The sequence below is a fragment of the Bacillus coreaensis genome, from assembly GCF_050586445.1.
GTDB lineage: Bacteria > Bacillota > Bacilli > Bacillales > Cytobacillaceae > Robertmurraya_A > Robertmurraya_A coreaensis.
In genome coordinates this window covers 115,343-173,013 of record NZ_JBOCCY010000005.1, presented here as the reverse complement: position 1 = coordinate 173,013, position 57,671 = coordinate 115,343, and the positions used below count along the sequence as shown (strand labels likewise).

At 38.3% G+C, this 57,671-nt stretch carries 58 protein-coding genes, 1 other RNA gene and 2 other annotated features (2 of these 61 running past the window's edge); of the genes, 6 read left to right on the top strand and 53 right to left on the bottom strand.

The features are described 5' to 3' along the window. From ACQ5H4_RS10095 to ACQ5H4_RS10085, 3 genes are all read right to left on the bottom strand, one after another. Positions 1 to 1,650, bottom strand: the 5' portion of a protein-coding gene (locus ACQ5H4_RS10095) for a DNA internalization-related competence protein ComEC/Rec2 (RefSeq protein WP_430774805.1). Its footprint begins 669 nt before the window's first position; 1,650 of the gene's 2,319 nt are visible here — the first part of the coding sequence; the start codon lies at positions 1,648 to 1,650; the stop codon falls past the left edge of the window. A 37-nt stretch (positions 1,651 to 1,687) separates the two neighbouring features. Further along, on the bottom strand, positions 1,688 to 2,185 hold the full coding sequence (locus ACQ5H4_RS10090) for a deaminase (protein ID WP_430774804.1): 498 nt from the start codon (positions 2,183 to 2,185) through the stop codon (positions 1,688 to 1,690). Positions 2,186 to 2,251: 66 nt separating this feature from the next. Continuing rightward, a complete protein-coding gene (locus tag ACQ5H4_RS10085) occupies positions 2,252 to 2,878 on the bottom strand; it encodes a helix-hairpin-helix domain-containing protein (RefSeq protein WP_430774803.1) in 627 nt (208 codons plus the stop codon). Between the two features lie 85 nt (positions 2,879 to 2,963). Between ACQ5H4_RS10085 and comER the strand changes: the two genes are divergently transcribed. Further along, positions 2,964 to 3,803: a late competence protein ComER gene (comER, locus tag ACQ5H4_RS10080; protein WP_430774802.1), complete on the top strand. Its 840-nt coding sequence runs from the start codon at positions 2,964 to 2,966 to the stop codon at positions 3,801 to 3,803. A gap of 53 nt (positions 3,804 to 3,856) precedes the next feature. Here comER and ACQ5H4_RS10075 read toward each other — a convergent pair whose 3' ends face one another. From ACQ5H4_RS10075 to ACQ5H4_RS10040, 8 genes are all read right to left on the bottom strand, one after another. Then, positions 3,857 to 4,603: a class I SAM-dependent DNA methyltransferase gene (locus ACQ5H4_RS10075; protein ID WP_430774801.1), complete on the bottom strand. Its 747-nt coding sequence runs from the start codon at positions 4,601 to 4,603 to the stop codon at positions 3,857 to 3,859. Beyond that, a complete protein-coding gene (gene rsfS / locus ACQ5H4_RS10070) occupies positions 4,600 to 4,956 on the bottom strand; it encodes a ribosome silencing factor (RefSeq protein WP_430774800.1) in 357 nt (118 codons plus the stop codon). Before rsfS ends, ACQ5H4_RS10075 begins: the two co-directional genes overlap by 4 nt. 4 nt (positions 4,957 to 4,960) lie before the next feature. Further along, complete coding sequence (gene yqeK / locus ACQ5H4_RS10065; RefSeq protein WP_430774799.1) at positions 4,961 to 5,527, bottom strand: bis(5'-nucleosyl)-tetraphosphatase (symmetrical) YqeK; 567 nt, start codon at positions 5,525 to 5,527, stop codon at positions 4,961 to 4,963. Next, entirely contained in the window at positions 5,496 to 6,083 is a 588-nt protein-coding gene (locus ACQ5H4_RS10060) for a nicotinate-nucleotide adenylyltransferase (protein WP_430774797.1), read from the bottom strand. The genes yqeK and ACQ5H4_RS10060 overlap by 32 nt, the downstream gene beginning before the upstream one ends. Before the next feature lie 15 nt (positions 6,084 to 6,098). Continuing rightward, a complete protein-coding gene (gene yhbY / locus ACQ5H4_RS10055; protein ID WP_430774796.1) occupies positions 6,099 to 6,389 on the bottom strand; it encodes a ribosome assembly RNA-binding protein YhbY in 291 nt (96 codons plus the stop codon). A 2-nt stretch (positions 6,390 to 6,391) separates the two neighbouring features. After that, positions 6,392 to 7,222 carry a shikimate dehydrogenase gene (gene aroE / locus ACQ5H4_RS10050; RefSeq protein WP_430774795.1) on the bottom strand — a complete coding sequence of 277 codons (831 nt, stop codon included), beginning with the start codon at positions 7,220 to 7,222 and terminating at the stop codon, positions 6,392 to 6,394. A gap of 74 nt (positions 7,223 to 7,296) precedes the next feature. Then, complete coding sequence (gene yqeH / locus ACQ5H4_RS10045) at positions 7,297 to 8,415, bottom strand: ribosome biogenesis GTPase YqeH (protein ID WP_430774794.1); 1,119 nt, start codon at positions 8,413 to 8,415, stop codon at positions 7,297 to 7,299. Then, a complete protein-coding gene (locus ACQ5H4_RS10040) occupies positions 8,403 to 8,918 on the bottom strand; it encodes a YqeG family HAD IIIA-type phosphatase (protein ID WP_340904699.1) in 516 nt (171 codons plus the stop codon). The genes yqeH and ACQ5H4_RS10040 overlap by 13 nt, the downstream gene beginning before the upstream one ends. Positions 8,919 to 9,197: 279 nt before the next feature. Between ACQ5H4_RS10040 and ACQ5H4_RS10035 the strand changes: the two genes are divergently transcribed. Continuing rightward, the gene (locus tag ACQ5H4_RS10035) at positions 9,198 to 9,332 is read left to right on the top strand and encodes a sporulation histidine kinase inhibitor Sda (protein WP_119709206.1); all 135 of its coding nucleotides are present in this window, start codon (positions 9,198 to 9,200) and stop codon (positions 9,330 to 9,332) included. Between the two features lie 44 nt (positions 9,333 to 9,376). Here ACQ5H4_RS10035 and ACQ5H4_RS10030 read toward each other — a convergent pair whose 3' ends face one another. Beyond that, positions 9,377 to 10,162 (bottom strand): phosphatidylserine decarboxylase, encoded by a 786-nt coding sequence (locus ACQ5H4_RS10030; RefSeq protein WP_430774793.1) that lies wholly within the window; start codon positions 10,160 to 10,162, stop codon positions 9,377 to 9,379. Between the two features lie 116 nt (positions 10,163 to 10,278). Here ACQ5H4_RS10030 and pssA point away from each other — a divergent pair, with 116 nt between their 5' ends. Beyond that, positions 10,279 to 10,818 carry a CDP-diacylglycerol--serine O-phosphatidyltransferase gene (pssA, locus tag ACQ5H4_RS10025; RefSeq protein WP_430774792.1) on the top strand — a complete coding sequence of 180 codons (540 nt, stop codon included), beginning with the start codon at positions 10,279 to 10,281 and terminating at the stop codon, positions 10,816 to 10,818. Positions 10,819 to 10,855: 37 nt separating this feature from the next. On the opposite strand, the gene ACQ5H4_RS10020 is transcribed toward pssA, so the two are convergent. From ACQ5H4_RS10020 to ACQ5H4_RS09885, 28 genes are all read right to left on the bottom strand, one after another. After that, a complete protein-coding gene (locus tag ACQ5H4_RS10020; protein ID WP_430774791.1) occupies positions 10,856 to 12,649 on the bottom strand; it encodes a M3 family oligoendopeptidase in 1,794 nt (597 codons plus the stop codon). 108 nt (positions 12,650 to 12,757) lie between these two features. Further along, complete coding sequence (locus tag ACQ5H4_RS10015; protein WP_340904705.1) at positions 12,758 to 12,901, bottom strand: hypothetical protein; 144 nt, start codon at positions 12,899 to 12,901, stop codon at positions 12,758 to 12,760. 123 nt (positions 12,902 to 13,024) lie between these two features. Then, positions 13,025 to 13,750 carry an RNA polymerase sporulation sigma factor SigK gene (sigK, locus tag ACQ5H4_RS10010; protein WP_066049924.1) on the bottom strand — a complete coding sequence of 242 codons (726 nt, stop codon included), beginning with the start codon at positions 13,748 to 13,750 and terminating at the stop codon, positions 13,025 to 13,027. 564 nt (positions 13,751 to 14,314) lie between these two features. Further along, on the bottom strand, positions 14,315 to 14,455 hold the full coding sequence (locus ACQ5H4_RS10005; protein ID WP_391560241.1) for a YrzI family small protein: 141 nt from the start codon (positions 14,453 to 14,455) through the stop codon (positions 14,315 to 14,317). A 333-nt stretch (positions 14,456 to 14,788) separates the two neighbouring features. Beyond that, entirely contained in the window at positions 14,789 to 15,040 is a 252-nt protein-coding gene (locus ACQ5H4_RS10000) for a YrhC family protein (protein ID WP_430774790.1), read from the bottom strand. A 92-nt stretch (positions 15,041 to 15,132) separates the two neighbouring features. Then, positions 15,133 to 15,831, bottom strand: a complete 699-nt coding sequence (gene mtnN, locus ACQ5H4_RS09995; RefSeq protein ID WP_430774789.1) for a 5'-methylthioadenosine/S-adenosylhomocysteine nucleosidase — start codon at positions 15,829 to 15,831, stop codon at positions 15,133 to 15,135. Between the two features lie 24 nt (positions 15,832 to 15,855). Beyond that, the gene (locus ACQ5H4_RS09990) at positions 15,856 to 16,515 is read right to left on the bottom strand and encodes a DUF1510 family protein (RefSeq protein WP_430774788.1); all 660 of its coding nucleotides are present in this window, start codon (positions 16,513 to 16,515) and stop codon (positions 15,856 to 15,858) included. A gap of 107 nt (positions 16,516 to 16,622) precedes the next feature. Next, complete coding sequence (locus ACQ5H4_RS09985) at positions 16,623 to 18,401, bottom strand: peptidoglycan D,D-transpeptidase FtsI family protein (RefSeq protein WP_430774787.1); 1,779 nt, start codon at positions 18,399 to 18,401, stop codon at positions 16,623 to 16,625. A gap of 54 nt (positions 18,402 to 18,455) precedes the next feature. After that, positions 18,456 to 18,932 carry a transcription elongation factor GreA gene (gene greA, locus ACQ5H4_RS09980; RefSeq protein WP_160547680.1) on the bottom strand — a complete coding sequence of 159 codons (477 nt, stop codon included), beginning with the start codon at positions 18,930 to 18,932 and terminating at the stop codon, positions 18,456 to 18,458. 169 nt (positions 18,933 to 19,101) lie between these two features. Then, on the bottom strand, positions 19,102 to 19,737 hold the full coding sequence (udk, locus tag ACQ5H4_RS09975) for a uridine kinase (protein ID WP_430774786.1): 636 nt from the start codon (positions 19,735 to 19,737) through the stop codon (positions 19,102 to 19,104). Positions 19,738 to 19,743: 6 nt separating this feature from the next. Continuing rightward, the gene (locus ACQ5H4_RS09970) at positions 19,744 to 21,015 is read right to left on the bottom strand and encodes a peptidase U32 family protein (RefSeq protein ID WP_430774785.1); all 1,272 of its coding nucleotides are present in this window, start codon (positions 21,013 to 21,015) and stop codon (positions 19,744 to 19,746) included. Positions 21,016 to 21,044: 29 nt separating this feature from the next. Beyond that, positions 21,045 to 21,974, bottom strand: a complete 930-nt coding sequence (locus tag ACQ5H4_RS09965; protein WP_430774784.1) for a peptidase U32 family protein — start codon at positions 21,972 to 21,974, stop codon at positions 21,045 to 21,047. Between the two features lie 7 nt (positions 21,975 to 21,981). Further along, a complete protein-coding gene (locus tag ACQ5H4_RS09960; RefSeq protein ID WP_430774783.1) occupies positions 21,982 to 22,620 on the bottom strand; it encodes an O-methyltransferase in 639 nt (212 codons plus the stop codon). Positions 22,621 to 22,785: 165 nt separating this feature from the next. After that, a complete protein-coding gene (mltG, locus tag ACQ5H4_RS09955) occupies positions 22,786 to 23,865 on the bottom strand; it encodes an endolytic transglycosylase MltG (RefSeq protein WP_430774947.1) in 1,080 nt (359 codons plus the stop codon). 214 nt (positions 23,866 to 24,079) lie between these two features. Further along, the gene (locus tag ACQ5H4_RS09950; protein ID WP_119709219.1) at positions 24,080 to 24,367 is read right to left on the bottom strand and encodes a DUF1292 domain-containing protein; all 288 of its coding nucleotides are present in this window, start codon (positions 24,365 to 24,367) and stop codon (positions 24,080 to 24,082) included. Positions 24,368 to 24,383: 16 nt separating this feature from the next. Continuing rightward, entirely contained in the window at positions 24,384 to 24,800 is a 417-nt protein-coding gene (gene ruvX / locus ACQ5H4_RS09945; RefSeq protein WP_430774782.1) for a Holliday junction resolvase RuvX, read from the bottom strand. Between the two features lie 3 nt (positions 24,801 to 24,803). Next, complete coding sequence (locus ACQ5H4_RS09940; RefSeq protein WP_430774781.1) at positions 24,804 to 25,073, bottom strand: IreB family regulatory phosphoprotein; 270 nt, start codon at positions 25,071 to 25,073, stop codon at positions 24,804 to 24,806. A gap of 137 nt (positions 25,074 to 25,210) precedes the next feature. Beyond that, positions 25,211 to 27,844: an alanine--tRNA ligase gene (alaS, locus tag ACQ5H4_RS09935; protein WP_430774780.1), complete on the bottom strand. Its 2,634-nt coding sequence runs from the start codon at positions 27,842 to 27,844 to the stop codon at positions 25,211 to 25,213. A gap of 49 nt (positions 27,845 to 27,893) precedes the next feature. Then, positions 27,894 to 28,105 (bottom strand) — a binding site (T-box leader). A 59-nt stretch (positions 28,106 to 28,164) separates the two neighbouring features. After that, positions 28,165 to 29,244, bottom strand: coding sequence for an AI-2E family transporter (locus tag ACQ5H4_RS09930; RefSeq protein ID WP_430774779.1), 1,080 nt, complete (start codon positions 29,242 to 29,244; stop codon positions 28,165 to 28,167). Positions 29,245 to 29,331: 87 nt separating this feature from the next. Further along, on the bottom strand, positions 29,332 to 29,463 hold the full coding sequence (locus tag ACQ5H4_RS09925; RefSeq protein ID WP_430774778.1) for a YrzQ family protein: 132 nt from the start codon (positions 29,461 to 29,463) through the stop codon (positions 29,332 to 29,334). A 21-nt stretch (positions 29,464 to 29,484) separates the two neighbouring features. Then, positions 29,485 to 29,676: a hypothetical protein gene (locus ACQ5H4_RS09920; RefSeq protein ID WP_066049968.1), complete on the bottom strand. Its 192-nt coding sequence runs from the start codon at positions 29,674 to 29,676 to the stop codon at positions 29,485 to 29,487. A gap of 41 nt (positions 29,677 to 29,717) precedes the next feature. After that, on the bottom strand, positions 29,718 to 30,197 hold the full coding sequence (locus ACQ5H4_RS09915; RefSeq protein ID WP_430774777.1) for a PRC-barrel domain-containing protein: 480 nt from the start codon (positions 30,195 to 30,197) through the stop codon (positions 29,718 to 29,720). 552 nt (positions 30,198 to 30,749) lie between these two features. Continuing rightward, complete coding sequence (gene recD2 / locus ACQ5H4_RS09910; protein WP_430774776.1) at positions 30,750 to 33,161, bottom strand: SF1B family DNA helicase RecD2; 2,412 nt, start codon at positions 33,159 to 33,161, stop codon at positions 30,750 to 30,752. Positions 33,162 to 33,201: 40 nt separating this feature from the next. Then, positions 33,202 to 33,852 (bottom strand): tetratricopeptide repeat protein, encoded by a 651-nt coding sequence (locus tag ACQ5H4_RS09905; protein WP_430774775.1) that lies wholly within the window; start codon positions 33,850 to 33,852, stop codon positions 33,202 to 33,204. A gap of 110 nt (positions 33,853 to 33,962) precedes the next feature. Further along, positions 33,963 to 35,078, bottom strand: a complete 1,116-nt coding sequence (mnmA, locus tag ACQ5H4_RS09900) for a tRNA 2-thiouridine(34) synthase MnmA (protein ID WP_430774774.1) — start codon at positions 35,076 to 35,078, stop codon at positions 33,963 to 33,965. A 23-nt stretch (positions 35,079 to 35,101) separates the two neighbouring features. Continuing rightward, positions 35,102 to 36,244 (bottom strand): cysteine desulfurase family protein, encoded by a 1,143-nt coding sequence (locus ACQ5H4_RS09895; protein ID WP_430774946.1) that lies wholly within the window; start codon positions 36,242 to 36,244, stop codon positions 35,102 to 35,104. A gap of 51 nt (positions 36,245 to 36,295) precedes the next feature. Continuing rightward, on the bottom strand, positions 36,296 to 36,715 hold the full coding sequence (gene cymR, locus ACQ5H4_RS09890; RefSeq protein WP_119709230.1) for a cysteine metabolism transcriptional regulator CymR: 420 nt from the start codon (positions 36,713 to 36,715) through the stop codon (positions 36,296 to 36,298). Continuing rightward, a complete protein-coding gene (locus ACQ5H4_RS09885; RefSeq protein ID WP_430774773.1) occupies positions 36,712 to 37,404 on the bottom strand; it encodes a YczE/YyaS/YitT family protein in 693 nt (230 codons plus the stop codon). The genes cymR and ACQ5H4_RS09885 overlap by 4 nt, the downstream gene beginning before the upstream one ends. Positions 37,405 to 37,555: 151 nt before the next feature. On the opposite strand from ACQ5H4_RS09885, the gene ACQ5H4_RS09880 reads away from it, so the two are divergent. Further along, on the top strand, positions 37,556 to 38,824 hold the full coding sequence (locus tag ACQ5H4_RS09880; protein ID WP_430774772.1) for a replication-associated recombination protein A: 1,269 nt from the start codon (positions 37,556 to 37,558) through the stop codon (positions 38,822 to 38,824). Positions 38,825 to 38,858: 34 nt separating this feature from the next. Here the strand turns inward: ACQ5H4_RS09880 and ACQ5H4_RS09875 are convergent, their stop codons facing one another. The 5 genes from ACQ5H4_RS09875 to ACQ5H4_RS09855 all read right to left on the bottom strand — a co-directional run bounded on the left by ACQ5H4_RS09875 (position 38,859) and on the right by ACQ5H4_RS09855 (position 43,654). Continuing rightward, positions 38,859 to 39,626: a tRNA threonylcarbamoyladenosine dehydratase gene (locus ACQ5H4_RS09875; protein ID WP_430774771.1), complete on the bottom strand. Its 768-nt coding sequence runs from the start codon at positions 39,624 to 39,626 to the stop codon at positions 38,859 to 38,861. Positions 39,627 to 39,796: 170 nt separating this feature from the next. Next, a non-coding RNA gene (ssrS, locus tag ACQ5H4_RS09870) (6S RNA) lies at positions 39,797 to 39,978 on the bottom strand. A 49-nt stretch (positions 39,979 to 40,027) separates the two neighbouring features. Further along, positions 40,028 to 41,806: an aspartate--tRNA ligase gene (aspS, locus tag ACQ5H4_RS09865; RefSeq protein WP_430774770.1), complete on the bottom strand. Its 1,779-nt coding sequence runs from the start codon at positions 41,804 to 41,806 to the stop codon at positions 40,028 to 40,030. Between the two features lie 4 nt (positions 41,807 to 41,810). Then, positions 41,811 to 43,091, bottom strand: a complete 1,281-nt coding sequence (gene hisS / locus ACQ5H4_RS09860; RefSeq protein WP_430774769.1) for a histidine--tRNA ligase — start codon at positions 43,089 to 43,091, stop codon at positions 41,811 to 41,813. An 80-nt stretch (positions 43,092 to 43,171) separates the two neighbouring features. Then, positions 43,172 to 43,414, bottom strand: a binding site (T-box leader). 63 nt (positions 43,415 to 43,477) lie between these two features. Next, the gene (locus ACQ5H4_RS09855) at positions 43,478 to 43,654 is read right to left on the bottom strand and encodes a hypothetical protein (RefSeq protein ID WP_162927792.1); all 177 of its coding nucleotides are present in this window, start codon (positions 43,652 to 43,654) and stop codon (positions 43,478 to 43,480) included. A gap of 209 nt (positions 43,655 to 43,863) precedes the next feature. On the opposite strand from ACQ5H4_RS09855, the gene ACQ5H4_RS09850 reads away from it, so the two are divergent. Continuing rightward, complete coding sequence (locus ACQ5H4_RS09850) at positions 43,864 to 45,612, top strand: N-acetylmuramoyl-L-alanine amidase family protein (RefSeq protein WP_430774768.1); 1,749 nt, start codon at positions 43,864 to 43,866, stop codon at positions 45,610 to 45,612. A gap of 150 nt (positions 45,613 to 45,762) precedes the next feature. On the opposite strand, the gene dtd is transcribed toward ACQ5H4_RS09850, so the two are convergent. From dtd to ACQ5H4_RS09815, 7 genes are all read right to left on the bottom strand, one after another. Then, entirely contained in the window at positions 45,763 to 46,203 is a 441-nt protein-coding gene (gene dtd / locus ACQ5H4_RS09845; RefSeq protein ID WP_430774767.1) for a D-aminoacyl-tRNA deacylase, read from the bottom strand. 21 nt (positions 46,204 to 46,224) lie between these two features. Continuing rightward, a complete protein-coding gene (locus tag ACQ5H4_RS09840) occupies positions 46,225 to 48,420 on the bottom strand; it encodes a RelA/SpoT family protein (protein ID WP_430774766.1) in 2,196 nt (731 codons plus the stop codon). A 219-nt stretch (positions 48,421 to 48,639) separates the two neighbouring features. After that, the gene (locus ACQ5H4_RS09835) at positions 48,640 to 49,152 is read right to left on the bottom strand and encodes an adenine phosphoribosyltransferase (protein ID WP_430774765.1); all 513 of its coding nucleotides are present in this window, start codon (positions 49,150 to 49,152) and stop codon (positions 48,640 to 48,642) included. Next, complete coding sequence (gene recJ / locus ACQ5H4_RS09830; RefSeq protein WP_430774764.1) at positions 49,152 to 51,506, bottom strand: single-stranded-DNA-specific exonuclease RecJ; 2,355 nt, start codon at positions 51,504 to 51,506, stop codon at positions 49,152 to 49,154. Before recJ ends, ACQ5H4_RS09835 begins: the two co-directional genes overlap by 1 nt. A 108-nt stretch (positions 51,507 to 51,614) precedes the next feature. Beyond that, positions 51,615 to 52,529 carry a cation diffusion facilitator family transporter gene (locus ACQ5H4_RS09825; RefSeq protein ID WP_430774763.1) on the bottom strand — a complete coding sequence of 305 codons (915 nt, stop codon included), beginning with the start codon at positions 52,527 to 52,529 and terminating at the stop codon, positions 51,615 to 51,617. A 100-nt stretch (positions 52,530 to 52,629) separates the two neighbouring features. Next, positions 52,630 to 54,894 (bottom strand): protein translocase subunit SecDF, encoded by a 2,265-nt coding sequence (gene secDF / locus ACQ5H4_RS09820; protein ID WP_430774762.1) that lies wholly within the window; start codon positions 54,892 to 54,894, stop codon positions 52,630 to 52,632. Positions 54,895 to 55,018: 124 nt separating this feature from the next. Then, positions 55,019 to 55,315 (bottom strand): post-transcriptional regulator, encoded by a 297-nt coding sequence (locus ACQ5H4_RS09815; RefSeq protein ID WP_430774761.1) that lies wholly within the window; start codon positions 55,313 to 55,315, stop codon positions 55,019 to 55,021. A gap of 130 nt (positions 55,316 to 55,445) precedes the next feature. Between ACQ5H4_RS09815 and spoVB the strand changes: the two genes are divergently transcribed. Next, positions 55,446 to 57,008, top strand: a complete 1,563-nt coding sequence (spoVB, locus tag ACQ5H4_RS09810; protein WP_430774760.1) for a stage V sporulation protein B — start codon at positions 55,446 to 55,448, stop codon at positions 57,006 to 57,008. Between the two features lie 19 nt (positions 57,009 to 57,027). Here spoVB and ACQ5H4_RS09805 read toward each other — a convergent pair whose 3' ends face one another. Further along, positions 57,028 to 57,671 carry the 3' portion of a DUF421 domain-containing protein gene (locus ACQ5H4_RS09805; protein ID WP_430774759.1) on the bottom strand. It continues 7 nt past the right edge of the window, so 644 of the gene's 651 nt are visible here — the last part of the coding sequence; the start codon falls outside the window, past its right edge; its stop codon occupies positions 57,028 to 57,030.

Here is a 57,671-nt window from a genome sequence, read left to right as displayed (position 1 = left end):
ATTTCCAACTTCAAAAGGATTTTTCGGCTTTTCCCATTCCTCCTCATTAAAAGAAATAGTCCCTCCTGTATCTATCACATACGTTTTTTTATGAAAACCATTTTGTATTACGATACTATCTCCTTGCCCAACATCAACAAAAGTGATTTGTCCCGAGAAAGAATAATGAGATAAGCAGTAGGAGAAAGCGAGGGCAAAAACACAAGGAAGGATTGAAACTAGTTGGCTTTTCCTTGTTTTCCCTGTCTCCCATTTGTAGAGTAAATAGACAATTGAGCCTATTAGGAGAAGTACCATCCATATGGAAGGACGACCAATGGTGACTGTCTGATACGGAAAAGAAGCTATACCGACAGTTAATTGGTTCATTAAGGTAATCGCAAAATCCACTGGCTTTACCATAATAGTGACAGCTTCTCCAAAGATGAATAACAGAAAAAACAGAGCGATAAAACTAGGGTTTATGATTATTGTGAAAATGGGAATATAAATGAGGTTTGCCAACAATGACAACAGAGAAAATTCATAAAAATGATAAAGAACGATAGGGAGAGAAGCTAACTGAGAAATAAATGATGCTTTTATTAAGAGGAATTTAGATGGTTTTAATAATCCTTTGGTGGAAAGAAGCAATGTGAAGGTCACACTAAAGGAGAGCTGAAACCCTACATCAAAGAGGAGATAAGGTGAAAGAAATGCATAAACCATGAATACGATACTGCAAATATCTAGACTGGCCATTTTTGATTGTGATACGAGGCGAAGGAACAAAAATAGAAACATCATCGTCGCTGCTCGAAACACGGGAGGAGAGGCTCCCGACAGATAAGTAAAGATTGGTAGGTAGAGAAGAAGGACAGCAAGCATCCGTTCTCTTGTCACTCCTAAACGCACACCAATATAATGAATGATGCTTACGTAAAGAGCAACATTTGCTCCAGAAATAGCTAATAAATGGATGATTCCAAGTTTTTGATACGCTTTCTCTAAGGATGGATCAAGTATCTGTCTTTCTCCAAACAGCAATGCACTGGCTAAGGAAGCGACGGAATTAGGAAAATACGTTTCCAATAATGCAATTGACCGTTGCCTTTGCTTTTTGATAAGAAGAATAGGTCCATTAAGCTCTTTACAATCCCCCCATTGATCAACAACTAACTGCCAATGAATGTGTTGATGAGTTAAATAAGAGTGGTAATCAAAAGCATTAGGATTGGTTTGTCCATTTACTGTTTTTAAGCTACCTTTTAACTGACAAGAATATCCAAGGAGTCTTTCCTTATTTAAACTAGACTTTTCCTCCTCGGATTTCATTCGGTATTTAATTAATAACTTCTCTCCTGTTGTATCCTTTGCAAAACCACTTAGGAGACTGCCATTAAGCGTTACTTCATCTTCGAACAAAACTGTAAACTGTGTCTCACTCCCATGAAAACCAGATTCATTTCTGTTTATATCAATTCTTGCCTTCGTATAGAAAACAAGAACAATCAACAAGATGATAAAAACTTTCCTTTTCGAGAACCGCTTGTAATACAAAAACAAGACCAAAACTAAAAAGAGTGAGACCTTGGCAACAACATGGGTCTGAAAAGCAATAACCAGAGCAAGTAATGAAGCAATTGCAAAATAGATCCCTTTCCCTTGCAAGTTATCACCCCTTGGATCGTGTTTAGATCAAACTATATTATTCTTGAAAATTCCAACTTAAACGTCCTGAGTTATCATTTTTATTGTTAAGCTCATTTTCAATATCCATTTCTAGCTTTATTGCTTCCACATTGCTTATACGAAGAAGATGATAACAATATTCATGATTTTTATAATCATGCGTATAATAAATTTTTGTGATACCCGCTTGTAGAATCTTTTTCATACAATGTATACATGGAAAATGAGTCACATAAATTTGACTTCCCTTTGTGGAAACTCCTTCAAGTGCACACTGAAGGATCGTATTTTCTTCGGCATGCAAACATCGAAGACAATGATTATCAACGACGTAACAGCCTGCATCAAGGCAGTGATCATCTCCACTAATCCCACCATTATAACCAGTTGAAATGATTCGATTATTCTTTACCAATACCGAACCTACATTCAGTCGATTACATGTGCTTCTCATACTTATCAGATGCGCATTTAGCATAAAGTATTGATCCCAAGTTAAGCGATGGTTGCTCATATTCCCCACTCCGATTTCTCATTTTCTACTAGTCTAAGGGAAATTGTCGATTTTAGTCAATGCTTGTTATTTTACAATAATCTGATCCTGTAGCCTTTCAAATGTCTTATCACCAATCCCAGTAACAAGTTTTAAATCCTCAATCGTTTGAAATAATCCGCTATCTTCACGATAGACTATAATTGCTTCTGCTTTAGACGGTCCAATCCCAGGGAGATTCTGCAATTCATCAGAAGTAGCCTTATTAATATTGATTTTGCCGTCTCCTTGACTAGTAGAGGTAAAACCAGGACCGGCAGACACAATCATATTTTCTCCTTCTTCTCCTATTAATGGAACATACAATACCATTTCATCTGTTACTCGCCCAGCAAAGTTTATTTTTGTCTCATCTGCTCCTTCCTTTAATCCTCCAGCCTTATCGATAACATCGATTACTCTTTCATCCAACGTTACTTCGTAGACACCAGGATTCTTTACTGCTCCTTTTACATCTACTAAATTCTTTACATCAGGTTCCGGAACAAGCCTTTCTTCAGACATTTCCAGATCTTGTTCTTCCTCACTCGGAATCGTCCATTCATTTGCCTCCTCTTTGTTGTTTACAAGACCGAAGGCGTAAATTAGCATTACAATGGCGATAACAGAAGACCCAACAATCAACCATTTATACTTCTTTAAAGAGTCAATCATCTTGTTACTCCTTTCTTGGCATATTAACAAATTTATTTACATACTTTTATATGAGAATGCTTGCTTTGTGAAGGAGGGAAGTACATTGAAAATCGGAGTGATTGGTACAGGGAATATGGGGAGGATATTAATTGAGGCACTTATTGATGGAAAAGCCATTTCCCCTTCTTTTATGAATGTGACAAATCGAACGCTTAGTAAAGCAATGAATATAAAAGCAGTGTATACTGACATCGCCGTACTTTCTGATGCTAAAAGCGTAGCAAGGGTATCAGATGTGCTGTTCTTATGCATAAAACCAAAAGACATCCAAAAGGTATTAATGGAAATCAAACCATTTTTATTACCAGAGAAATGTGTTGTTTCCATCACGAGTCCTATCAGTGTTAATCAAATTGAATCTGTGGTCGACTGTTCGGTGGCCAGGGCTATACCAAGCATTACCAATAGGGCACTAGCAGGTGTATCTCTACTAACGTTCGGTGATAGCTGTACGAGGGAATGGAAGGATAAGCTACTTCAGTTGTTTGAAGCCATTTCCACACCGGTCTCCATTAACGAGGATATTACAAGAGTAGGCTCAGATATCGTTAGTTGTGGACCAGCATTTTTCAGTTACTTAACGCAAAGATTTATTGATGCAGCAGTAGCTGAAACAAAAATAGATGAAGCTACTGCAACGACGCTTGCTAGTGAAATGTTAATAGGGCTTGGGGAATTGCTTCGAAAAGGATTTTATACACTTCCAACCCTACAACAAAAAGTTTGTGTTAAGGGCGGAGTAACGTGGGAAGGAATTAAAGTATTGGATGCAGAGCTTGGAGATGTGTTTGAGCACTTATTTCAAGCCACTCATACAAAATTCGAAGAAGATTTGGTTGAATCACAAAAACAGTTTCCTTTAAATAATTCTCTAAAAAAGTAATGATTCCTGCAATAATATAAAAAAAGGCTGATTATTTTCAATCAGCCTTTTTCTCATGCCTGCTTTTTAGCGATAAAAAAGATTCTTTCTGCCTCGGAGGATAAATCGTCCATAAAATCAGAGAAGATATCTGTTACATACAAGCCGCTTGCTTCTAACCAATTTTTATACACTTCTACAGGGAATGTTCTCTGACTATGAAACTCATCATAACGGTCATATTTCCCGCTTTCATCATCCTGGACAAAAAATGTAAGCTCATGTTCAATGCTAAGAGGATAGTCTCCTTGAAAACAGTTCCAAATATAACAAATATCTTCCTCATCATGAGTAAACGTTTGATTCATAAATATATTCATGATTTTATGAACAGAATGGACGTCAAATATAAAAAATCCATCTTCATCAAGCAAATCATAAATTTTTGCAAACGTTTCAATCACTTCTTCTTCTGTCTGTAGATAATTTAAGGAATCACAAAATACGCCGATTACATCGAAACTCTCATATAAATCAAGTTCCACCATATTTTGTTGATAAAAAGGAAGCTTTAGCCCGTTATTCGCTGCTTTCATCTGCGCTACCGTAAGCATGTCCGCTGATAAATCGACACCTGTCACTTCAAATCCAGCTTTCGCAAAGCGTATAGATAGCTCACCCGTACCACAGGCTAAATCTAATAGTTTTTTTCCTTTACACTCGTACTTGCTCCATTTTTCCGTAACGATTGAAACCCATTCATCATACGGTACATCCTTCATTAATTCATCATAAAGGTAGGCAAATTTCCCATACGTCATTGAGCGAGAACACTTTCCATATTTTCTATTGGTGCATCACCCCATAATCGCTCGAGGTTATAGTAACTTCTTTCGTCTTTATGGAATATATGAGCCACAACATCCCCTAGATCAAGAAGGACCCACCTTGCCTCATCGAAGCCTTCCATTCTCTTTACCATGTAGCCATTTTCTATTGCCTTTTCCTTCATTTCTCTGGCAATCGCTTGAACCTGCTTATCAGAGTTCCCGTGACAAATAATAAAGTAATCAGAGATTAGTGAAATGCCCTGCATATTTAATACAACAATATCCTCTGCGCGCTTATCATCAGCTGCCTTTACTGATGTTTCTAATAATTGACGATTGGTCATCCAATCAGTCCTCCTTTAAATGAATGAAATAGTTATACGTTTGGAGCGTTAACGGAAAAACTGCTCGTTTCTTTTTTATTAAGAAAATGATTGAATTTTGAATGGATAATAACAATGCTTCATTCAAATTCTTATCCGCTACCTCTCTAACCTCATCGACACCTGGAAATTCCCTTCCTGGCTCAATGTAATCAGCCACATAAATTATTTTTTCAAGCAATGACATATGCGGCCTACCAGAGGTATGGTAACGAATGGCCTCTAGTACTTCATGATCATGAATACCGACTTCATTCTCCACTAAATAGGCCCCTACTGGAGCATGCCAAAGTTCACTGTTAAAGGAAAGCAGTTCCTCTGGCATTTTTTCACGAAGGATGATTTGCTTCATTTCTTCCTTTGGACGAAACTTAGCATAATCATGAAAGATCGCTGCCAACTCCGCTTGTTTCTCATTTGCTCCATATTTTTTTGCTAGCCTTACCGCGGTTTCTTCTACCCCTAGTGTATGCTTGTAACGATGGTCGGTTAATTGCTCTTTAACAATCTCTAACGCTTTCGCTCGATCCATATAACTGATGCTCCTTTATATATTGTATGACGGAGTCAGGGGTAAGATAATGAATAGTATTCCCATTCTTTACTCTTTCTCTTATTAAACTAGAAGAGACGGCAAATTCCGGAACATCTAAATAGATAACCGGATAACTTGTCTGCAATACGTGTTCTGGTCTTTGCACTCCGACAAAAGTAACAAGTTTCATTAAATCATCAATCTTGTACCATTTGGGTAGATACTCAACCATATCCGCTCCGATAATAAAATAAAACTCTGTACCATCATTTTTTTCTTGGAGAAGTTTCATCGTGTCATACGTATAGGACGGACCACTCCGGTCTAACTCTATTTTTTCAATTTTAAAATGTGCATGATCACTTATTGCCTTTTCAAGCATGGTCACTCGATGGATCGTGCTCGTCCCGCTTGTTGATTTATGCGGTGGCTTTGAATTAGGTATAAACCATATTTCATCTAGCCCTAAGAATTCTAATACCTCGTTTGCAATAAGCAGATGTCCATTGTGGGGCGGATCAAAGGTTCCCCCTAAAATTCCAATTTTCCTCATAAGGACCTCCTCTAGTTAAGGAAGCTGTAATTGTTTATTTTCCTCAGACTCTTTATATAGAACAATGGTTGACCCAATAACTTGAACTAGTTCTGCCTTACAGCCTGACGATAATTTACCTGCTACTTCGTCCTTGTCCTCATCACAATTTTGTAACACACTTATTTTCAAAAGCTCCCTAACCTCTAAGGCCTCATTGATTTGTTTAATCATATTATCGTTCACTCCACCTTTACCTACTTGAAAAATAGGGTTTAGATGATGTGCTTTCGAACGTAAAAATCTTTTCTGCTTACCAGTTAACATCCTTATCCTCCTAATCGGTTTAAAACCAATTTTTCCATTCTTTTTTGGTCCGGGAAAATTCCAGTCCATTTTTTAAATGCTAATGCTCCTTGAAGAACGAACATATCTATTCCGTTTTGCGTACGAGCCCCTTTTTCTTTTGCAAAACGCAAAAATTGAGTTTCAAGTGGGTTGTATATAATATCACTAACAAAACTATTTTCTTTTAAGTTATGTAATGAGAGCGGTTGGCATTCTACATCAGGTGCCATACCAATCGATGTTGTTTGAATGATAATATCATAATCGCCCAACTCTTTCTCAGCTTCCTCACGAAGTAATACGCTAGAGTTAACTGTATATGGACATTGAGCGATTAATTCTGCTGCTTTTTCACTCGTACGATTGGTCACATCTATATTTGTAATCCCCATTGAAGCTAAAGTAAAATAAATGGCTCTTGCAGCCCCACCAGCTCCAACAATAAGAATTCGGTGGTTGAACAAATTTGGAATAATATTCATAATCCCTTTTACTGATCCTTCCCCATCCGTGTTATAACCAACAAGTTCGCCATCCTCATTTACAACTGTATTAACTGCACCAATTGCTTTTGCTAAAGGATCTAAACGATCAAGCATCGGAAGGATATCAACCTTATGTGGAACAGTCACATTAAACCCACTTATTTGAATCGCTTTTAATCCTAGGACCGCTTTCTGTAAGTCTCCTTTTCTCACATGAAGCGCTTGATAATGAGCATCTATATAATAATAGCCAAATAAATCATTGTGCATGGCAGGTGACATCGAATGCGCGATCGGATCCCCTATTACCGCATACAGCTTTTTCAAAAAATTCCCTCTCCCTTATTGTAGCCTAGAGTACTTCATGAGGTTGATCAAGCTGACATACTCAAATAGCTAAATTATATAAGTGATTTTCTAATCATTGCATGAACACCCTTAGGCACATACGCTGCAATCTTCACACCTGGTTCGTTTACCGTTATCCAACCCAGACCTGAAAACACGATATCTGTTTTTTCCTCTTTAATCATAAATTCATGGCGTACGAGTGATGGAAATTCTCCCAATTCATCTGTTCTTGGAGGTGAGAGCATGTCACCCACATGCTTTTTGTATAACTCATCGGCATGATCAAGTTTTGTTCGATGAATATTAATTTCATTAGAAAAATGACAAACAAATGATTGTCTTCCCCCACTAATAAAATCAAATCGTGCAAGTCCTCCGAAAAATAAAGTTTGTCCTTCGTTCAATTGAAAGACTTTTGGCTTTATTTCCTTTTTTGGAGTAATTATTTTCAAATCCTGTTTGCTCACAAAATGAGCCATTTGGTGATGATTGATAATTCCTGGTGTATCAATGAGATGCTTACCGTCAGAAAGTGGAATCTCAATAATATCAAGAGTCGTACCTGGGAAATGAGAAGTCGTAATTACATCCCCTTCTCCCGATACTTCTTTAAGAATACGATTAATAAATGTTGATTTACCAACATTTGTACAACCTACTACATATACATCCTTGCCATTTCGATACTCGTCGATTGCTTCAGCTACTTCACGAACAAAATGACCCTTATGTGCACTCACCAAAAACACATCTTCTGGATGTAGACCGAGTTTTTTTGCTTCTCGCTTCATCCATTGAATAACTTTATTTGGCTTTACAGAATGAGGCAGAAGGTCTACCTTATTTCCAACAAGCAGGATTTTATTCTTCCCTACAAAACGATGTAATCCCGGTAACCAGCTACCGTTAAAGTCAAAAATATCGACAATTTTTACAATCAGTGCATCCGTTTGGGATAATCCATTTAGTATTTTTAAAAAGTCATCATCTGTTAAACTAACATCTTGAATCTCATTGTAGTGTTTTAAACGAAAGCAGCGTTGGCAAATAATAACTTCCTTTTCAATTGCTGATGGAGGCGCATAGCCTAATGCCTCCTTATCCTCTGTTTGGATATTTACCCCACAGCCTATACATGAAAACTGTTCACTCAAACTTAATCCTCCCATACAATCATTCCTTTTTTACGGAACCAATTCAATATTCTCCGCTCAACAAGTCGATTAAACTTGGTCACAAATCCATCTGTTGAGGCAACAGGTACAACAAGAATGGTGTGTAATCCGCTGCGATTACCACCTAGAACATCGGTAAGTAGCTGGTCTCCGATAACCACCGTTTCATCTTTAGATGTTCCCATTTGCTTCATAGCTTTTTTAAAAGCTCTTGCCAACGGCTTACGAGCTTGAAAAATAAAAGGAATATTCAGTGGATCAGAAAAAGCTTTCACTCTTCCTTCATTATTATTAGACACGATGGTCACTATAATATTGTGTTTTTTCATTTCCTCAAACCATTTGATAAGATTCGGTGTTGCATTTGGACGATCCCATTCGACAAGAGTGTTGTCCAAATCAGTTATAATCGCCTTTACACCCTTTTCCTTTAGACTTTCAGGGGTAATTTCAAAAATACTTTTGACATGCTGATCTGGCAAAAACTTTTTAAGCATTTCTTACACCTCATTAAATTAATGAAAATTTTTCGACAAATTTCACGTTCCTTCAACACTGTGGATAACTTTATACACAAAACTCACACTGTCATAAAAAGGAATTACTCTTTTATAAACAAATTAATCACAAGTTATCCACCACAACTTGTGGATAACAGAACGGTTGTTCTGTTTTATTAATTTTGATAGAGTAGGAGTACAGCTACATAGCCTACATATTATGCTGATTCACTATGCATTAGAACCATTCTCATGAAAAGAAAGGTGTGATTTCCATTGCGTAAATTATCGGATGACTTGCTTGTTGAATCCTATTTTAAAGCAAGAGAACTACAGCTAAGCAAAGATTTTATTTATCTAATTGAGACAGAAATACACCGTCGTTCATTAACTCACAAAATCATTGTCTAATAAGCCCTTCTTTGGGCTTTTTTCTTTGCGCTCACAAAACAATATCATGTCTCTTTTAATAACGCAATTCTTTCCCCCACTTTAATAGGAAAAGGAAGCGATTTTTCTATTGTTGATTGAAGGGAGTCTTTCTCAAACAATAAGACGACCGTTGATCCAAATGTAAAATACGCGAGTTCCTGCCCTTTTTCTACATGATCATTCTCATGTGTAACTTCTATTGAGTTTACGAACATGGCTCCCACCTTCACCACTGCTATATGACCCATATGATGCTGGATTTCAGTCACTGTCCGATAATTTTTCGAAAGGGTACTTTTCCCATACTTTAACCCAAGAGAATTCACTGGATATGATTTCTGTCCGAGAGACCAACTGGCTGTAATCCTTCCAGCTACTGGACTATGAATACGATGGTAATGACTCGGGCTTAAGTACAAAACCATGAAGGTACCATGTATGTATTTCTGTAAAAGCACATCATTACCTAGCATCTCTGCAATCGAGTATGTTTTCCCCTTCACCTCAATTAATTTCTGTTCTGAAATAGGACCAACTTCCTCAAGTATGGCATCAACTGGACTAGTAACAGCTTGCAAATCCTGATCAATCGGTCTACTCCCATTCCTGAGCTTTCGTATAAAGAATTCATGAAGTGTGGTGTATTCCTTGAGATTTCCTTCCATTTCCTCCGTATTGATTTGATAGATTCTTGAGAAGTGAGGAACAACATAACGACTGATATTTGATGTAGCAAATCTCTTCAACAGCAATGATGACCATTTGCCATTGGTTAATTCAATCATAAAACGATAAATGGTTTGAAACAATGGATTGACCTCCGTTATGGGAAAATTCTCACTCAATAAACGAATAAAACAAGATAACCAATCATTACTTATAATTAAGATGTTTTTTATCCATTAAATATAGGGGTGAGACATATTTGTTTTTATTAAACGTACTCGATCACACGCTCAAAAAATTAAGGATTCAAACGGCCAATCTTTTAACTTTCTTCAACCTCTTTCTTGGTGGATTCGCAGTGATTGAGAGCCTTAAAGGGAATTTAGATTTGAGCCTTTTACTAATTTTCATTGCCGCTTTCGTTGACCGATTTGATGGAATGGTTGCCCGAAAACTTCATATTGAATCAGAGCTTGGCAAACAATTAGATTCCATGAGTGATATTATATCATTTGGTGTTGCACCTGCACTATTGATTTATCAAGGAATATTATTTGAGTTTAACTTTCCTGGAACATTCTTTACGATTTTTTATATCGCCTGTGGGGCATTTCGGCTTGCTCGCTTTAATATTAGTGAGAATCAAAGCTATTTTACGGGTTTACCGATTACAGCTGCTGGCTGCTTATTGACCTTTAGCTACCTATTTCTGCCGTTCCTACTTCCTGAGATGTTCCTCTTTTTCATTATTATTCTTTCTTTTTTCATGGTTAGTCCTTTCAAATTAAAAAAAATATAGACACAGCCTTAAAAAGCCCGTGTCTATATTGTCTCATTTAAGTTAACGATAAAAATTCCTCAACATCAGCTACACATTGTTGCACTGCTTTTTCCCAAAAATCAGGCTTTGTTAAATCAACATTCAAATGCTTCCAAGCTAATTCCTCTACCGTCATAGATGCTGTATCCTTTAATAGAGCAATGTACTTTTCCTCGTAGCCTTCCCCTTCTTCTAGTGCCTTTGCATAAATCCCTAAAGAGAATAAATAACCAAATGTATAAGGAAAATTATAAAAAGGAACACCTGTGATAAAGAAATGTAGCTTAGAGGCCCAGAACAAAGGATGATATTCAGCTAGTGCCCCACCATATGCCTCTTCCTGTGCTTCTTTCATTAATTGATTTAAACGATCTGTTCCTACTACCCCATTTTTTCTTTCCTCATAGAAACGTGTTTCAAATAGAAAGCGAGCGTGTATATTCATTAATAATGCTACTGAACGCTGTATTTTATCCTCTAATAACGCTAGCTTTTCCTCTGGGTTCCTCGCTTGTTTGACAGAAGCATCAGCTACGATCATCTCTGCAAAGGTCGAGGCAGTTTCTGCTACATTCATCGCATAATTTCTATTTAAATAATGTTGATCTCTCATCGCATATGTATGAAAGCCATGACCTAATTCATGTGCAAGTGTTGAAACATTCGAAGGTGTTCCTGAGAACGTCATAAATATTCTTGACTGATTGCTCTCAGGGAAAAAGGTATGAAAACCACCTGGTGCTTTTCCAGGGCGATCTTCAGCTTCAATCCATTTCTGTTCAAATGCCTTTTTCGCAAAACCAGTCATTTCTTTTCCAAAACGTGAAAAATGCTCAATAATAAATTCAGCACCTTCTTCATATGAAACCTTTGATTCTACCTGACCGATGGGTGCATCTAAGTCATACCAACTTAACCGATCCTTCCCTAGTAACTTCGCTTTTCTCTCTAAAAATGTTACAAAAGGGGCTTTGGCATCGGAAATAACCTGCCACATCGTATCTAATGTTTTCTTCTGCATACGATTTATTTGTAAAGGCTCCCTTAAAACATCCTCCCATTCGCGAAGTTTATAAGTATTTAATCGGAATCCGGCAAGGTGATTGAGAGTTTTCGATAAAAAATCTGCTTTTTCAGACCAGGATTCCTCCCAACCTTCAAAAATGGATTTTCTTACGATGGGATCAGGATGTGAGAACTTGTTGGCTGCCTGCCCAACTGATAATTCCTTTGTTTCGTTTCCTTCTTTAAACGGAACTTTAATCGTTCCAACGATGATATCATATAATTGGCCCCATCCATGATAACCGTCAACGCTTAATGCATTGATGATACTTTCTTCCTCCTGAGAAAGTTTCTCTAACGCATTGATGCGTCTTTCATTTAACACAAACTGCAATTGATGGAGAGCATCTACCTGCAGTAGCTCTTCCCAAATTTGATCGTCGAAAGTAGTTAGTTTTTGATCAAAAACAGTGAGTGCATTTTGTAAACTCGCACTAAGCTCCGTTACTTGCCCACGAAGTTCGCTAACTTTCTTATCATTTGTGTTTTGTGCATGTAAACAGCTAACAAATGCCCCTGCCTGGCGAATCGCTTTCGCAACTCTTTGAAAGAATTCAACGATTTCTGCAATTTGTTCTTGATCTGTTATTTTATTTGATGGCTGCCAGTCTGTTACCCTACTTCGAAACCTTTCAACCTCTTCTTTTGAGCTATGTATGTGATTAAAAAATGCTTGAGAAGAACTTCCCCCTGAATAAAACACTTCAAGGTCCCATACATCATAATAAGTATTACTTTTCGTCATCCCATACCCCTCCTAATCATTGTCTATTTCATTATAAATTTATTTTTCCGGAAACTCTACGAAAAGTTTCGAAAACCGAAAGACCCATCTTAATGATGGGTCCAAAAATTAGTATCTATAACCAGCAAAATACCACCAACCACCGAATATGAGCAACAATACGAACAAAACGATAAGCAGTGCTAAAGCTACTCCTCCGCCACCATAATATGGTGCTTGATAAGCATATGGATAAGGGTAACCGTATGGCATTTTTCTCCCTCCTTTACACTATATCCTACTAATTAATGTATGTTCATTGTCCATATTGGTGTAGGCGGGTGCGGACCTTCCCTACATACAAATAGGCATAGATCTCTCTATGCCTGCAACTTTCTAACTTTGAGAATCACGCTTTCTCTTTTCCTTCTCCGCTCGATAAAATTCATGAAACATCTTCATTAATGCTCTTTTTTCTATTCTTGAAACATAGCTTCTTGATATGCCTAATTCTTTTGCAATCTCTCTTTGCGTTTTTTCCTTTTTTAAATCGAGACCAAATCGACCAACGATTACTTCCTTTTCCCTGTCATCCAGCACGTCAATAAATTCTTTTACCTTTTCAAGCTCCATATTTAGTTGAATGGTTTCAATGACATCCTCAGATTCTGATTTCAAGACATCAATTAATGAGATCTCGTTTCCTTCTTTATCCTGACCAATTGGATCGTGAAGGGACACATCTTTTTTTGTCTTTTTCAAAGCCCGTAAATGCATAAGAATCTCGTTTTCTATACAACGAGCCGCATACGTAGCAAGCTTTGTTCCTTTCCCTTCTGAATAGCTTTCAATGGCTTTAATTAATCCAATTGTTCCAATGGAGATTAAATCCTCTGAATCTTCCCCCGTATTCTCAAACTTCTTGACGATATGAGCGACAAGACGGAGATTATGTTCAATAAGCATATTACGAGCATGAGCATCACCATCTGCCATTAATCGTAAATATTTCTTTTCATCCGCGGATGATAATGGTTGTGGAAACGCATTATTTTTAACATAGGAAACTAAAAATACAATTTCCTTTACTAAATAGCTAAGTGCAGTCAATATACCGGACATTTAATCCACCCCACTTTCAGGACTTTCCCCCATGTTAATACCTATGAAGCGAGGTGGTCGTATTTGTCTGTCCCACTTAATTATATTTAAATAAGGAATAACAATAAAAAAACACCGACGGCGAGGTCGGTGTTTCAAGCTTCTATTCTACGGAAACTTCGGCAGCAATGATACAACCTACAGATCCGCATATAATTAAACCCATAACAATTGCGAACATGTTACCACCCCTTCTCTCCCTTTTGTTACTTCGAATGTACCATATAATTCAGGGTGAAACGGAAAAAGGATGTGAACATTTTGTTACTTCTGAAGCCTTCATAATGCGCTAAGTCACTTAGATCTAAGAGATTTCTCCGGGGGAAGAACTCTTCTTTAGTTTTCTTAAGCGATACATCTCTAGAGATAGCAAAAGTACACGGAGGAACATCTATTTCCCCTCCTCACCATAAATTCGTTAGGTGGTATCTTTCTCCACCCAGAAAACTGCCTTACGATCTTGCATGAAATAAATCATCTTTATTCCCACCTTTCTAAATTTTTTAGTTTGTTATTAACCTCACCTTAAAATAATCGTTGAATCGAAAGCATACGATCGCGAGTAGCTTCATATTGCTTTTTTGCCTTTTCTGCTCGTTCAAATTCAGCAGCTGACACATTACGTTTTTTAATCGTTACTGTTAAGAATAATATATTCAGGGTCATATCTATCACCTCCTTATTTTTGCACACGAAAAAGCCGCAAGGATCCCCCTGCGACTTTTAGGCATATAAAAAGCCGCAAGAGTACATTCTCCATGCGGCTTGAAATGGCATAAGTTATCAATTACTTAAGCAATTCATTCCTAATGGTCGAATGCGTGAAACATTTAGTTGTCTTCTTTTCATTTGCTACAGATAATTTAATCATTTCACTCGACCTCCTTTTTAGAAATTATTGCTTACAGTGGTAATTATATCCACCATTACCACTTATGTAAACCCCTTTTTTATGATTTTCTAAAAAAATAGCCCTCAGGCAGGCTGAGAGCTATCTTTCTATTCATTTATGTCATCAAGCTTTGTTTTTATTTGCTTCGATAAAGTAAAAAAGTAAATAGAACCTGCTAAAAACAGCATAGATGAGCACATCATAATATATAGATCGGTTAGCATTTTTTCACCTGATGGAATGATAACACCTAGATAAAAGAAGCTTCCTACGGCAAGTAAAACAACCGCAAACCTTTTAAAGTCAATCATTTTCTCTTCAAGCATTTTTCCAGTACTGCTATCTTTCACTACACTCACCTGCAACCTTCTCTTGTTCTATGAAACTACTTTATCATAGAACGCTGTGTTAGTGAGGATGTAATTAATAGCAATTTTTCTAAGTTGTTCAATCAGCCTTTAAGCTTTTCAACAATTTTCATTACCAAAGAAGCTGAATGAAGTGCTGCTTTTTCTAAATATTGTTCAAAAGAGACATCTGATTCTTTTCCAGCGATATCAGACAATGAACGAATGATCACAAACGGAATCCCAAATTGATAGGAAACTTGGGCAATAGCCGCTGCTTCCATTTCAACCGCCTGTAAATTAAGAAATTTATCACGGATTGCATCCACACGCTTTGGATCATTCATAAAAGAATCGCCCGTTGCGATTAATCCTTTCACAACTTGCACACTACCAATTTCCTGTGCAGCTGATTCTGCGATCTCAACAAGCCCGGAATTGGCCTCAAACGCTGCAGGAAGCTGTGGTACTTGACCATACTCATATCCAAATGCTGTAACGTCTACATCATGATGGCGAACCTCAGAGGAGATAACAACATCGCCTACATTTAAATCAGGATGAAAGCCTCCTGCTGATCCTGTATTAATAACATAATCAGGTTTGAATCTATCTAGTAGAATCGTTGTGGACATTGCTGCGTTGACTTTCCCTATCCCTGAGCGTAATAGGATTACCTCAGCACCATCCATATTACCTGTGGTAAACTCACATCCAGCAATTGTTTGTTGTTCCTGGTTGCTGATATTCTCTCGTAGTAATGCTACTTCTTCTTCCATTGCACCAATAATTGCGATTTTCACTTATAAAGACCTCTCTCTATTGTTTTATTCTATCGACGCTAATTCTTCCACTAATGCAGGCTTCCAACCTTTCCCATCTACCCACTCAATGGAAACGCGATAGATTTGGGTTCTGTCCTTTGAAAAGACGGTTCCTTTTGATTTATTATGACCATCATTTCCAAGAAACTTGATAGTCATATTAGCCTCTGTCAACCCAGTGGCATATTCAATAGCTGAAACCATCTCATCCCAATCCACACCACTATACACGTTTGTGTGTTCACCTGTTTGGCTCGTTCCGATTGGCTCCCAATTTGGGTTCACAATGGTTTTAACTACATTAGAATCCGCCCCACCTTCTGTCACAATTACTTCTTCGCTATCATTAGAGCTAGCTTCCTCGCTTGACTCTTCATTTGAGGACGAAGAGTCAGAAGTTGAGTCTTCCTCATTCGTTTCAGAGTCAGAGCCTTCTGTCTCTTCCTTTGAAGACTCTTCTCCTTCATTCGCTTCATTTGAGGCTTCTACATTTTGTTCCTGTTCTGTTTCTGTCGCAGCTTTATCATCGTTTCCCAAAAAAATAACCCCTGAAACAACAATAATTAAAACCAATACTATTCCAATGAGACCATTTAAAATCAGATTTGTTTTACGACGCTTCGACCTTTGATTAAACCTTGATTGTTGAAAATCATCTTGCATCATACGAACCTCCTAGACCTCTTTTGAACATCCTTTTAAGAGCGAACTCGCTATACATTCTACCATTTAACCAGGAAATCGAAAAGGACAATCAAGTTACAAATACATTAACGTTTCGACAGAGGCTCATTTTGATCAAAGTTATATAAGTTTTTTACCATATCGGCAAATAATCCGTTTACTCCTCCTTCATCTCCATAAACCCCTAAATTTACTGTTACTAAAGCGTATTTAGGATTATCATATGGGAAATAACCAGCAAACCATTTATTATGCAATTGTTTCTCATCTTTAAAAATTCCCGTTTCGGCTGTTCCTGATTTCCCAGCAACAGCATATGGCAATTCTTGAAACCATCTCCCCGTTCCATTTTCATTTACAACCACTTCACGCAATAATTTTTGAAGCTTCATTGCGGTATAAGGAGAAATGGATTCTCCAGGTAGAGCTTGCTTTTCGAAAGGAAGTAGTGAGTTCCCGTTTTTGTACTCCACTTCTGAAACGACTCTGACACTCTCCCTTACTCCACCTTTCGCAATGGTCCCCATCATATTGGCAACGGCAAGTGGTGTTGCACGTACTTCATGCTGGCCGATTCCTGTCAAAGCAACAAAGTTCTTATCATTTTTAGCATCCTCTGATAAAAACACACGACCTTTTTGTTCTTCTTGAAGTTGCCTAAAATTAGAGAAATGATAGATATCACCATTCCAGCCAACAGAACCTACGAGAGATAATTTATTCGCGTATTCCTCGAGTATATTAGGGTCAATTTCCTTTAATTCCTTTGCAATCGTACCAAAAGTATTGTTACAACTTCTTGCAAAGCTATCCGTAAAGTTTAACATACCATGATCATACACTAAGTCCGGTTGACCATTTATTTTTTTACTACAATCGTACATTCGAGTGGGAAGGTCAAGTTCATAATCAATGGCGGCTCCAGCCACTACGGTTTTAAAAACAGACCCAACAATTTGCTCAGAAATCATCATATTCTTAAGACCATTTGAACCATCCTCAAACGGCTTTTCCTTGTTAATGAAGGGTCTAGATACCATAGCAAGGACAGAGTTCGTCTCTAAGTCTAGAAGGACAAGTCCCCCTTTACTGATTTGATATTGATCAACTAGATTTTCAGCCATTTCCTGAATATCTTTATCTATCGTTGTTTTAATATTGACTGGATAGAAAGGATTGGCTGGTTCCACATATTTCACATCAATTCCAAACAATGGTCCACCCTTTGCATCAACATGATAAATAAGCTTGGAATTTCCATCAGGAAGCAAAAATTCATCGAAGCTTTTTTCTAATCCAGTTAACCCAATCACGGTCTGTTCTAATAAGTCTTTATCAGGATATCGTTTTTGTAATTCAGCTGTATTTTGTCCCGTAATACCGATAAGTTGCTCAGCTGGATATTCAGTTAAGGCGTACTTTCTTTCTACAGCAAACACACCTGGTATTTTCAGAGCATTAATTTGCTCCATTTGTTCTTCTGTTAGTTTCAATGGGTTTGGATCACCATAAGCGAAAGGATCTTCCGCTTGTTTCACTCTGTATTCAATTGATTCCACAGGAACATTTATTATGTCTGCAATCTGTTCACTATCCCACTCCATATTCTTTAAGAAAGGAAAAAGGATGAGAACCGGAATCTTACGGTGAACAAGTGACTCTCCATCGCGATCAAGAAACCCACCTCTTCCATTATCAATCACCATTTGCTGTGAGCGTTGAACGACACTTGCCTCAAGAAGATTAATGTTATGTGTTGTAAAGTTTTCTGTTGAAACGAGCTGCACTTGAACAAGCCTTCCTATTAAGAGACTAATTGCTGTTATACAAATAATTAACAATACCACTGCCCGTTTTCTCCACATAATAAAAAACACCTCGTCAAAAGTGTTGACGAGGTTTTCTTATTTCAAACCAATTTACTTAATATTTGTAATACGAACATTCATTTCTCCACCAGGCGTTTGAACCGTTACTTCGTCTCCAACCTTCTTACCCATCAAGCTTTTGGCAATTGGAGAATCGTTTGAGATTTTGCCTTCAAATGGATCTGCTTCTGCACTTCCAACGATTGAATACGTTTCCTCGTCGCCTCCAGGAAGCTCAATAAACGTAACAGAGCGGCCTAAAGCAACCGCATCGGTAGCCAGCTCATCCTCTTTAATAATCTTTGCATTTCTTATCATATTTTCAAGCGTTGTAATACGACCTTCAACAAATGCTTGTTCTTCTTTTGCTGAGTCATACTCCGAGTTCTCAGATAAGTCTCCGAAGCTACGAGCAATTTTAATACGCTCTACAACTTCTTTACGTTTTACTGATTTTAAATGTTCTAATTCTTGCTCTAATTTTTCTTTACCAGCTAAAGTCATCGGGAAAACCTTTTCTGTTGCCAAAACCCTTCACTCCTTCTAGTTTCACAACCCCCAAATAGATTGTGTATTCATCTTATGTAGTTATTTCTTACGGTAAATGCATAGGAGCGCGTCCTTATGAAAAGGGCGCGCATGAAACGTCCACCTGGACTTATTTTGGGAAACATTTGCATTACTGCTTTTTATTGTTTCATAAAAATGATTTTTGTTCAAGAATTGTTTGAATTTTTGTGACCATCAAATCAATTGCGACAAAATTATGCCCACCTTCAGGAATAATAATATCAGCATAACGTTTCGTTGGTTCAATAAATTGATTATGCATTGGCCTTACTACATTTACATACTGGTCAATGACTGAATCCATTGAGCGCTCGCGTTCTTTAATGTCTCTTACCAATCGTCTAATAATACGAAGGTCTGCATCTGTATCTACGTATAACTTAATATCCATTAAGTTACGAAGTCTTTCGTCTTCTAATACGAGAATCCCTTCAAGAATAATTACATCCTTGGGCTCAACACGAATGACATCACTCGAACGGGTATGAACACTATAGTCATACACAGGCTTATCAATCGCATCATAGCGGAGAAGTCTTTCAATATGCTCAATTAGCAAATCATTGTCAAATGCTAGCGGGTGGTCATAATTCGTCTTTAGACGCTCCTCAAAAGGTAAATGCGATTGGTCTTTATAATAAAAATCTTGCTCAAGCATTAAAATTGAATGCCCTTTAAACGACTCGTATATAGATTTTGTTACGCTCGTTTTCCCGGAGCCGGAGCCACCGGCTACACCAATAACAACGGGTTTGCGCTTCATGCTAGTTTAAATCTCCTTCCGCATCATGTTGTTTGGGGAAACCGGCTTGTCTAATTTGAACTTTACGATTTGCATTGGATGTCTTGCTGCATCCAGCTCATTGCCATCCTCATCCCAAATTTTTTCAACAACAGTTGTAAAGTTCTCAATTTCAGGTCCAAAAAACTCTACTTCTTGACCAGGCTTAAAGTAGTTTCGCTGCTGAAGTGTTACCATTTGATTTTCCGCATCATAGTCTAACACCAATCCAGCAAAGTCAAAAGTTGTCTTTTTGCTATGATTTCCAAACATCTGCTCTTTATACCCAGGAACGCCTTCAAAGAAAGCAGGAGCTGTATCACGGTTTGCACATTTATCAAGTTCTACTAACCATTCTTTTTGAATAACAAAGTTCTCAGGGTCCGCACAATAAGCATCAATCACTTTACGGTATACACTAACAACGGTTGCCACATAGTGAATGGACTTCATACGACCTTCGATTTTCAAACTATCAATACCGAGCTCTATCATTTGAGGAATAGACTCAATTAACTTAAGATCCTTAGGGCTCATCGCAAACGGTGCATCCCCTTCGCTAAATTGAGCTACTTCCTCTTGTTGATCAAGCTCATACAGGTCATAATCCCATCGGCAAGACTGACAGCATCCACCACGGTTTGAGTCACGAGCTGTCATATGATTACTTAATGTGCAGCGTCCAGAGTATGCGATACACATTGCACCATGGATGAATGTTTCAATTTCGATATCGACTTTTTCTTTCATTTCTCTAATTTCTTCCGCACTCGTTTCACGTGCTAGTACCACACGTTCTAATCCTTCTTCCTTCCAGAATTGGACCGCTTTCCAATTGGATAAAGACTGCTGAGTACTTAAATGCACTTCAATTTCAGGCGCTAATCGGCGGCATGTTTCTATAATAAGAGGATCAGCAACAATAATACCTGCAATCCCAGCTCCTTTTAAACCAAGAATATATTCTTCTAATCCATCAATATTTTCATTATGAGCAAAAATATTTGTTGTTACATAAATCTTCGCACCATATTTCTTAGCAAACTCTACTCCCTCTTTCATTTCATCAAAAGTAAAGTTCCCTGCGTTTGAGCGAAGTCCGTATTCTTGTCCACCGATAAATACTGCATCTGCCCCGTATTGGACAGCAATTTTTAATTTCTCTAGATTTCCAGCAGGTGCAAGTAATTCTGGTTTTTTTACAATTACTCGCTTTCCATTCACAATCTTTGAAATTTTATCGTTTAATACGATAGACATCTTTTTTCCCTCCTTAACACATGGTTTTATTAATAAACGGTCTCCTTGAAGAAAAATCCAGTATCTAATGGACGATTCTTTGGCTGAATCTTTTCAACTTCCTGTAATAAGTCGTCCTTTACTTCTTCGTACTTCTCAGGATCTTCGACAGACAGATCAATTGCTTTTCGATATAGTTCTGTTACTTTTAGAATGTATTCCGATGTTTGTAAAACACCATCAATTTTCAGAGAATCCACTTCTGCTTCAATGAGCTCTGTTAGCTCATCAATCATACACATATCATTAGGACTCATAATATGTGTTCCGTTCGCATCCTCAAAAATCGGATATTTGTTTTCTCTTTCCTTGTCGTGAAGGAACATGTTCGCATTTTGAACGCGATTTTCAACCTCTAGTGCTTTACCTTGATACTCATAATAGTTCCCTAGTAGTGAACGTTTGGATTGGAACATGGCTGTCATCCCGTGAATCTGTACCTCAATCTCCACGTCAGCATGTTCTTTCATTTCGACAATCGCATCCATATTGATTTCTCTAGCTAGGACCGCACGCTTAGCCCCTTTTCTACCCCAATAGTTACATGTATACCAGTTCGTTGCAGTTGTTTCTGTATTCCAATGAAGCGGCATGTCAGGTGCAGCCTCTTTCGCTACCATTAAAACTGCTGGATCACCGAAGATAATTGCATCCACGCTTGCTTCTTTTACAAACCTTACATAGTCATATAAAGCGTCTATGCTTTCATTGTGGAAGATCGCATTCATTGCTACATACACTTTTTTTTGAAAAGAATGGGCAATTTCTACCGCTTTCTTTACATCTTCTCTTGAAAATTCTCCAGCTAAACGAAGACCAAAGCGTTCCTCTCCGATCACCAAAGCGTCCGCTCCAGCTTTACATAATGCTTCTATATCTCCAATTGTTTTTGGTGTGACTAATAGTTCTGGTTTTTTCATTTTCTCTTCACCTCTTTTTACTAATTGCTACTCCATCGCCAACGGGAATAATGACCGAATCGTATTCTGCATGTTCCATTAGCCATTGATTAAAATCTTTTATTTTTGTAACCATGCTTCTTAGTCTTTTACTCTCAATTGTATCCTCACAGACTAGTCCTTTAAACAAGACGTTATCAGTTATGATTATTCCTTTGTCTCCTAAATACTTTGAATATATCTCAAAGAACTTCTTGTATTGCCCTTTGGCTGCATCAATAAAAATGGCATCAAAAGAACCATATTGTTCAATAAGGAACTCTACTTCTAGCGCATCACCCTTAATGATCGAAATTTGGTGTTCTTTATTTGCACGTTTAATAAATTCCTCCGCAACCGTATAACGCTCACTGTCCCGCTCAATAGTGACGATGTTCGTTTCAGGAAGAACAGTGGCCATTCGAAGGGCAGAATATCCAATAGCTGTACCAACCTCTAGAATCTTTTTGGGTTGAGCAATTCTAAGTATTTGAAGAATCGTTTCGATTCCTGACAACTCCATAATGGGAACATGATGAGCTTTCGCATATTGCTCCATTTCTTCGAGTAGTTCTGATCTATTTATAATGAGCTCTTCTATATAAGAATGCAGCTTCTCCGTTTCCAAGCTGCGTCACCTCTTTTGTTTAGACATGAAAAAATAGCGTTCACAGCAATTCACAGGGATTCAGCACAGCTAAATATGAACTTCTGTGGTTGACGCTATTTAAAAACACTTGAACTATTCTATCATAATAAAAGGAGAAATGCGAACATTTCTCCTTGAAGCAGATCAATTGATGTGCTCGGCTTTTTTTGCATTATGCTCTTCAAGTGTTTTCGAGAATAATACATCACCAGATGCCGTTGCTAAAAAGTATAGGAAGTCCGTCTCAGCAGGATGTAAAACAGCTTCAATTGATACAGTACCTGCATTGGCTATTGGGCCTGGTGTTAAGCCTTGATACTTGTAAGTATTGTATGGATCATCAATTTCCAAATCCTTATACAATACCTTGTCCTTATGTTCTCCATGAGCATATAAAACGGTAGGATCTGTCTGTAAAGGCATCCCCGTATCTATGCGATTATAAAAGACACTGGCAATTTGATCACGCTCAAGTTTCTCAGTTGCTTCCTCTTCTACTAATGAGGCAAATGTTAATAGTTGGTGAGCAGTATATTGCCTTACAGCCATATCCCCTTCATACTGACTAATTACCTTTTCCGTCTGATCTAGCATGGCCATAATAATTTCTTCGATTTTTGTGTCTTCTTTATAGAAAGGATATGTTGCAGGGAACAAATAGCCTTCTAATGGGAATTTGACATTTTCTGCAAGAATTTCCTCTGTTAATACATCAGGGTATTTATTCATAAGTGCTTGTATGAATTCTCGGTCATTTAATTTTGTAAATACATCTTCTTCTGTATGATTTGTTTTTTCTGCTATGATTTTTGCAATTTCTTTTAGCTGTTTTCCTTCAGGGATGGTAATTTGAAACACCACTTCTTGCTCCACTTTACCTGTTTTTAAGCTTTCAATGATACTTGGCAAAGTCATTGATGGTGATAGTTCATAGTTACCAGCCATAAACCCTGACTCGTTCTTAAACTTGACAAAGTATTTAAATACACGTGCATCTTTAATAATTCCATGTTCCTCTAATATGTTTGCAATACCAGTAACTGATGAACCGATTGGAATTTCTACTGTCATTTCCTTTTTATTCTCTGGATCTACAGGTTTTAGTGCTGATTTAATATAAAAATATCCGCCGCCAGCCGTAATTGCTACCAGCAGGAACAATACGATTGAAATAGTAAAGACAATTTTCCTTACGACTTTTGCTTCGCCTTCCCTCTCAATCATCTTTTCTCGGATTATTGCCTTTTTATTAGGTTTGTTACCTGTATTCTCTTTCTTTTTCTTCTCTTCCGTTGACAAAGTTCCCCCTCCAATTCACAGGGCTCATACATACTATTCCCTTATAACTATTCTCGAATCATTATACTATATTTTTCGACAATAGAAGTAGAAATTTGCAAAAAAAGGCGGATAGCCTATGCCATCCGCCTTTAACTTTCTATTCTTCATCTTGCTCTTCTAAAAATGTATTTAACATTTCTTCGATTAGGTCCCATTCTTCATCTGTCTCGATAGGCATTAACTCACCATCATTATTATCTTCGGTTGGAACGAAAGCAGACGCATGAATTTCAATTTCTTCATCGTCGTTTTCATCTGCACCAATAGGATAATACAGAACATAAGACTTACCAAACTCATCAGAATCGAAGGTAAAAAGCACCTCACAAAGTTGCTCGTTACCATCCTCATCAATTACTGTAATATTGTTTTCTCCATGTTGCATTGAAAATCACCTCAAGTTATTTTTGACTATCTAAAAAGCCTTGTAAGATCATACCTGCTGCCATTTTGTCGATTACTTTTTTACGTTTTTTCCTACTAACATCCGCTTCTAGTAACACACGTTCCGCAGCAACCGTAGTTAGACGCTCGTCCCATAGGAATACAGGCAAGGAAAATCTCTTTTCTAGCTCACTTGCGTAAAATTGACTCGCTTCGCCTCTAGGTCCAATGGTTCCGTTCATGTTTTTAGGCAGCCCTACTACTATTTTTCCTACTTCATACTTTTCTATTATTTGACCAATCTGATCAAAACCAAACATTCTTTCATCTTCATTAATTTTTATCGTTTCTAATCCTTGCGCTGTCCAGCCAAATTCATCACTAAGCGCAACGCCGACCGTTTTACTACCGACGTCAAGACCGAGAATTCGCATACGTTAAGAGCCCTCTCGTTGTGTTTTTAAATAGCTTTTGACAAGCTCCTCAATAATTTCATCTCGTTCTAGCTTTCGAATAATGTTACGAGCATCACGATGACGAGGAATATAAGCAGGATCTCCAGAAAGCAGGTAACCTACAATTTGATTAATCGGATGATATCCTTTTTCTTGAAGAGCTTCATGTACTTGAAAAAGGACTTCCTTCACGTCATGTTCAATTGGCTCTTCTGGAAAACTAAACCTCATTGTTTTATCAAATGTACTCATTCTATTGCACCTCGCTTTATCTAGTAATCGCTGGCTAACAATTGATCTCAGGTAGATGTATCTATCATCAAATCTATCCAATGGAAGAAATATTTAGTAGTCTAATCTACTTCATTTTACACTACTTTTCTTGAATATCAAACGGATTTGACCCATTCCTCTACAAAACTTAGTGCGGAATCCAGCTTTCCAGCATCTTTTCCTCCTGCTTGGGCCATATCTGGACGTCCACCACCGCTGCCTCCGCAAATAGTAGCAACTTCTTTAATAATTTTCCCGGCATGATAGCCTTTTTCAATTAAGTCTTTTGTTACACCGGCAATTAAGTTTACCTTTTCATCGTTTACACTTCCAAGTACGATTACAGCAGAGCCAAGCTTTTGCTTCAAATCATCCACCATGTTACGTAGTCCGTTCATATCAGCACCTTGAATTCGAACAGCCAGAACTTGAACACCATTCACTTCTTTTACATTATTAACCAAATTCCCTGCTTCAATATTCCCCAGCTTAGCTGCTAAAGACTCATTTTCTTTTTGAAGCTGTTTTTGTTCACTTAACATTGCATCAATTCTAGATGGTACATCTTTTAGATTCGTTTTTAACTTTCCTGCCGCATCTTTTAAAATCTGGATTTGACTATGCATTTGCTTAAATGCACCTTCCCCCGTCACCGCTTCTATACGACGAGTTCCTGCTCCAATTCCACTTTCAGATACAATTTTAAAGAGACCAATGACCGAAGTATTTGAAACATGGCAACCACCACATAGTTCTAAACTATAATCTCCTACTTGAACCACACGTACGATATCACCATATTTTTCACCAAATAGTGCCATAGCTCCCATCTCTTTTGCCTCAGCAATTGCCTTATAGTCTGTTTGAACAGATAGAGATTGCCAAATTTTTTCGTTTACAATCTTTTCTATTTCTTCTAATTCTTCTGGTTTTACTTGTCCAAAATGAGAAAAGTCAAAACGAAGTCTATCTTGTTCTACTAGAGAACCGGCTTGGTTTACATGTGTTCCAAGAACATCTTTTAGTGCTTGATGTAATAAATGGGTTGCCGTATGATTCTTAATAATTTTCCCTCTATTGTTCTCATCAACAACCGCAACTACCTGGTCATTTACCTGCAATTCACCAGATTCAATCCGTACACGATGAAGGTTTTGTCCGTTTGGTGCCTTTTGCACGTCTTTTACCGCTGCTTTTACACCATTGCTCAAAAGTATACCAAGGTCGGCAATTTGCCCACCGCTCTCAGCGTAGAATGGAGTAACATCTAGTATTAATTGGATTTCTTCTCCTTCACTTGCCTTGTCGATTTTCACACCATTTTGTACGATAGCAAGAACCTTTGATTCAACCTGTAACTGATCGTAACCAACAAACTTACTTTCTACTTTAATCTCACCAAGTTCTCCACCTTGAACCTGCATAGAATCTACATCTTGTCTTGCTTTACGTGCACGCTCACGCTGAAGCTCCATTTCACTCTCAAAACCTGCGTGGTCAACCTTCATTCCCTCTTCTTCACCATACTCCTCTGTTAATTCTACAGGGAAGCCGTATGTGTCATAAAGACGGAAAACGTCTGCGCCCTGAATCGTATCGCTTCCAGCTTCTTTCTCTTTTTTGATAACAGCTGCGAGAATTTGAAGCCCCTCATTCAGAGTCTCATGGAATCTTTCTTCTTCATTCTTTATCACCTTTTGGATAAAGTCGGTTTTATTCTTTACTTCTGGGTAAAAATCAACCATGATTTCCCCAACAACAGGAACTAGTTCAAACATGAATGGACGGTTGATGTTAATTTGCTTAGCATAACGTACCGCTCTACGAAGTAATCTTCTTAACACATACCCTCGTCCCTCATTGGAAGGTAGTGCGCCGTCACCAATAGCAAAAGCAACGGTACGAATATGGTCAGCAATGACTTTAAATGCCACATCTGACTCTTTACCATTCCCATACTTTGCCCCAGAAATCTCTTCTGTTGCACGAATAATTGGCATAAATAAATCAGTATCAAAATTAGTAGGAACATTTTGAACAACTGAAGCCATTCTTTCAAGTCCCATTCCTGTATCAATATTTTTCTTTGGAAGTGGAGTATATGTACCATCCGGATTATGATTAAATTCCGAGAAAACTAAGTTCCAAACCTCTAAATATCTATCATTTTCCCCTCCTGGATATAACTCTGGATCACTTTCATCACTTCCATATTCAGGTCCACGATCATAGAAAATTTCCGTATTTGGTCCACTTGGTCCTTCGCCGATATCCCAGAAGTTCCCCTCTAAACGAATAATTCTCTCTTCCGGCACCCCAATTTCTTTTCTCCAAATGTCAAACGCTTCGTCATCTTCTGGATGAATCGTAACGGAAAGCTTCTCCTTGTCAAACCCAACCCATTTTTCATCTGTCAAAAATTCCCAAGCCCAATGAATCGCTTCTACTTTGAAGTATTCTCCAATAGAGAAGTTCCCAAGCATCTCAAAAAACGTATGATGTCTTGCTGTTTTTCCAACGTTTTCAATATCGTTCGTCCGAATAGATTTCTGTGCATTTGTGATTCTTGGATTATCAGGTATGACTCGTCCATCAAAATATTTTTTTAGCGTCGCTACCCCACTGTTAATCCATAGCAAAGATGGATCATCATGAGGAACAAGTGGAGCACTTGGTTCCACTGCATGTCCTTTTTCTTTAAAAAAGTCTAAATACATTTTACGAATTTCTGAGCCTGTAAGCTTCTTCATTTATTTTCCCTCCAACATTTTTTTCAACAAAAAAAGCCCTTCATCCCAAAACAGGGACGAGGAGCTTGCTCGCGGTACCACCCTGATTATGAATGCAAAATTAAGCACTCATCTCTCAAAGACCTTTAACGCAGGTTAACGGCAGGAATTAGCTGCACTCCGGAATAGCTTTCTGTCATCCTTCGTCTAGAATTTCTTTCAGCCAAGGAAATTCCTCTCTATAGACGGTCTATCACATACTTGTTCCTTCAACATGTTTTCGTGTATTTGAACTTTATAGTACGAATTATACTTATATGCTTTTATATTTGTCAACGTTGTCACATCAATTGATTATCGGATACTTCCTTTGAAAAGTGCTGCTTTGCATGAAGAAGGCTCACCTTAAGAATAGCCATAATTGGTACAGCTACGATCAATCCTAATATTCCACCAATTTCTCCACCTGCCAAAAGAGCGAACATAATCACTAACGGATGCATATGCAAGCTCTTTCCAACAATAAAGGGAGAAAGAATATTCCCCTCTAAAAATTGAAGTAGAGCGATGATAATCACTACGAAGACAATCATTTTCACACTAATTGTAGCAGCAATGATAACAGCTGGCACAGCACCGATAACAGGGCCAAAATAGGGGATAATATTTGTAACTCCTACAATTAATCCGAGTAATAGCGGATACCTTAAGTCGATGAACCAAAAGGACAAAGCTGAAATCGTACCAATCATCACGCAAACTAAAAGCTGCCCCCTAATATAACTGCCTAGTGATTTGTCTACATCTCTTAAAAACAGAGTTCCCCCACTCCGCCATTTTTTCGGTGTAATGTACCAAACAGCCTTCTTTATTTTTTCATAATCTTTTAACATGTAAAAAGCGATAAAAGGGATGATAGCAAAGAGCAGGGCTGAATTAATAATTCCCATCCCTAAATTCACAGCCTTTGTTAGAGCGTTATCAAGCATTTTTTCCACGGCTACAATGCTAGTATCTACCCTTTCTTGAAAGGCTTCAGGCCATGTAGAGGTTTTATCCTGAATCTCATGGATCCACGCTCTGTATTGATCGGCAAAGCTTGGTGCGTTTTCAGTCAAATCTCGAAGCTGGTGTATAACTGCAGGAACACCATTATAAAGCGCCACACTTACACTTCCAAAAAACAGAGTATATATTATTAAAACGGCTAACCATCTTGGTAAATAATTTTCATGAAGTGTTTCCACGACGGGATGTAGTAAATATGAGATAAATGCTGCAATGATAAATGGGAGTACGACGATCATTGTAATTTTAAAAATGGGCAACCAGATTGGCTGTAGTTTCAGAAAAACAAATAAAACAATAAGTAACAAAAGCAAAAAACCAAGGCGGTAATACCATTTTAAACGAATGTCCATTGTATCCACTCCTTGTCTATAGTTTAAAGTGGAACAGTAAGAAATATACAAAAAGAAAAGCCCCTTTTTTAGGGACCTTTCCTTGTATTAGAACATTCTCGAAATTCTACGCTGCATTTTTTTCATTCCACGCCCTGATACCATTTTGTTTTTGCGAGCGTAATTATATGCAACAACACCTGCTCCGATTGCAATTGCAGAAGTTACCATTCGATTCATTCATCTCACCTCTTAATAGATTTATGAGCTATATCGGCGTTCATCTTCTCCAAAAAGATCGTCTAATGAGCTTAATGTACCGTCTTCCTCAACTTGGTGAGTATTAATGATTCCTTTTGCTAAAGTTAGTTCAATGAAGCAGTTCCAGCAATAGTATTGGTTAATTCCAATTTTCCCGATATCTTTGCTTTGACAGTTAGGGCATTTTAACATCGTAGACACCTCACGTATAGGTATATCTTAAGGCATGTGCTCTAAGATTTTTTTACGTTCACGATGATGGCGTCTTTTCCATACTGGAGGGGTTCATCGGTTTTGATGACACGCTTTCCTTCTTGAATGTCTGAAAAAAAGCCATCCGAACATTGATACCCTACGATTGTGCCCAATTCTTCCTTAAAATATACATCCTCAATCAACCCGAGCTGCTCACCGTCACTAGATAACAGCATGTTCCCGGATAGACCTCGACAAAATGCAATGGAAGAATCACTGCCCCTTTTAATTGGTCTTAGCAAAGTTCGGTCTTCAATCATTACTCCATCCGAGCCAAAGGAAGTGACGTCTTGAATATCAAGCAGTACGGTCCTTTTAACAAGCATTCCTTGCTTTACTAGCAAAGATTGAACCGAGTCACTAGTCGCAGAAATGATGAGGTCATTGACTTCACCAACCTTTGATCCGCTTTCTTTCTCGTACACACTAACTCCCTTTAGCAATGTAAATGTCCGCAAGATACCACCTCTTTCGAACATTACTATTGTTCACGACGAAGCAAAAAATCATAACGAGAAACGATTTCCAAATGTAATGTTGCTAACCTAAAACCGAATGATAATCTTATTCGGACAGTAAACCTTATAAAACCCTTGCCTTTGTCCAAATGAGGTGCTGATTCGGACACAAAACCTTATAAAACCCTTGACCCTGTCCTAATGAGGCGCTGATTCGGACACAAAACCTTATAAAACCCTTGACTCTGTCCAAATTAGGTGCTGATTCGGACACAAAACCTTATAAAACCCTTGACCCTGTCCTAATGAGGCGCTGATTCAGACAGTAAATCTTATAAAACCCTTGACCCTGTCCTAATGAGGCGCTGATTCAGACAGTAAACCTTATAAAACCCTTTACCCTGTCCAAATGAGGCGCTGATTCGGACACAAAACCTTATAAAACCCTTGACTCTGTCCTAATGAGGCGCTGATTCGGACACAAAACCTTATAAAACCCTTGACTCTGTCCTAATGAGGTGTTGATCCAAAGAGCCACTCCTAAGACTGAATTCAACTTCCCATGAAACTAAATGGTGTAATTCCTTCCATGCCAATCATTGGATCCACGGATAACAAGTGATCTTCCATATTTTGTGATACAACTTTTTCATTGCTGTCTTTTTCATCACTCTCTTTTTCATTACCAATTGCTTTTTGCAATTTCATCCGTAGGGTGGTCAGTCTTTCGTTTTCATCCGCCCGTGAAATACCCACCTTTAATGCCTCTTCTTCTCCACAAAGGATTAGAAACTGTTTACTTCTCGTAATAGCGGTATACAAGAGATTTCTTCGCAGCATTCGATAATAACTTCTTACTACAGGGAGGATTACAATAGGAAATTCACTCCCTTGAGATTTGTGAACAGAGCAGCAATAGGAATGGGTTATTTGCTGAAGGTCTTGTCTGGTATATGTTGCTTCCGCACCCTCAAAGGATACAACGATCATATCCTCTTTTTCCGTATTTTCTTTGGCATAAAAGATGGATACAATTTCCCCTATATCGCCATTAAACACATTATTTTCCGGCTGATTCACAAGCTGTAACACTTTATCCCCGACACGATAAGTCACATCACCGTACTTTATTTCTTTCCTTGTCCCATCAGGGTTAGGATTAAAAATGGTTTGCATTAACGTGTTCAAGCGATCAATTCCAGCGGGTCCTTTATACATCGGTGCAAGGACCTGAATATCTTTTGCTGTATAACCTTTATTCTTCGCATTTCGGACGACCTTCTCAACTACATCAGCAATTTGGTTGGCGTTACATCTAAAAAAGGAGCGGTCCTTTTGTTGCAGACTTATATTGGCAGGTAAACGTCCCGATTTAATCTCATGAGCAAGCTCAATAATAGAAGAACCTTCCGCTTGGCGGTAAATATCTGTGAGCCTAACGATGGGAAGAACTCCGCACCCTAGGAGATCCTTCAGCACTTGCCCTGGACCTACAGAGGGTAATTGATCCTCGTCCCCAACCAATATAACTTGTATGGATTCAGGCAGAGCTTTAAACAGCTGATTAGCAAGCCAAATATCAAGCATAGACGTTTCATCTACAATTAAAATTTTACCCTCTAACGGATTGTCCTCATCCCTACTAAACCCCTCTACTCCATTCCATCCTAAAAGCCTGTGAATGGTAACCGCAGGAAGCCCCGTAGATTCCGTCATTCGTTTTGCTGCACGTCCAGTTGGTGCAGCTAATATAAACGGAAAAGGCTCGTCACCTTTATAATCATTTGGATCTAAAGAGCAGCCATGCAATTCAGCATATAGCTCAACAATCCCTTTAATAACCGTTGTTTTCCCTGTACCTGGTCCACCTGTTAAGATCAGCATCGGTGACATCAAAGCCGTCTGTATCGCATCCTTTTGAGTCGGCGCATACTGAACTCCTAATCGCTCCTCTAGATTTCCAAGGGCGAGTAAAAATTCTGAATCAGGAAACTGATTTTCATACTGTGTTTGAGAGATGATTTTTTTAATGCTTGTAACAAGTCCTTTTTCAGAGAAAAATAAGGAAGGCAGATACACTCTCATTTCTTCAACGATGATTTTCCCTTCTTCTTCAAGCTTAACTACTTCTGCTCCAATAGGTGAGAAATCAATTTCATCACGTTTGTTTTCTTCTAATAATGTCTTTACCTTATCGAGTAATAACGCTGTTTCCATGTATACATGACCATTTTGCATACACTCAACCTCAAGCGTATATAAGCAGGCCGCCTTGATACGGTCTGGATGATGACCGGAAATTCCAAGTTGAAACCCAAGGTCATCAGCTCTAGTAAACCCTATCCCTTGAATATCTTCAACAAGCTTATACGGATTTGACTGAACCACTTCTACCGTCTGGTCCTTATACGCCTGATAAATCCGCATAGAAATTTGCGGACCAAATCCATATTGATTTAAAGCAACCATCGCCTGTTCTAACCCTTGATGCTCCATAAGGGTATCATAAATTTCCTTTGCCTTTTCCGGAGGAAGCTTCGGTATTTGATCAAGTAATGAAGGTTGTTGCATAATTTTAGAGATGGCATTTTCCCCTAAAATTTCAACGATTTTTTCAGCGGTTTTCTTTCCGACTCCTTTAAAGAGCTCACTTGATAAATAGCTCACAACCCCTTGTTTCGTTTGGGGTATATCTTTTCGAAAATGCGTTGCATGAAATTGTTGACCAAATTTCGGATGGTCCTTTAACTCTCCATAAAATATGTACGTTTCCTGTTCATGAACTTTTGGAAAATAACCGGTAATAACAGCTTCTTTGTCTTCATAATTCTCATTCGTTTCTTCCACGCGAATTCTTAGAACGGTGTACAAATTTTGTTCATTATGAAAGATTGTGACAAGATGCTTTCCTTTTATAAATCTTCCTTGATCCTTAAACAAATCGAGCGTTTCTTGTCCCTCCAAAGAACTCCCCTCCTTACAAAAAATCCGCTACGAATGGTGATTACTCTTTTTCGATTAATTTCTTCCCGTAACCTGCTAGCAGATGATCAGGTTGTAATTCCAATGCTTTATCAAACATATCAAGTGCTTTTTTTCCATCTTCCTTAAATCCATATGCAACACCAAGATTATAATAAGCATCAGCATGTGCCGGATCTAATTCTACACATGCGATAAATTGCTTAATTGCCTCGTCAAGTAATTCTTGATTAGCTAGACATAATCCAAATTGAAAACGAGCTTCTGCATCATCTCCATTTAGCTCCACACTTCTTTGCAAATAAGGTAAGGCAAGCTTAGGCTGATCTAGCTGAATAAGGGTAAATCCAAGCATAAAATAATTATCACTAGAATGAAGTCCCTTTCTCATTGCCAGTTCAAACATATTTTTTGCTTCATCTAATTGCTCATTTTCGAAATATAGGTTACCAGCATTATAATATGCTGTTGCCGCATTCTCATCGATTTCTATCGCCTTCTGAAAAAATTTTAGTGCCTTCTCATTTTCTCCAACTGCCGATAATACGTTTCCGAAATTTATATACGATACCGCATCATTCGGATTATCCTCAATTGCCTTCATAAACAATCCAGCAGCTTCTTCCCACTTTCCCTCCTTCATCAATTGAATCCCTTTTTCATTTTTATCCATAAGTACACGCTCCATTATTTATTGTCTTTTATTATTATAACTTCTTTTCATCTAGTTTTGTCCTTTTTATACATACGAAAACCTCGACCATATGAATCGAGGTTTCCTCCTTACCCTACATAAGTTAATTGCTTTTCGTCACGGAATACTTTGTCAATGGTTCCTCCGCCAAGGCATTCATCACCTTGATAAAAGACAACCGATTGACCAGGTGTTATAGCCCGGATTGGCTCAGCAAATATCACCTTTACGGTCCCATCTTCTAATTTATGAACAGTTACTTTGTTATCAGGTTGACGGTAGCGGAACTTAGCCGTACACTCGAAAGTCTGCATCACTTCCTTGCCAGTAACCCAGCTAACATCAACAGCAATGATTGAATCAGAGTACAATTTATCATTATGAAATGCTTGTCCTACAAACAATGCATTGCGCTCAAGGTCTTTACCGATGACAAACCAAGGGTCGCCCGCACCACCGATTCCTAAGCCATGTCTCTGACCGATTGTATAGTACATTAATCCATCATGCTTACCAACAATCTCTCCCTCAAGTGTTTCCATATTCCCGGGTTGAGCTGGCAAGTAATTGCTTAGAAATTCTTTGAAATTACGCTCCCCAATAAAGCAGATTCCCGTACTGTCCTTTTTGGTTGCAGTTGCTAAGTTAGCATCCTGAGCAATCTCTCTTACCTTCGCTTTTTCAATATCGCCTATTGGAAACATCACTTTTTCAAGTTGGTTTTGCGAAAGCTGGTTTAAAAAATACGTTTGATCCTTGTTTTCATCTACTCCACGAAGCATTTTGTATTCCCCATCGCGGTATTCAACTCTCGCGTAATGCCCAGTTGCTAAATAGTCCGCACCTAGCTTCATAGCATGCTCTAAAAATGCTTTAAACTTAATTTCCTTGTTACACATGACATCGGGATTTGGTGTTCTACCTGCTTTATATTCTTCTAGGAAGTAAGTAAATACTTTGTCCCAATATTGCTTTTCAAAATTCACTGCATAATAAGGTATACCGATTTGATTGCAAACTCGAATAACATCCTCATAATCTTCGGTAGCCGTACAAACACCGAACTCATCGGTATCATCCCAGTTTTTCATAAAAATTCCAATCACATCATACCCTTGTTCTTTTAAGAGCAAGGCAGCTACAGATGAATCTACTCCCCCAGACATACCTACGACAACACGTATGTCCTTGTTGTCTTTTTTCACTTTCTTCACCTCATTCGCAGGTCCTATCTTGTCAGCCTACTTACTATTTTCGCTGTAACTTCAGCTGAATGTTCGACCTGCTCTTTTGTATTATAAAGGCCAAAGCTAAATCGGATGGAGTTTCTCACTCGCTCTGATTCTTGACCAAACATTGCCACTAAAACATGAGAAGGATCAATCGAACCTGCAGTACACGCAGAACCACTCGATACAGCCACACCTTCCATATCCAGATTCACAAGCATTGATTCGACATCTGTGCCTGGAAAGCTTAAGTTTAGTACATGTGGGAGGGAATTTTCAAGCAATCCGTTTACTGAGAATGTAATATCCTTTGATTGAAGAGATTCAAGCAGCAACTTTTTAAACATGAGATATTGCTCAACCTTTTCAGCTCTCTCAATCGAAGCTATTTCAACTGCTTTAGCAAAACCAGCGATTGACGCTACGTTCTCTGTTCCTGCACGTCTTTTTCGTTCCTGTTCTCCCCCAAAGGAAAGAGGCGTTAATGCCGTATTTTGCTTCACATATAGGAATCCAATCCCTTTAGGTCCATTAATTTTATGCGCTGAGACGGATAACAAGTCTACGCCAAGATCAGCTACGTCCAAATCAGTTAAACCATAGGCTTGAACTGCATCTGTATGAAATTTCGCTTGGTGATCTTCTAATAGCATGGCAATTTCTTTAACCGGTTGTACCGCTCCCACTTCGTTATTTCCGTACATAATAGTTACGAGAATCGTTTCATCTCGAAGTTCTTTCTTAAAGTCTTCGATTGAAATTAGCCCATGTTCATCAACTGGTAAGTAGGTTACTTCAAAACCTTCTTTTTCAAGATTTTTACAAGCGTGTAAAACGGCATGATGTTCGATCATGCTAGTAATAATATGGTTACCATTCTTTTGATAAGATTTCGCTACTCCTAAAATGGCAAGATTATCACTCTCAGTGCCCCCACTTGTAAAAATAATCTCCTCCGATTTCGCTCCAATGCTCTTTGCAATTTTTGAACGAGACTCGTCTACTATAGCTCTTGCGGACCTTCCAAATGAATGAATACTAGACGGATTCCCAAATTGCTCTTTCATCACCAATGCCATCGTATCAATGACATCCGTATGAACTGGAGCCGTTGCTGCATGATCCAAATATATATGATTCAACATGTTCACCTACTTATAAATATCCACCTGAAACTATCTTTACCTTTTCTCCTATATGTAAAACATATAGGAATCTGACTCTCCGTCATCTGTGTGATTTGCTAAATCTTCTAGTGTTGTATTATCTAAAACACCTTTCACAGCATCACGGATTCTCATCCATAATGCACGCTTTGCAGGCTCTTCATCCTCAATCCCTTCGACGGGACTAATCGGACCTTCTAACACACGGATAATATCCCCTGCGCTAATTTCTGTTGGTCCCTTTGCTAACACATAACCACCATAGGCCCCACGAATGCTCTTAACAAATCCAGCGTTTCTAAGAGGAGCAATTAATTGCTCTAAATAATGCTCAGATAAATCATTTGCTTGAGCAATTGTTTTAAGCGATGTTGGTCCTTCGCCATGTTTTTTGGCGAGCTCGATCATGATTGTTAATCCATAGCGACCTTTTGTAGATATTTTCATAAACTAGCACCTCGATTACTAATATCTTCTTTTGTATGATCAGTCATTCTTTTAGCAGATTGTAATTTACTAAGGAAATCATCTGTCAGCCTTTGGCATTGTGGCAACGCTATGCCAACAATAGGACCAATTACAAAGCTGTACACGACGGTACCAACAAATACTGGTCCACCGAGTTGCCACCCAACAATCAGTGCAATAATTTCAATACAAGCCCGGACATATGTAACCTTCCACCCTGTTCTTTCCGTTAAAGCAATCATTAGACTGTCTCTTGGTCCAGCACCAAAGGAACCCGAAATATATAATCCCATTCCGTACCCATTTAATAGAAGACCAGCGGTAAACATCAACGATTTCCCAACCCAGTCATCGGGTGTTTGAATAATCGGAAGAAGAAAATACATATCAATAAAAATGCCAACTAATACCATATTTAAAAACGCACCGATTTTCGGAAATTCCTTAGAAATAACGGTCGCCATACTTAAGATCGCTATCCCAACGAAAATTGACCATGTACCAATCGTTAGCCCATATTGGTAATGAAGCCCCACATGGAGAACATCCCAAGGAGTAGCGCCGACATCCGCCTTTATTAATAATACAATTCCAAGGGACATAATTAATAAACCTACAAAATAAATAAAAAATCTTGGAGCCACTTGTCCTGTCTTTTTAAAACCCATTACCAAATCAATTCCTTAAACAAAATGGTTTCTTGTAAATCTTAACAAAATCCTGACTTATTTGATAGACATTTGACATTATAGCATAATAGTATGCAAATAACACGAACGTATGTTACCTTTATGTAAAACGATAAACGGAGCGATGAATATGAACGAAAAGCCACTCGCCTTCCGAATGCGACCAAGAACGATTGATGAGATTGTTGGTCAGCAGCATCTAGTCGGTGAAGGAAAGATTATTCAGCGTATGGTTAAAGCAAAACAGCTTTCGTCCATGATTCTTTATGGACCACCTGGTGTTGGAAAAACATCCATTGCTAGTGCGATTGCAGGTAGTACAAAATATGCCTTCCGTACCTTAAATGCGGTGACAAATAATAAAAAAGACCTCGAGGTAGTTGCTGCAGAAGCAAAAATGTCCGGTAAAGTGATTCTTTTACTGGATGAGGTCCACCGTCTAGATAAAGCAAAGCAAGATTTTCTTCTTCCACATTTAGAAAATGGAGCCATTGTCCTAATTGGAGCAACGACAAGCAATCCGTTTCATGCCATTAATCCAGCGATTCGAAGTCGTTGTCAAATCTTTGAGCTAAAGCCATTAACAACTGATGAAATAATAATAGCGATTAACCATGCCTTACATGATAAAGACCGGGGATTGGGAAATTATAACGTTCACATATCAAACCAAGCAAAAGAACATTTTGCAAATGCTTCAAATGGCGATGTAAGGAGTTCTCTCAATGCACTTGAACTAGCCATTATTTCTACGGAACCTGATGAGTTTGGAGTCATTACCATTACTCTTGATATAGCTGAGGAATGCTTACAAATGAAGAGCTTTTCACATGACCGTGATGGGGATGCACATTACGATGTTCTTTCTGCTTTCCAAAAATCAATACGAGGCAGTGATGTAAATGCAGCACTTCATTATTTAGGGAGACTCATTGTCGCTGGTGATTTAGTTAGTATAAGTAGAAGATTAATCGTTATTGCCTATGAAGACATTGGCCTTGCCAATCCTCAGGCAGGTGCGAGAACACTGGCCGCCATCGAAACAGCCGAACGTCTAGGATTTCCTGAAGCGCGGATTCCGCTAGCTAACGCTGTTATTGAGCTATGCCTTTCTCCTAAGTCTAATTCTGCCTATAAAGCATTAGACCTCGCAATTGCTGATATTGACGCTGGTCTAAGCGGTGAAGTGCCACTACATTTGAAGGATGCCCATTATAAAGGAGCCGCCTCCCTTGGAAGAGGGATCGATTACTTATATCCACATGATTATGAAAACGGGTGGGTTAAACAGCAGTACTTACCTGACAAACTAAAAAAGAAGGTTTATTATAAGCCCAAAAATACCGGAAAGTTTGAGCAAGCACTCGCTTCCATCTATGAAAAGCTGATGAAAAATTAACGGACAAGGCGTGTGCTTGTCCGTTTTTTCTCCTCTATTTACTATCTTTAACCGTAGAAATTTTTATGTCTTTTAATAGCTCACGGATGACATAGCTTGCCATAATAAGACCGGCAACAGATGGCACGAAGGCATTCGAAGAAGGTGGCATCTTTGCCTTTCTTATCTCTGCATTCTCTTTCCCAACTACTTTTCGAACATCCTCGCGAATAACGATCGGGCTTTCATCTGAAAAAACTACTGGTATCCCTTTTCTTATACCTTCTTTACGTAACCGTGTACGAATGACCTTTGCAATCGGATCCGTATGTGTTTTTGAAATATCCGCAATTTGGAAACGAGTAGGATCCATTTTATTAGCGGCTCCCATACTTGAGATCATTGGTATATTTCGCTTTAAACATTCTTTCATTAGATGAATTTTATACAAAATAGTATCTGAAGCATCCACTACAAAATCAAGTCCGTATTGAAAGATTTCTTCATACGTCTCCTCTGTATAAAACATCTTTAATGAAATGACTTCACATTCAGGATTGATATCCATTATGCGTTCCTTCATCAAATCGGCTTTAGGTCTTCCCACTGTGGAAAGTAAGGCAATGATTTGACGATTCACATTTGTTATATCAACATCATCTTTATCAATTAAAATGAGACGCCCCACCCCAGACCGCGCTAGTGCCTCGGCAGAGAACGAGCCTACTCCGCCGATTCCTAATACAGCAACTGTACTCCCTTTTAATGTATCAATTCCTTCCTTTCCAATCGCAAGTTCATTGCGGGAAAATTGGTGCAACATCTTCATCACTCCAGCATCTATATTTATGTAGTTGATTACTTAACTTATTTTTCTCGATATGACTATACCATACTCACAAACAAAAACAAGTCTAGGATAGATACATAAAGACCATCAAAAAACCCCTATGCTGATAATAGCATAAGGGTGTAAGGTTATGTAAATAAAGTAAGAATCCCAATCGTGCCGTCGTCGATGCCTTCGTTTTGATCCCGCATAAGCAGGTGGGTGTTCTGTTCCAAGCTTTTGTAAGTCCTAAGCCAAAGGCATTTACGCCACTCGAAAACTCAAACTCCCGTAGTAAAGCTGTTGGTCAAAACTTTAGGTAATACCACGAACACATCAGGATTCTTATGTTTGTTTAAACTATATCATACCTTTATATAAGTTTCAAGATGACTCTATTGTACAGAAATATTACGTTTTAATGACAGATGAAGGTCTGAAAGCTGCGCCTCGCTCACTTCACCCGGAGCATCTGTTAATAAACAGCTTGCACTAGCAGTTTTTGGAAACGCAATTGTATCTCTTAAATTGGTTCTGCCTGCTAGAAGCATGATGAGTCTGTCTAGCCCAAGAGCAATTCCACCATGAGGAGGTGTTCCGTATTCAAAGGCTTCAAGCAAGAAACCGAACTGAGCTCTCGCTTCCTCTGGAGAGAATCCTAAAATACTGAACATTTTTTCCTGAACATCTCTTTCGAAAATACGCAGCGATCCACCCCCAAGCTCATAGCCATTGAGTACAAGATCATACGCCTGTGCTCGAACAAGACCTGGATTTTCGTCTAATAAGTGAAGGTCCTCTCTCACTGGCATTGTAAATGGATGGTGAGCCGCATAATAACGTCCATCTGCCTCATCATACTCAAGTAATGGCCAATCGGTAATCCATAAGAAGTTGAATTTGCTTTGATCGATTAATTCAAGCTCTTTTCCAAGTTTTAATCGAAGAGCACCTAATGCATCAGCCACCACACTCTTTTTATCAGCTACAAAAAGGAGTAAGTCACCCGTTTCAATTGATAACGCAGACGTTAAAGCCGCCTCTTCTTCTTCAGTTATAAATTTAGAGATTGGTCCTTTTATTCCATCCTCTTCCGCTTTTAACCAAGCCAAACCTTTTGCTCCATACACCGCTACAAATTCAGTTAATGCATCGATATCTTTACGAGAATACTTGGTCGCTGCCTGCTTCACATTAATCGCCTTTACTTGGCCACCTGATGAAACCGCTCCTGCAAAAACCTTAAAGCTAGAATTCTTCACGATTTCTGAAAGATCCACTAGTTCCATGCCAAAACGAGTGTCTGGCTTGTCGGAGCCAAAACGTGCCATTGCCTCTTGATAAGGCATGCGGGCAAACGGTATTTCCACTTCCAATCCCTTTACCTTTGACATCATTTCGCTCATCATGTCTTCCATCAATGAAATGATATCATCTTGACTCATAAAGCTCGTTTCAATATCTATTTGTGTAAATTCAGGCTGCCTGTCTGCACGAAGGTCTTCATCACGGAAGCATCTTGCAATTTGATAATACCTTTCAAAACCACCCACCATAAGAAGTTGTTTAAATATTTGCGGTGATTGCGGTAAGGCATAAAATTCACCTGGATGAACACGACTAGGTACTAAATAATCACGTGCACCCTCTGGTGTACTTTTAGTTAGAATGGGAGTTTCTACATCCAAGAATCCTTCACGATCAAGGAAGTTGCGAATAATTTGAGTTACTTGATGACGCATTTTAAATGTCTCAAACATAGCTGGTCTTCTAAGATCCAGGTATCGATATTTCAAGCGAACATCCTCGGATACATCCGTTTGGTCTGCGATTGTAAATGGAGGTGTTTTGGCCTCGTTAATAATTGTAACCTGCTTTGCTTGTACTTCAATTCGTCCTGTTTGGAGGTTTTCATTTATCGTACCCGCTTCTCTCCCAATAACTGTCCCAACTATATCCAAAACGTATTCATTTCGAATTTTTTCTGCTAGAGCTAGAGCTTCTGGTGAAACCTCTGGATTAAACACCACTTGGATTATTCCAGTACGGTCACGCAAGTCAATAAAAATTAATCCACCCAAATCGCGACGTCTTTGCACCCATCCCTTTAACGTAATATTTTCTCCAATATGCTGTTCTGTTACCTCTCCACAAAAATACGTTCTACCGTACATATTCCTATCTCCCTTTTTTATAAATTGCTGAAAATTCTTCCATAAATGTATCTAACGGTACTTCAATTTGATTTCCACTTTCCATGTCCTTCACGCTGATTTTATTCGCTTGAAGTTCATCGTCTCCTAGGACTGCTACATACTTGGCTTGCAAACGATCCGCTGTCTTCAACTGAGCTTTGATTTTTCGATCAAGATAATCTCGTTCCGCAGAATAACCTGCTTTACGTAGTTCATGTAAAAGCTTTACAGTATAGTCCTTGGCTGCCTCACCTAATGAAGCAAGAAAACAATCAATTCCCTCTGTCACTGGAAGTTCAATTCCTTCCGCATGAAGTGCTGCCAAACAGCGTTCAATGCTAAGTGCAAAGCCAATACCTGGAGTTTCTGGTCCACCACTTTCTTCTACAAGCCCATTGTAACGTCCCCCGCCACAAAGAGTCGTAATGGCTCCAAACCCTTCAGCATCACTCATTATTTCGAAAGCCGTTTGATTGTAGTAGTCTAGGCCCCTTACTAGATTCGGATCGACTTCAAAATCAATCCCAAGGTCAGTTAAATATTGTTGAACTTTATCAAAATATTTTTTAGAATCATCATTTAAATATTGTAGGATGGATGGCGCTGATGACATAAGCTCATGGTCACGATCCTTCTTACAGTCAAGGATTCGCAGAGGATTTTTTTCTAATCTTGATTTACAATCCCCACAAAACTCATCAATTCTTGGTGAAAAATGATTGATTAAGGCATCTCTGTGAGCGTTTCTACTTTCCTTGTCACCAAGGCTATTAATAATTAGCTTTAGCTTCTTCAAGCCTAAAGATTGATAAATGCTCATAGCAAGAGCAATTACCTCTGCATCAATAGCGGGATCTGCACTGCCAAGCGCTTCCACACCAAACTGGACAAATTGACGGTATCTCCCTGCCTGTGGTCTTTCATAACGGAACATCGGCCCCATGTAGAAAATTTTCACTGGTTGGTTAGCGTAACCAAACATTTTATGTTCGACAAAAGATCGTACCGCAGCTGCTGTTCCCTCTGGACGTAGAGTTAAACTTCTTCCTCCACGGTCCTCAAACGTATACATTTCCTTCTGAACAATATCCGTTGTATCGCCTACACCCTTGGTAAACACTTCTGTATGTTCAAAGATCGGTGTACGAATCTCTTTATATTGAAATCTCTCGCATAAATCTCTAGCAACCGTTTCAATAAATTGCCATTTTTCAACTTCTCCTGGGAGAATATCTTGTGTTCCTCTTGGTAGCTTTAACGCCATTTGGAACCCCTCCTAGCTATCTTTTTATGTAAATATAATCGTAAGAATGCAAAAAACTCCCGTCCCTTGTACTATTACATACAAGGGACGAGAGTTAATATCCCGTGGTGCCACCCTAATTGAAGCAGCTAAAAAAAGCCACTTCCACTTTTACAGTTAACGCCTGTCAACGTTCCTCTCCTACTAAATCATATGATTGTTCGAAGTGAAGCCTACGGAGTGTTCTTTCATTAAGCCACAATGCGGAAATGCTTTCAGCCTATCGACATTTCCTCTCTTTTCACGTGGGAGTTTAACTACTTTGCTCCATCAAACGGTTATTCGTCTTTAATATTAGTTTATATATTACGTTCGAGTATTCAGAATGTCAAGATATATTACAAAACTTACGATCTCTCTAATCTTTTTTTCAGCTTTTTCACATCTCGTATCGATAGACCAAACTCACTAGCTAATTCTACCATATTTGAGTTTTTTTCTTTCTGAATAAAATCATGAAAATCGACACCAAAAATTTGGTTATCTCCATCATGTGTAGAAAACGCCTTATCACTATATCTCATATGTTATCACCCCGTCTATTATCTCCCCTTTAGTTTGTCCCTTTTTTAAGAAAAAGTTTCAGCTAAATAACATTGTTCATTAATTTATAGGGAAAAATTATTCGCATCGTATTAACATATGTAAATTCTTCCTTTATTATAGAGGTTGGCACATAAAACTATTACATCAATACCCTTACATACCACTTATCAGGGAGGGAGATTCACACTTGTACAAAAATAAATACATATTGTTTTTTCTGACATTTCTTCTTTTATGCAGTCCATTCCCCAATGAACCCGAGTCAGCATTTGCCGAAGGGTCAACCATTGAAATAACAACTGACACTTTAAATGTAAGAGAAGGACCAGGACTTAGTTATAAAGTCATTGAGGTGGTAAAACGCGGGGACCGTTTTTCTGTAATAGAGGAAAAATCAGACTGGATTCAAGTATCCTTAAATTCCTCTGAAAAAAAAGGATGGGTAGCCGCTTGGCTTGTTAAAAAACATTCTGCAAATGAAGTTTCGTCGTCAAAGAGTGGAATTGTAACAGCGAATCAACTCCGTGTGCGTTCAGGTCCTAGCACCTCTTATAAGGTAGTATCATCTTTATCTCAAGGTGCTACCGTTACAATTATCAAAACAGAATCAAACTGGCATCAAATTAAAACCACTAGTGTAACAGGATGGGTAGCAGCGGAATTTATCCAAGAGATAAAATCTGATACAGGAGGCTCTAGCAGTAGTCAGCAGACCGGAAAGGTAACCACAAACAATCTAAATGTTCGTTCTACCGCTTCCACATCAGGTACAATCCTTGGAAAGCTTCAAAAGGGTAGCACGGTTACAATCCAAAGTGTGGAAAACAAGTGGGTAAAAATAATATATAATGGACAAGCAGCCTGGATTAGTAAAGAATTTGTAGAAGTTAACTCTACTTCTTCTCAGCCTTCCGTTCCAAATCCAACAACCACGAATTCTTCAAGTGGGTTGATTGGGACGATTACGGCAACTACTCTGAATGTTCGAAGCACAGGTTCTCTAAGTGGCAAAATCGTAGGAACGGTTTCAAAAGGACAAGTATTTGATATTTTAGCTGAAGAAAATAATTGGGCAAAAATTAAGCTAAAAAACGGGCAATTAGGTTGGGTAGCTAGTTGGTACCTTTCCAAAGAACAGTCTTCAACAACCACTAAGGTGGATGTTGAAGAAAATAGTACCGTAACAATCCTCTATAACGGAACAAATATCCGAAAGTCGGCTACAACAAACAGTTCAGTCATTAGTAGAGCAAATGCCGGTGAAGCTTTTACTGTTTTTTCTGTGCAAAATGACTGGTACGAAATTCAGTTAAAAAATGGATCAAAAGGATTTGTAGCGGGATGGCTTGTAACAGCAAGTGGAGCCTCTCAGCAAATTGAGAGACCTGGTGCAGAACAATACTTAAAAAATAAAGTTATTGTCATTGACCCTGGTCATGGTGGTCGAGATACAGGAGCGACTGGTATTAAGGGCAGTTATGAAAAGAACTTGACGTTGAAAACCGCTCAACTATTGTACGATAAATTAAAAACAGCAGGAGCCAACGTAGTCATGACTCGAAACACAGATTCGTATTTATCGCTAAGCTCTCGCGTTGGTATGTCACATACATATGCGGCTGATGCGTTCATTTCGATTCATTATGATAGCATTCTCGACTCCTCGGTTCGAGGGATGACCTCTTATTATTATCATAACTATCAGCAAAGTTTGGCTACTGCTGTAGGCAAAGAGGTTGCTAGTTTCACCAAGCTAAAAGATCGTGGTGTTCGCTATGGTGATTATCATGTGTTAAGAGAAAATAAACGGTCATCTGTACTTTTAGAATTAGGCTATTTAAGTAATTCTGCGGAAGAAACATTAGTCAATTCAGAGAGCTATCAAGCAAATGCAGCCACTGGAATATATCAAGGGTTGGCAAAATACTTTAAATAAGGCTTTTTTAATAAAGATATTGTTGTTAAAATCTTAAAGCCGATTTTAACGCGGAAATAGCCATTTTGCGCTAAAGAATTTAGTTAGCAGTCTCTTTTCTTAAGAAAAGAGACTTAAATAAAAAAAGCGAGTTCAATTGAACTCGCTTTTTTACTTGCTCTCAATGATCAGTGTCACCGGGCCGTCGTTAATAAGTGCTACGTCCATCATTGCTCCAAATTGGCCTGTTTCAACCTTAACACCTTGCTCCCGTAACAATTGGTTAAATTGATCGTATATCACACTAGCATGATCTGGGTGAGCGGCCTCCATGAAGTTAGGTCTTCTCCCTTTACGACAATCACCGTATAAGGTAAATTGAGAGATTGACAAAATTTCACCTTCCACTTGAGACAAGGATAAATTCATTTTCCCTTCCTGATCCTCAAACACACGAAGATTGACAATTTTCTCTGCAACATACTTTGCATCTTCCATTGTGTCACCGTGTGTAATACCAACAAGAAGAACAAATCCTTTTGTAATTTCCCCTATCGTTTGACCATCTACTGTCACGCTAGCTTCTTTGCTTCTTTGAACAACCACTCTCATATAAGTAAACTCCTTAACTTTCTAATTCATTACTCTGCGAACAGAATATATATCAGGAATTTGCTTAATACGTTCCACGACCTTTTGTAAATGACTTACATTATTAATAGCAATAGACATATTGATGGTTGCCATCTTATTTCGGTCAGACTTTCCGGAAACCGCTGATATGTTTGTTTTCGTTTCATTCACAGCCTGTAGAACTTCATTTAATAATCCGCGGCGGTCGTACCCACTGATTTCAATGTCCACGTTATATTCCTTTTTATTATTTAAGCCTGTTTCCCATTCAACAGGAATCAGTCTAGCCTTTGCATCCTCAGTATCGATGTTTGAACAATCCGCACGATGGACAGAGACACCGCGACCTTTCGTGATAAAGCCAACAATCTCGTCTCCTGGAACAGGACTGCAGCATCTAGAGAGCCGTATGAGAAGATTGTCAATTCCCGTCACCCTCACACCTGATTCCCTCTTTTTCGTTGAAGGGAATGACTTTAATTCTGACACTGCATTTGAAATCGTGCTTACCTGCTCAAGATCTCGTTTCTTTCTCCATTTCTCAGTCAAGCGATTGGCTACTTGAAGAGCAGTGATCCCGTTATATCCAACGGCCGCATACAAGTCATCTTCATGGAAAAAGTTAAATTTCTCACTAACTCTTTTCACATTTTCAGGCGTTAAGATTTCCTTCACATCAAAATCCATGCTTCGTATTTCTCTCTCAACCTGCTCGCGACCCTTTTCAACGTTTTCATCCTTACGTTGCTTCTTAAAGAATTGACGAATTTTATTTTTGGCTTGTGACGTTTGAGCTAACTTTAACCAGTCTTGACTAGGGCCGTATGAATGCTTTGAAGTTAAAATCTCGATAATATCCCCTGTTTTCAACTTGTAATCAAGGGTAACCATCTTACCGTTCACCTTAGCACCAATTGTTTTATTTCCGATTTCAGAATGGACACGATAAGCAAAATCAATTGGTACAGAACCAGACGGTAGCTCAAATACATCTCCTTTTGGCGTAAACACAAACACCATATCAGAAAATAAATCAATTTTTAAGGATTCCATAAACTCCTCAGCATTTGCTGTATCATCTTGGAATTCTAATATTTCTCTAAACCATGTTAATTTTTCTTCAAGAGAAGATCCTTCATTAGCTGATTTCCCTTCTTTATACGCCCAGTGTGCAGCAATCCCAAATTCAGCAATCTCATGCATATCAAAAGTACGAATCTGAACCTCTAATGGATCACCTTTTGGTCCAATAACGGTCGTATGAAGAGATTGGTACATATTTGGTTTAGGCATGGCAATATAATCTTTAAATCGTCCAGGCATTGGCTTCCAACAAGTATGAATGATTCCTAACACTGCATAACAATCTTTTATCGAATTTACGACGATTCTTATTGCAAGCAAATCATATATTTCGTTAAACTGCTTGTTTTGAATCGCCATTTTTCGATAAATGCTATAAATATGTTTAGGACGCCCAGAGATTTCTGCTTTTATCAAAACTTCATCCAGGCTCACTCGCATTTCCTTAATAACATCGTCTAAGTATTGCTCACGTTCTGCACGCTTTTTCTTCATTAAATTTACAATCCGGTAATACTGCTGAGGATTTAAGTAACGTAGTGCGGTATCCTCAAGTTCCCATTTAATTTTAGAAATCCCTAATCGATGTGCTAATGGTGCGAAAATTTCTAATGTTTCATTTGATATACGTCTTTGCTTCTCGACTGGTAAATGCTTTAACGTACGCATATTATGGAGTCGGTCAGCTAATTTAATTAAGATAACCCGAATGTCTTGCGCCATTGCTACGAACATTTTTCGATGATTTTCTGCCTGCTGTTCTTCATGAGATTTATACTTAATCTTCCCGAGTTTAGTAACACCGTCGACAAGCATGGCCACTTCTTCGCCAAATTCCTTTGCCATATCTTCAATCGTTACATCTGTATCCTCAACGACGTCATGAAGAAAACCCGAAGCAACCGTAGCTGGGTCCATTTCCAAGTCAGCCAATATTCCTGCAACTTGTATGGGATGAATAATGTACGGTTCACCTGATTTACGATATTGTTCACGATGAGCATGCTTTGCGAATTCATATGCCCTTTTCACATATGCTGCATTTTCATCATTTAAATATTTCTTCGTTCGGTCGATGACTTGTTCGGCGGTCAACACTTGATCATTCGCCATATAATCACCTTTAACTTTCTATGTTACCCCATGAATGTGAGGAATATATTTTTTATCATAATAAAACTAATATTGTTACTATTATCGAAAAAAAAACTCAATATGTAAAGGGAAAGCCTGTTATTTTTCTGGGAAAATTAAAAATAATGTCGAATCATGTCATTTCCAATCAAAATAAATGAAAAAAAGCGCAACGATTGCTGCGCTTTTTTGTCTATTTTAGTATTCCATTAAAGTTAAGATATCATATCCATCTAATTTATCTCTTCCATCTAAATAGGATAGCTCAATTAAGAAGGCAATTCCTGCAACAACTCCGCCTAATTGCTCTACAAGTTTAATTGTTGCATCAATCGTTCCACCAGTTGCCAGCAAATCATCCGTGATTAATACACGTTGCCCCGGTTTAATTGCATCCTTATGGATCGTTAATACGTCACTACCATATTCAAGGCCGTAGTTCACTTTTACGGTTTCTCTTGGTAGTTTCCCTTCTTTTCTAACTGGAGCGAATCCTACCCCTAAAGAATATGCCACTGGACATCCGATAATAAAACCACGAGCTTCTGGACCTACTACGATATCAATATTTCTTTCTTTTGCATAATCTACAATACGATCGGTTGCGTAACGGTACGCTTCACCGTTATCCATTAATGTTGTAATATCTTTAAACTTAATTCCTGGCTTTGGCCAATCTTCTACAATCGTTACATATTTCTTTAAATCCATTACTTTACTTCCTCCTCAATTTCCACCGAGCCTCGAATACATTCATCCAACCAGGAGTGAAGTACCTGATAGGAGGAATATAATAATTCTTGTTCAAGCGCTAAATCTTCTTGTTTTTTCTGATATGTTTTAGAGCTCGTTAGATCTCGTTTATGACTGCTAGTGTTAAGTGTAATAAATCCATTGTTTATTTTAACAAAATCCAGTTCAAAAAACACCTGTGACATAAAATCAATTGTTTCTCTAGACCAGCCACGGTATTTTGCTAAATCATCACCGTACTTTTCCAAATCGAAAGGTGCCTTTTTTGATAAAAACGCATAATACCATTTGAAATGATCTCTTGTTGGGATCGTACTGAAAAAGTCACTTTCCTCTTTGTAAAAATGCGCATAAATTCTAGCAGGTTTCTTTCCATTCAGTAATGAAGTCAATAATTCCTTCGATGTTGGCAGATCATATAAAACCACATACTGATCATCTATAACCATATTTCTAGCTTGCTCAACCGTATCAATAAGATGTAATCGATCCGAAAGTGCCTGTTTTATATTCTCTGAAATCTCGTTATTAAAGCTTATCCACTTGCTAGTAGGAACCATTTCCTTAACCTTACCAACCTGCTTTATTCCACGATAATCAAATAATTGCCATTCATTTATAGCCAGATCATGTAAAAAGATTTGGGGCTTCCTTATATTATTCCATTCATTTATAGACAATTCACCTACGACTGAGAGCTTCGATTGTGGCGATATATGATCTACCTTTTCACCTAGATGAAAACCGATTCCGTCCAGGATGGAGCCTTCATGTTCTAATGTTAGTTTTAAATGGCTTTGATTAGCACCGATTTTCTTAATTTGCGTTATATTCGCATCTCTCACCAAAATCTTTGGTTTTTTATTGCTCGTCCCAAATGGTGCAAGAAGTTGTAGCTCCTCTAAAGCATTTAGCTGAACATCTTTAATTGACATTTCTAAATCAACTACCGTGATTGGGATGAAATCTTCCTCAGACAGTTGATTTATTGCGAGCTCATTTAATCTGGATCTTAATTCATCCACGTCCTCAAGTTTTAGCGTCATACCTGCCGCCATAGGATGTCCACCAAAATGAGGTAGAATCTCCCTACATGTGGAAAGATTCTTAAATAAATCAAATCCTTCAATGCTTCTAGCTGAGCCTTTAGCAATACCTTTCTCCCGATCAAAGCTTAACACAATCGTAGGTCGGTAAAATGCTTCTACTAATCTAGATGCAACAATCCCAACAACTCCTGCATTCCAGCCTTCATGTCCAACAACAATTACAGAATTCTCCCCAATAGGATAGAAATCATTTACTTGTTGAATCGCTTCATCTGCAATGCTTGATACAATTCGTTGCCGTTCCTTATTGTACGAATCGATTTCCTCTGCGAGCATTTCCGCTTCATCCAAGTCTTCGGATAAAAGTAAGTGAACAGCTGGATCAGCTGAGTCTAACCGACCTACTGCATTGATTCGAGGTCCTATCGTAAAACCAATCGTTTCCTCATCTATGGTTTGTTGTTCGATACCAGCTTGTTTACAAAGCGCCTTGATCCCTGATCTACTACTGCTTCTTATTTTTTTTAACCCTCTTTTTACTAGATAGCGATTTTCATCAACCAAAGGGACAAGGTCAGCAATCGTTCCAATCGCTACAAATTCAAGTAAATGCTCAGGAAGTTGACCTAGTAAGGCCTGTGAAAGCTTAAATGCTACTCCTACCCCAGCTAATTCTTTAAAAGGGTATGTACTTCCCGATAGCTTTGGATGAATAATTGCTAGTGCTTCAGGGAGGATTGGACCTGGTTCATGATGGTCGGTAATAATCAAATCCACACCAAGATTCTTTAAGACACTTGCCTCATGTACAGCTGAAATACCGGTATCCACAGTGATTATTAGTTTCACTCCACTTTCGTGAGCATGACGAAAAGCGGGTTCGTTTGGACCGTACCCTTCTGTAAAACGATTGGGAATATAAAAGTCGACAATTGCACCTAGTTCTTTTAATGTAAGCATCATGACAGATGTACTCGTTACACCATCGGCATCGTAATCACCAAAAATTAATATCGGTTCTTGGTTTTCAATTGCTTGATGAATTCTATTAACCGCAATGTCCATCCCTATTAATAGATATGGATCATGACATTGTTCCTCATGTTCATACAAAAATTTTTTAGCTAGAGATGCTGTATTAAATCCTCTTCGTACAAGCAAAGAAGCTACAAGAGGAGATATCTTTAATTCGCTACAAAGCTCTTTCACATCGTCTTCACTTTTATGCTGTTGAACACTCCAGCGTGATTTTGGCTTTAACATTCCTTCACCCCTTAGCTTTTCTATTATACTTTAGGCGGTCTACTGTTTCAATGAAATGGTTTCCCCAGTTAGTAAATAAAAAAGCCCGCTTTTAAGCAGACTCTTCATTTAATCATAGGTATTGTCACTATTATCTGGATTGTAAGGATTGATATGTACAAACACATTTTCAACATGTCTTTCTTCCATAAGTTTTTGCTTTACCTTTTTCCCAACCCGGTGCCCTTCTTCGACTGTTATATAAGGATCGACAGATATTTTCAAATCAATAATCACATAGTGACCGTGTTCCCTTGCGTGTAGTTCATCAATCTTTTTAACCTCTGATATGCTTTCAACAATCTTTCGAAGTTCTATCGTATCCTCTTCATGTAGAACATGATCAAGGGCATTGTGAATCGATTCACTCCCCAGTTTCCATGCTAATTTTAATATAAGAATGGATACAAATAACCCTGCTACCGGATCTGCATATACGAGCCAGCCAATAGCAAGCTTTTCCCCTAAAATCGCACACCCAATCCCCACCAACGCAGCTAAAGACGAATACACATCTGACCTGTGATCATAAGCAGTTACAATTAAGGCATCACTGTTTAACTTCTTCCCCATCGAGAAGGTATAACGGTACATGGTCTCTTTAATGGCAATTGATACAATCACTGCCACAAGAGCAATTAGTTTAGGGGCTTCAATCGGCTGGAAAAACGCTTGAAAGGAGGATTTTCCAATCTCAAACCCAACTAAAACCAATAAAACGGCCACAATAATGGCTGCGATCGACTCCGCCTTGCCGTGTCCATATGGATGATCTTCATCTGGTGGTTGTTTAGCAGCACGCAGTCCTATAAAAACAGCTAAAGAGCCCGCCACATCTGAAGCCGAATTAACAGCGTCAGCAACTAAAGCCCGACTGTTTGCATACACACCAATTACCCATTTCAAAACAGCTAAAATTAAATTCCCGATAATCCCAATAATTGCTACAAATTCGGCTTTTTTAAATCGCTCTTGATTTTCCAATACTTAACTCTCCTTCAACCCATTCACTACCCATTAGTGTAACCAAAAAATCCTTTTCAAAAAGAGAAACCACAGAGAAATATTCCCTGTGGTTCTAGAATTAAACCTGTGGCTCGTCTGTTCTTTCTCTTTTTACTTTTTCAGTTATTAGAACTCCCTTTTGCTTAAGTTCTTTTGCTTTCATCACTAGCCATAGTTGAGCAGCGATAAAAATAGAGGAGTATACACCAACAACTAGTCCGATTAGCAACGCTAATGAGAAATTAAGAATGGAGGAACTTCCAAATAGCAGTAAAGCAACAACGGCAATAACTACAGTTAAGACCGTATTTACTGATCTTCCTAATGTTTGACGTAAACTACTATTTACAACGTCAGCAAGTTCTTCATAAGTTTTAATTCTCTTTTTCTTAGCCAAGTTTTCTCTCATTCGGTCAAATGTTACGATTGTGTCATTGATTGAGTAACCGACAATGGTTAAGACGGCTGCAATAAACGTTAAATCTACCTCTAGTCTTGTAAAACTAAACAAAACAATAATGAAGAAAACATCATGTAAGAGAGCGACAATTGCAGCAAGAGCCATTCTCCACTCAAAACGAATCGATACATAGAGAATAATTCCAATGGATGCTATCGCTACAGCAATCATTGCATTTTTAGCTAACTCTTTTCCAACCACTGGGGAAACCGTGCTGATATTAGGATCAGAACCGTATAATTCTTTAAAGTGTGCTTTAAGCTCAGCAATTTCTTCCTTTGGTAATACACCTAAAAAGCGAACCACGGCAACGTCATTATTGTCTCCAGACATGACAATATTTTCAGCTTCAAGATCAAATTTCGCAAACTCATGTTTTAACTGTTCAATTTCAATTGGTTTATCGGACGGTACTTCCACCCTCGTTCCACTTGCAAAGTCAATTCCTAGATTGAGCTTAAACAAGATTAGAACGACCAGTCCGACTGAGAATAATACACCTGAAATGGTAAAGATGATTTTATGATTTTTCACAAAATCCCATCGATCGAATCTTGTAGGTAAATCAATGGCATCATAACCTTCAGAAATATCTTTCATATCTTTCTTTCTTACACCGAGCCAAGTAGGGCGCTTACTTAGGAAACCGCTTTTCACCCACAAACCTAGCAATAGACGAGATGCAAAAACAGCAGTAATAAAGCTTCCTAAAATCGAGATAATTAACATCGTTGCAAACCCTTTAACAGAGCTTGTTCCATAGAAAAATAGTACTCCAGCGGCAATAATGGTCGTGATGTTCGAGTCAAAAATAGTCCAAAACGCACCTTTACTACCCACTTCATAAGCCGACTTAACCGTTCTTCCAACCTTTAGTTCTTCCTTAATTCTCTCATACGTAATGATGTTCGCATCTACAGCCATACCCACCCCGAGGATTAGAGCTGCTATTCCTGGTAGTGTTAACACTCCATTCATCCAATCGAAGATCAGGAGAATTAGGTAAATATAAAGAGAGAGTGTAATAACAGCAATAAATCCAGGGAAACGATAATAGAAAAGCATGAATAAGAAGATGACACTAATTCCTACGATTCCAGCAAACACCGTCTCATTTAGTGCTTCTTCCCCAAATTGAGCACCAACAGAGGTTGAATACACTTCGGTAAGCTGAACAGGAAGTGCTCCCGCATTTAACAAAGAAGCCAACGTCTTTGCTTCTTCTAATTCAAAATTCCCGACAATGGAAACGGTATCTTGATTAAACACTTGATTTACATTTGGATTGGACAGAAATTTTGGTTCTTCCTTGGCAAGTTCTGCTTGGTAAGAATCTTCCCCTTCTTCAAAATCTAACCAGATAATTAATTGATTTTGAGGAGCCATTCCAACAATTTCTTGTGTCACTTCTCGAAATTTATCCGCACTCTTTAACTGTAAAGAGATGCTCGGTTGGTTGTTTTCATCAAAGGTTTGCTTCGCACCACCCTCAACTAAATCCGTACCATCCATCATGATTTCATCATTAGCATTTCGGAACGTTAAATTCGCCTCTGTCGAAAGAATTTCACGAGCTTGGTCCTGGTCAGATACACCGGCAAGCTGAACACGAATCCGATTATCACCTTCAATTTGAATGACCGGCTCACTTACCCCAAGTACGTTAATTCGATTATCTAATGCCTCTACCGTACTATTTAAAACTTCCTGGTCAATTTTTTGCCCTTTTTTAGCAGGTTCCACTTCGTAGAGGACTTCAAATCCTCCTTGAAGGTCCAATCCTAGTTTTATATTTTTTAAAATACTATTCGTAGTTGTCCCAATTGTACTTGCAAAAAGAAGCAGCAATAACAAAAAGGCCACAATTCTACTGCGTTTGACCATTATGTATAAATCCTCCTTAACATTGTAACCCAGGCAAGGTAACACCATGATACCTGCTTGTTTTTTCTATTCTAATATTATGAAACAGTTAGGAAATTGTGTCAATTTATGGACAAGTATGTACTTATTTCAATAGTTCCCTTCTTTCTTCCTCATTCGCAAGTGAAAATTCATCCGACTTAAATGCTTCAACAGTCGCGTAATTCATATATTCTCCTACATTTACAGAAAGAATATCTGAGACTAACTCATAGATCTTAACGTCCTCCTTCGGTTTTCTCCACTTCTTCTTACTTAAGAACTCCCAAAGACTATCTTGACTAATCTTCCCATATCCAAGAAGAAAAAATTCTTCCATCTTACTAATTAATGCTGGGTGTACTTCTTTACGAAAACGATCGTAATTATGGCCGATTTCCATATCGAGCCGCCTCCTAATACTAGAGTATAAAATATAGAGAAATTTATAAGACCTTGTCATGCTTTGTCCACATAGGTGCATATAGTTAATTGTATATGATTATACCTATTTTGAGAAGGCAGGTAGCGAGATGTCAAAGTTTTTAAAAGGAACAATAATTTTGTTAGTTGCCGGCTTTGTGACAAGAGTTCTTGGTTTTATTAATAGGATTGTGATTGCAAGGTTTATAGGCGAAGAAGGTGTTGGATTATATATGATGGCCTTTCCGACACTTATTCTTGTTGTCACTCTCACACAACTAGGCCTACCGGTGGCTATTTCAAAAAATATAGCAGAAGCAGAGGCGAAAGGTGATACAAAGAAAATAAAACAAATACTTATTGTTTCTTTGGCAACAACCTTTACTTTATCCCTCATCTTTACTCCTGCTCTATTTATACTTGCACCGTACTTATCAGAAACTCTTTTTACAGATCCACGCACACATTTACCATTGCTCGCGATTGCTCCAATCATACCGATCGTTGCACTTTCTTCTGTGCTAAGAGGATATTTCCAAGGCAGACAAAATATGAAACCTTCTGCTATTTCACAAGTGATCGAACAAGCGGCTAGAATCACATTGATTGCGGTATTAACAAGTATGTTTATGCCATATGGAGTAGAATACGCAGCAGCAGGAGCCATGGTTGCATCTGTAATTGGAGAGCTTATCTCATTGATTTATCTGGTTACTTCATTTAAGCTCAAGAAACAATTTCGAGTTAGAAAGAAATTTTTCAAGCATGTGCAAGAAGGAAAATCAACATTTCATGAACTGATGGGCGTTGCTTTACCAACGTTAGGAAGTAGGATGATTGGTTCCATTGCGTGGTTTTTTGAACCGATAGTCGTCTCACATAGCTTAGCTATTGCTGGTGTTGCCGCCATTACTGCAACAAAGCAATATGGAGCATTAACAGGCTTTGCTATGCCGCTTTTACTCTTGCCATCGTTTATTACTTTATCGCTGTCCACGTCGCTCGTTCCGGCAATCAGTGAGGCAAATTCGCAGAATAATAAAAAGCTGATTGAATATCGACTACAACAAGCACTACGCTTTGCTTTTTTGACAGGTGGATTATCGGTTGTGATACTCTATGTTTTAGCTGAACCCCTTATGGAGGTCATGTATGGATCTTCTAGCGGAGCGTACTTTATTCAAATCATGGCACCATTCTTCCTCTTCTATTACTATCAAGGACCATTACAAGCTACTCTGCAAGCACTGGATCTAGCAAGGGCCGCTATGATTAACTCGCTCTTTGGGTCTGTTGTAAAAACAGCTGTTATATTTTTATTAGCTAGTCAGCCAAGCTTTGGTATTAAAGGGGCAGCGTTAGGGATTGTATTCGGCTTTTTAGTGGTGACTCTCCTCCATTTTGCAACGGTTCTAAAGAAAATTTCTTTCACCTTTTATATTTGGGATTATTTACTAACTTTTGCTAGTATGGGCGTTTCTGGATGGGCTGGTTTATCCTCCTATAATTACTTCAAAGGGGACTTGCCATTATCACTTAACGTGATCGTAAGCTGTGCGGCCATTACTATCTCCTATACACTACTTATTATCATTGCTGGGCAAATTAAAAGAGAAGAAATGATCCGAGTGCCTTTCATTGGGAATGTGTTGTCAAAACTAATTTTGCGTTAAAAAAGAGGTGATCGATTGCTCACCTCTTTTTTGCATCTATCATATCTACAAAAAATTTCCCATCTTGATAGCTGCAAAAGGAAATTTCTTTTACTTGAGTATATCCCAGTTTCTTTAGTTCCTGAAGAAGCCAAAATTTATTTTTCTCTATACGTTGTAAATTACTTTCTTGAACCTCCCCATCCAATATTAACGGGATGGTAATTCCCCCTTTATTTTGGCTTTTCTCATAAACAGATAGCTTTCCTGATGTTTCAAGTATCGCAAATTCTACATCAGCAATATTACGAATATCCTTATCTCTTAGCTGCAAAAGTAGATCATCGAAATTGTAGCGTTGTTTTCTCATTTCATGTTCATCGATTTTTCCGTTGTTAATTATGATGGAAGGCTTTCCGTCTAACATATCTCTAATCTTTTTACTTTTTAAGGAAAAAAAGGCCAAGGTGATTTGAATAATCATGAGTACAGCCATCGGCAAAATATTATTCACTATTGTTTCTTCTGGCTTTTCGATGCCGACGACCGCTATCTCTGCGATCATAATATAGACAACCAAATCTAATACGTTTAACTCTCCAAGCTCTCTCTTCCCCATTAGTCGAAAAATAATAGAAATCACTCCGTATAAGAGAATTGTACGAATAACAATTAAAAAATATT

What these genes read in the sequence shown, in the direction of transcription:
- ACQ5H4_RS10090 (WP_430774804.1), bottom strand. Translation starts at nt 2,185, where the DNA reads ATGAGCAACCATCGCTTAACTTGGGATCAATACTTTATGCTAAATGCG.
- ACQ5H4_RS10085 (WP_430774803.1), bottom strand. Translation starts at nt 2,878, where the DNA reads ATGATTGACTCTTTAAAGAAGTATAAATGGTTGATTGTTGGGTCTTCT.
- ACQ5H4_RS10075 (WP_430774801.1), bottom strand. Translation starts at nt 4,603, where the DNA reads ATGACGTATGGGAAATTTGCCTACCTTTATGATGAATTAATGAAGGAT.
- rsfS (WP_430774800.1), bottom strand. Translation starts at nt 4,956, where the DNA reads ATGACCAATCGTCAATTATTAGAAACATCAGTAAAGGCAGCTGATGAT.
- yqeK (WP_430774799.1), bottom strand. Translation starts at nt 5,527, where the DNA reads ATGGATCGAGCGAAAGCGTTAGAGATTGTTAAAGAGCAATTAACCGAC.
- ACQ5H4_RS10060 (WP_430774797.1), bottom strand. Translation starts at nt 6,083, where the DNA reads ATGAGGAAAATTGGAATTTTAGGGGGAACCTTTGATCCGCCCCACAAT.
- yhbY (WP_430774796.1), bottom strand. Translation starts at nt 6,389, where the DNA reads ATGTTAACTGGTAAGCAGAAAAGATTTTTACGTTCGAAAGCACATCAT.
- yqeH (WP_430774794.1), bottom strand. Translation starts at nt 8,415, where the DNA reads ATGGGAGGATTAAGTTTGAGTGAACAGTTTTCATGTATAGGCTGTGGG.
- ACQ5H4_RS10040 (WP_340904699.1), bottom strand. Translation starts at nt 8,918, where the DNA reads ATGCTTAAAAAGTTTTTGCCAGATCAGCATGTCAAAAGTATTTTTGAA.
- ACQ5H4_RS10020 (WP_430774791.1), bottom strand. Translation starts at nt 12,649, where the DNA reads ATGACGAAAAGTAATACTTATTATGATGTATGGGACCTTGAAGTGTTT.
- ACQ5H4_RS10015 (WP_340904705.1), bottom strand. Translation starts at nt 12,901, where the DNA reads ATGCCATACGGTTACCCTTATCCATATGCTTATCAAGCACCATATTAT.
- sigK (WP_066049924.1), bottom strand. Translation starts at nt 13,750, where the DNA reads ATGTCCGGTATATTGACTGCACTTAGCTATTTAGTAAAGGAAATTGTA.
- ACQ5H4_RS10005 (WP_391560241.1), bottom strand. Translation starts at nt 14,455, where the DNA reads ATGACCCTGAATATATTATTCTTAACAGTAACGATTAAAAAACGTAAT.
- ACQ5H4_RS09990 (WP_430774788.1), bottom strand. Translation starts at nt 16,515, where the DNA reads ATGCAAGATGATTTTCAACAATCAAGGTTTAATCAAAGGTCGAAGCGT.
- ACQ5H4_RS09985 (WP_430774787.1), bottom strand. Translation starts at nt 18,401, where the DNA reads ATGTGGAGAAAACGGGCAGTGGTATTGTTAATTATTTGTATAACAGCA.
- udk (WP_430774786.1), bottom strand. Translation starts at nt 19,737, where the DNA reads ATGAAGCGCAAACCCGTTGTTATTGGTGTAGCCGGTGGCTCCGGCTCC.
- ACQ5H4_RS09970 (WP_430774785.1), bottom strand. Translation starts at nt 21,015, where the DNA reads ATGTCTATCGTATTAAACGATAAAATTTCAAAGATTGTGAATGGAAAG.
- ACQ5H4_RS09965 (WP_430774784.1), bottom strand. Translation starts at nt 21,974, where the DNA reads ATGAAAAAACCAGAACTATTAGTCACACCAAAAACAATTGGAGATATA.
- mltG (WP_430774947.1), bottom strand. Translation starts at nt 23,865, where the DNA reads ATGATTGAGAGGGAAGGCGAAGCAAAAGTCGTAAGGAAAATTGTCTTT.
- ACQ5H4_RS09950 (WP_119709219.1), bottom strand. Translation starts at nt 24,367, where the DNA reads ATGCAACATGGAGAAAACAATATTACAGTAATTGATGAGGATGGTAAC.
- ruvX (WP_430774782.1), bottom strand. Translation starts at nt 24,800, where the DNA reads ATGCGAATTCTCGGTCTTGACGTCGGTAGTAAAACGGTCGGCGTTGCG.
- ACQ5H4_RS09940 (WP_430774781.1), bottom strand. Translation starts at nt 25,073, where the DNA reads ATGAGTACATTTGATAAAACAATGAGGTTTAGTTTTCCAGAAGAGCCA.
- alaS (WP_430774780.1), bottom strand. Translation starts at nt 27,844, where the DNA reads ATGAAGAAGCTTACAGGCTCAGAAATTCGTAAAATGTATTTAGACTTT.
- ACQ5H4_RS09930 (WP_430774779.1), bottom strand. Translation starts at nt 29,244, where the DNA reads ATGGACATTCGTTTAAAATGGTATTACCGCCTTGGTTTTTTGCTTTTG.
- ACQ5H4_RS09925 (WP_430774778.1), bottom strand. Translation starts at nt 29,463, where the DNA reads ATGAATCGAATGGTAACTTCTGCAATTGCAATCGGAGCAGGTGTTGTT.
- ACQ5H4_RS09920 (WP_066049968.1), bottom strand. Translation starts at nt 29,676, where the DNA reads ATGTTAAAATGCCCTAACTGTCAAAGCAAAGATATCGGGAAAATTGGA.
- ACQ5H4_RS09905 (WP_430774775.1), bottom strand. Translation starts at nt 33,852, where the DNA reads ATGGATAAAAATGAAAAAGGGATTCAATTGATGAAGGAGGGAAAGTGG.
- cymR (WP_119709230.1), bottom strand. Translation starts at nt 36,715, where the DNA reads ATGAAAATATCTACAAAAGGTCGCTATGGATTAACAATCATGATCGAG.
- ACQ5H4_RS09885 (WP_430774773.1), bottom strand. Translation starts at nt 37,404, where the DNA reads ATGGGTTTTAAAAAGACAGGACAAGTGGCTCCAAGATTTTTTATTTAT.
- ACQ5H4_RS09880 (WP_430774772.1), top strand. Translation starts at nt 37,556, where the DNA reads ATGAACGAAAAGCCACTCGCCTTCCGAATGCGACCAAGAACGATTGAT.
- ACQ5H4_RS09875 (WP_430774771.1), bottom strand. Translation starts at nt 39,626, where the DNA reads ATGTTGCACCAATTTTCCCGCAATGAACTTGCGATTGGAAAGGAAGGA.
- aspS (WP_430774770.1), bottom strand. Translation starts at nt 41,806, where the DNA reads ATGTACGGTAGAACGTATTTTTGTGGAGAGGTAACAGAACAGCATATT.
- hisS (WP_430774769.1), bottom strand. Translation starts at nt 43,091, where the DNA reads ATGGCGTTAAAGCTACCAAGAGGAACACAAGATATTCTCCCAGGAGAA.
- ACQ5H4_RS09855 (WP_162927792.1), bottom strand. Translation starts at nt 43,654, where the DNA reads ATGAGATATAGTGATAAGGCGTTTTCTACACATGATGGAGATAACCAA.
- dtd (WP_430774767.1), bottom strand. Translation starts at nt 46,203, where the DNA reads ATGAGAGTGGTTGTTCAAAGAAGCAAAGAAGCTAGCGTGACAGTAGAT.
- ACQ5H4_RS09840 (WP_430774766.1), bottom strand. Translation starts at nt 48,420, where the DNA reads ATGGCGAATGATCAAGTGTTGACCGCCGAACAAGTCATCGACCGAACG.
- ACQ5H4_RS09835 (WP_430774765.1), bottom strand. Translation starts at nt 49,152, where the DNA reads ATGGATTTAAAGAAATATGTAACGATTGTAGAAGATTGGCCAAAGCCA.
- recJ (WP_430774764.1), bottom strand. Translation starts at nt 51,506, where the DNA reads ATGTTAAAGCCAAAATCACGCTGGAGTGTTCAACAGCATAAAAGTGAA.
- secDF (WP_430774762.1), bottom strand. Translation starts at nt 54,894, where the DNA reads ATGGTCAAACGCAGTAGAATTGTGGCCTTTTTGTTATTGCTGCTTCTT.
- ACQ5H4_RS09815 (WP_430774761.1), bottom strand. Translation starts at nt 55,315, where the DNA reads ATGGAAATCGGCCATAATTACGATCGTTTTCGTAAAGAAGTACACCCA.
- spoVB (WP_430774760.1), top strand. Translation starts at nt 55,446, where the DNA reads ATGTCAAAGTTTTTAAAAGGAACAATAATTTTGTTAGTTGCCGGCTTT.